The sequence below is a fragment of the Luteimonas panaciterrae genome (assembly GCF_020511115.1).
Lineage (GTDB): Bacteria > Pseudomonadota > Gammaproteobacteria > Xanthomonadales > Xanthomonadaceae > Luteimonas > Luteimonas panaciterrae.
Genome location: NZ_JAJAVH010000001.1, coordinates 171,686 through 229,356 on the forward strand (window position 1 = coordinate 171,686; position 57,671 = coordinate 229,356).

Annotated in this window: 51 protein-coding genes and 2 riboswitches (2 of these 53 running past the window's edge); of the genes, 29 read left to right on the plus strand and 22 right to left on the minus strand. The window is 65.1% G+C overall.

The features are described from left to right. Positions 1-906, plus strand: the 3' portion of a protein-coding gene (locus LG367_RS00775; protein ID WP_226467309.1) for an L-fuconate dehydratase. Its footprint begins 447 nt before the window's first position; 906 of the gene's 1,353 nt are visible here — the last part of the coding sequence; the start codon falls outside the window, past its left edge; the stop codon is at positions 904-906. 18 nt (positions 907-924) lie between these two features. Beyond that, positions 925-2,061, plus strand: a complete 1,137-nt coding sequence (locus tag LG367_RS00780) for an L-lactate dehydrogenase (RefSeq protein WP_226467310.1) — start codon at positions 925-927, stop codon at positions 2,059-2,061. A 185-nt stretch (positions 2,062-2,246) separates the two neighbouring features. Here LG367_RS00780 and LG367_RS00785 read toward each other — a convergent pair whose 3' ends face one another. Genes LG367_RS00785 through fucP form a run of 3 tightly spaced genes read right to left on the minus strand, consistent with a single transcriptional unit; the run spans position 2,247 to position 5,345 of the window. Beyond that, positions 2,247-3,602, minus strand: a complete 1,356-nt coding sequence (locus LG367_RS00785) for an alpha-L-fucosidase (protein ID WP_226467311.1) — start codon at positions 3,600-3,602, stop codon at positions 2,247-2,249. A gap of 38 nt (positions 3,603-3,640) precedes the next feature. Beyond that, entirely contained in the window at positions 3,641-4,027 is a 387-nt protein-coding gene (locus tag LG367_RS00790) for an L-rhamnose mutarotase (protein ID WP_226467312.1), read from the minus strand. 4 nt (positions 4,028-4,031) lie between these two features. Further along, a complete protein-coding gene (gene fucP, locus LG367_RS00795; RefSeq protein ID WP_226467313.1) occupies positions 4,032-5,345 on the minus strand; it encodes an L-fucose:H+ symporter permease in 1,314 nt (437 codons plus the stop codon). Between the two features lie 191 nt (positions 5,346-5,536). On the opposite strand from fucP, the gene LG367_RS00800 reads away from it, so the two are divergent. The 9 genes from LG367_RS00800 to LG367_RS00840 all read left to right on the plus strand — a co-directional run bounded on the left by LG367_RS00800 (position 5,537) and on the right by LG367_RS00840 (position 13,672). After that, on the plus strand, positions 5,537-6,322 hold the full coding sequence (locus LG367_RS00800; RefSeq protein ID WP_226467314.1) for an IclR family transcriptional regulator: 786 nt from the start codon (positions 5,537-5,539) through the stop codon (positions 6,320-6,322). Positions 6,323-6,590: 268 nt separating this feature from the next. Continuing rightward, positions 6,591-7,139: a hypothetical protein gene (locus LG367_RS00805; RefSeq protein ID WP_226467315.1), complete on the plus strand. Its 549-nt coding sequence runs from the start codon at positions 6,591-6,593 to the stop codon at positions 7,137-7,139. After that, entirely contained in the window at positions 7,136-7,561 is a 426-nt protein-coding gene (locus LG367_RS00810; protein WP_226467316.1) for a hypothetical protein, read from the plus strand. Before LG367_RS00805 ends, LG367_RS00810 begins: the two co-directional genes overlap by 4 nt. A gap of 407 nt (positions 7,562-7,968) precedes the next feature. After that, on the plus strand, positions 7,969-10,002 hold the full coding sequence (locus LG367_RS00815; protein ID WP_226467317.1) for an XVIPCD domain-containing protein: 2,034 nt from the start codon (positions 7,969-7,971) through the stop codon (positions 10,000-10,002). Positions 10,003-10,004: 2 nt separating this feature from the next. Next, positions 10,005-10,346, plus strand: a complete 342-nt coding sequence (locus LG367_RS00820) for a GIY-YIG nuclease family protein (RefSeq protein ID WP_226467318.1) — start codon at positions 10,005-10,007, stop codon at positions 10,344-10,346. A 196-nt stretch (positions 10,347-10,542) separates the two neighbouring features. Beyond that, on the plus strand, positions 10,543-11,784 hold the full coding sequence (locus LG367_RS00825) for a S1 family peptidase (RefSeq protein WP_226467319.1): 1,242 nt from the start codon (positions 10,543-10,545) through the stop codon (positions 11,782-11,784). A 157-nt stretch (positions 11,785-11,941) separates the two neighbouring features. After that, entirely contained in the window at positions 11,942-12,544 is a 603-nt protein-coding gene (locus tag LG367_RS00830; protein WP_226467320.1) for a TetR/AcrR family transcriptional regulator, read from the plus strand. After that, on the plus strand, positions 12,541-13,413 hold the full coding sequence (locus LG367_RS00835; RefSeq protein ID WP_226467321.1) for an alpha/beta hydrolase family protein: 873 nt from the start codon (positions 12,541-12,543) through the stop codon (positions 13,411-13,413). Before LG367_RS00830 ends, LG367_RS00835 begins: the two co-directional genes overlap by 4 nt. Beyond that, a complete protein-coding gene (locus LG367_RS00840; protein WP_226467322.1) occupies positions 13,397-13,672 on the plus strand; it encodes a hypothetical protein in 276 nt (91 codons plus the stop codon). Before LG367_RS00835 ends, LG367_RS00840 begins: the two co-directional genes overlap by 17 nt. Here LG367_RS00840 and cobA read toward each other — a convergent pair. From cobA to LG367_RS00875, 7 genes are all read right to left on the minus strand, one after another. Then, positions 13,658-14,461 (minus strand): uroporphyrinogen-III C-methyltransferase, encoded by an 804-nt coding sequence (gene cobA, locus LG367_RS00845; protein WP_226467323.1) that lies wholly within the window; start codon positions 14,459-14,461, stop codon positions 13,658-13,660. The genes LG367_RS00840 and cobA overlap by 15 nt on opposite strands. A 32-nt stretch (positions 14,462-14,493) precedes the next feature. Next, complete coding sequence (locus LG367_RS00850; RefSeq protein ID WP_226467324.1) at positions 14,494-17,301, minus strand: nitrate reductase; 2,808 nt, start codon at positions 17,299-17,301, stop codon at positions 14,494-14,496. After that, positions 17,301-17,645 carry a nitrite reductase small subunit NirD gene (gene nirD / locus LG367_RS00855; protein ID WP_226467325.1) on the minus strand — a complete coding sequence of 115 codons (345 nt, stop codon included), beginning with the start codon at positions 17,643-17,645 and terminating at the stop codon, positions 17,301-17,303. The genes LG367_RS00850 and nirD overlap by 1 nt, the downstream gene beginning before the upstream one ends. 3 nt (positions 17,646-17,648) lie before the next feature. Beyond that, entirely contained in the window at positions 17,649-20,105 is a 2,457-nt protein-coding gene (gene nirB / locus LG367_RS00860) for a nitrite reductase large subunit NirB (protein ID WP_226467326.1), read from the minus strand. A 19-nt stretch (positions 20,106-20,124) separates the two neighbouring features. Next, a complete protein-coding gene (locus tag LG367_RS00865; protein ID WP_226467945.1) occupies positions 20,125-21,294 on the minus strand; it encodes an MFS transporter in 1,170 nt (389 codons plus the stop codon). Between the two features lie 492 nt (positions 21,295-21,786). Next, on the minus strand, positions 21,787-22,869 hold the full coding sequence (locus tag LG367_RS00870) for a CmpA/NrtA family ABC transporter substrate-binding protein (RefSeq protein WP_226467327.1): 1,083 nt from the start codon (positions 22,867-22,869) through the stop codon (positions 21,787-21,789). Positions 22,870-22,906: 37 nt separating this feature from the next. Next, on the minus strand, positions 22,907-23,482 hold the full coding sequence (locus tag LG367_RS00875; RefSeq protein ID WP_226467328.1) for an ANTAR domain-containing response regulator: 576 nt from the start codon (positions 23,480-23,482) through the stop codon (positions 22,907-22,909). A gap of 96 nt (positions 23,483-23,578) precedes the next feature. Between LG367_RS00875 and LG367_RS00880 the strand changes: the two genes are divergently transcribed. Then, positions 23,579-24,574: an NAD(P)-dependent oxidoreductase gene (locus LG367_RS00880; protein WP_226467329.1), complete on the plus strand. Its 996-nt coding sequence runs from the start codon at positions 23,579-23,581 to the stop codon at positions 24,572-24,574. 51 nt (positions 24,575-24,625) lie between these two features. Here the strand turns inward: LG367_RS00880 and LG367_RS00885 are convergent, their stop codons facing one another. The 5 genes from LG367_RS00885 to LG367_RS00905 all read right to left on the minus strand — a co-directional run bounded on the left by LG367_RS00885 (position 24,626) and on the right by LG367_RS00905 (position 30,886). Next, positions 24,626-25,834: an FG-GAP repeat domain-containing protein gene (locus LG367_RS00885; protein WP_226467330.1), complete on the minus strand. Its 1,209-nt coding sequence runs from the start codon at positions 25,832-25,834 to the stop codon at positions 24,626-24,628. Between the two features lie 263 nt (positions 25,835-26,097). Further along, positions 26,098-27,522 (minus strand): serine hydrolase domain-containing protein, encoded by a 1,425-nt coding sequence (locus LG367_RS00890; RefSeq protein WP_226467331.1) that lies wholly within the window; start codon positions 27,520-27,522, stop codon positions 26,098-26,100. 200 nt (positions 27,523-27,722) lie between these two features. Further along, positions 27,723-28,214, minus strand: coding sequence for a thioredoxin-like domain-containing protein (locus tag LG367_RS00895; RefSeq protein ID WP_226467332.1), 492 nt, complete (start codon positions 28,212-28,214; stop codon positions 27,723-27,725). A 70-nt stretch (positions 28,215-28,284) separates the two neighbouring features. After that, complete coding sequence (locus LG367_RS00900) at positions 28,285-30,429, minus strand: TonB-dependent receptor plug domain-containing protein (RefSeq protein ID WP_226467333.1); 2,145 nt, start codon at positions 30,427-30,429, stop codon at positions 28,285-28,287. A 61-nt stretch (positions 30,430-30,490) separates the two neighbouring features. Continuing rightward, complete coding sequence (locus tag LG367_RS00905; protein ID WP_226467334.1) at positions 30,491-30,886, minus strand: MerC domain-containing protein; 396 nt, start codon at positions 30,884-30,886, stop codon at positions 30,491-30,493. Positions 30,887-30,939: 53 nt separating this feature from the next. Here LG367_RS00905 and LG367_RS00910 point away from each other — a divergent pair, with 53 nt between their 5' ends. Further along, positions 30,940-32,277: a GTP-binding protein gene (locus tag LG367_RS00910; RefSeq protein WP_425490886.1), complete on the plus strand. Its 1,338-nt coding sequence runs from the start codon at positions 30,940-30,942 to the stop codon at positions 32,275-32,277. Between the two features lie 91 nt (positions 32,278-32,368). Here the strand turns inward: LG367_RS00910 and LG367_RS00915 are convergent, their stop codons facing one another. Then, positions 32,369-33,754 carry a trypsin-like serine peptidase gene (locus tag LG367_RS00915; protein WP_226467336.1) on the minus strand — a complete coding sequence of 462 codons (1,386 nt, stop codon included), beginning with the start codon at positions 33,752-33,754 and terminating at the stop codon, positions 32,369-32,371. A 263-nt stretch (positions 33,755-34,017) separates the two neighbouring features. On the opposite strand from LG367_RS00915, the gene LG367_RS00920 reads away from it, so the two are divergent. The 8 genes from LG367_RS00920 (at position 34,018) to zapE (ending at position 40,772) form a co-directional block, all read left to right on the plus strand. Then, a complete protein-coding gene (locus tag LG367_RS00920; protein WP_226467337.1) occupies positions 34,018-34,509 on the plus strand; it encodes a MarR family winged helix-turn-helix transcriptional regulator in 492 nt (163 codons plus the stop codon). Positions 34,510-34,520: 11 nt separating this feature from the next. After that, positions 34,521-36,701 carry an FUSC family protein gene (locus LG367_RS00925; protein ID WP_226467338.1) on the plus strand — a complete coding sequence of 727 codons (2,181 nt, stop codon included), beginning with the start codon at positions 34,521-34,523 and terminating at the stop codon, positions 36,699-36,701. Further along, the gene (locus LG367_RS00930) at positions 36,691-36,888 is read left to right on the plus strand and encodes a DUF1656 domain-containing protein (protein ID WP_226467339.1); all 198 of its coding nucleotides are present in this window, start codon (positions 36,691-36,693) and stop codon (positions 36,886-36,888) included. The genes LG367_RS00925 and LG367_RS00930 overlap by 11 nt, the downstream gene beginning before the upstream one ends. 18 nt (positions 36,889-36,906) lie before the next feature. Continuing rightward, a complete protein-coding gene (locus tag LG367_RS00935; protein WP_226467340.1) occupies positions 36,907-37,908 on the plus strand; it encodes an HlyD family secretion protein in 1,002 nt (333 codons plus the stop codon). Positions 37,909-38,018: 110 nt separating this feature from the next. Continuing rightward, complete coding sequence (locus LG367_RS00940) at positions 38,019-38,537, plus strand: c-type cytochrome (protein ID WP_226467341.1); 519 nt, start codon at positions 38,019-38,021, stop codon at positions 38,535-38,537. A 15-nt stretch (positions 38,538-38,552) separates the two neighbouring features. Further along, positions 38,553-38,897 (plus strand): hypothetical protein, encoded by a 345-nt coding sequence (locus tag LG367_RS00945; protein ID WP_226467342.1) that lies wholly within the window; start codon positions 38,553-38,555, stop codon positions 38,895-38,897. Positions 38,898-38,986: 89 nt separating this feature from the next. Further along, positions 38,987-39,655, plus strand: a complete 669-nt coding sequence (locus LG367_RS00950) for an alpha/beta hydrolase (RefSeq protein ID WP_226467343.1) — start codon at positions 38,987-38,989, stop codon at positions 39,653-39,655. Further along, complete coding sequence (gene zapE / locus LG367_RS00955) at positions 39,648-40,772, plus strand: cell division protein ZapE (RefSeq protein WP_226467344.1); 1,125 nt, start codon at positions 39,648-39,650, stop codon at positions 40,770-40,772. The genes LG367_RS00950 and zapE overlap by 8 nt, the downstream gene beginning before the upstream one ends. 9 nt (positions 40,773-40,781) lie before the next feature. Here zapE and LG367_RS00960 read toward each other — a convergent pair whose 3' ends face one another. Then, entirely contained in the window at positions 40,782-41,627 is an 846-nt protein-coding gene (locus LG367_RS00960; protein WP_226467345.1) for an alpha/beta hydrolase, read from the minus strand. Positions 41,628-41,852: 225 nt separating this feature from the next. Between LG367_RS00960 and LG367_RS18725 the strand changes: the two genes are divergently transcribed. Next, complete coding sequence (locus LG367_RS18725) at positions 41,853-42,134, plus strand: hypothetical protein (RefSeq protein WP_425490887.1); 282 nt, start codon at positions 41,853-41,855, stop codon at positions 42,132-42,134. A 31-nt stretch (positions 42,135-42,165) separates the two neighbouring features. Here LG367_RS18725 and LG367_RS00970 read toward each other — a convergent pair whose 3' ends face one another. Both LG367_RS00970 and LG367_RS00975 read right to left on the minus strand, forming a co-directional pair. Continuing rightward, a complete protein-coding gene (locus tag LG367_RS00970; protein WP_226467346.1) occupies positions 42,166-43,602 on the minus strand; it encodes an RNB domain-containing ribonuclease in 1,437 nt (478 codons plus the stop codon). A gap of 113 nt (positions 43,603-43,715) precedes the next feature. Further along, positions 43,716-44,627 (minus strand): AraC family transcriptional regulator, encoded by a 912-nt coding sequence (locus LG367_RS00975; RefSeq protein WP_226467347.1) that lies wholly within the window; start codon positions 44,625-44,627, stop codon positions 43,716-43,718. 123 nt (positions 44,628-44,750) lie between these two features. On the opposite strand from LG367_RS00975, the gene LG367_RS00980 reads away from it, so the two are divergent. After that, on the plus strand, positions 44,751-45,713 hold the full coding sequence (locus LG367_RS00980) for an SDR family NAD(P)-dependent oxidoreductase (RefSeq protein ID WP_226467348.1): 963 nt from the start codon (positions 44,751-44,753) through the stop codon (positions 45,711-45,713). Here the strand turns inward: LG367_RS00980 and LG367_RS00985 are convergent. After that, positions 45,705-46,409, minus strand: coding sequence for an FMN-dependent NADH-azoreductase (locus LG367_RS00985; RefSeq protein WP_226467349.1), 705 nt, complete (start codon positions 46,407-46,409; stop codon positions 45,705-45,707). The two genes, LG367_RS00980 and LG367_RS00985, sit on opposite strands and share 9 nt — an antisense overlap. 99 nt (positions 46,410-46,508) lie before the next feature. On the opposite strand from LG367_RS00985, the gene gcvA reads away from it, so the two are divergent. The 4 genes from gcvA to LG367_RS01005 all read left to right on the plus strand — a co-directional run bounded on the left by gcvA (position 46,509) and on the right by LG367_RS01005 (position 51,959). After that, on the plus strand, positions 46,509-47,435 hold the full coding sequence (gene gcvA / locus LG367_RS00990) for a transcriptional regulator GcvA (protein WP_226467350.1): 927 nt from the start codon (positions 46,509-46,511) through the stop codon (positions 47,433-47,435). 3 nt (positions 47,436-47,438) lie between these two features. After that, positions 47,439-47,717, plus strand: a riboswitch (cobalamin riboswitch). Positions 47,718-47,946: 229 nt separating this feature from the next. After that, positions 47,947-50,358, plus strand: a complete 2,412-nt coding sequence (locus LG367_RS00995) for a ribonucleoside-diphosphate reductase subunit alpha (protein WP_226467351.1) — start codon at positions 47,947-47,949, stop codon at positions 50,356-50,358. Between the two features lie 166 nt (positions 50,359-50,524). After that, positions 50,525-51,544: a ribonucleotide-diphosphate reductase subunit beta gene (locus LG367_RS01000; protein ID WP_226467352.1), complete on the plus strand. Its 1,020-nt coding sequence runs from the start codon at positions 50,525-50,527 to the stop codon at positions 51,542-51,544. Between the two features lie 7 nt (positions 51,545-51,551). Continuing rightward, on the plus strand, positions 51,552-51,959 hold the full coding sequence (locus LG367_RS01005) for an acyl-CoA thioesterase (RefSeq protein WP_226467353.1): 408 nt from the start codon (positions 51,552-51,554) through the stop codon (positions 51,957-51,959). Between the two features lie 52 nt (positions 51,960-52,011). Here LG367_RS01005 and metE read toward each other — a convergent pair whose 3' ends face one another. Both metE and LG367_RS01015 read right to left on the minus strand, forming a co-directional pair. After that, positions 52,012-54,288 carry a 5-methyltetrahydropteroyltriglutamate--homocysteine S-methyltransferase gene (metE, locus tag LG367_RS01010; protein WP_226467354.1) on the minus strand — a complete coding sequence of 759 codons (2,277 nt, stop codon included), beginning with the start codon at positions 54,286-54,288 and terminating at the stop codon, positions 52,012-52,014. 211 nt (positions 54,289-54,499) lie between these two features. Beyond that, positions 54,500-54,749, minus strand: a riboswitch (cobalamin riboswitch). A gap of 72 nt (positions 54,750-54,821) precedes the next feature. Then, positions 54,822-56,039, minus strand: a complete 1,218-nt coding sequence (locus tag LG367_RS01015; protein ID WP_226467355.1) for a serine hydrolase domain-containing protein — start codon at positions 56,037-56,039, stop codon at positions 54,822-54,824. A gap of 89 nt (positions 56,040-56,128) precedes the next feature. Here LG367_RS01015 and LG367_RS01020 point away from each other — a divergent pair, with 89 nt between their 5' ends. Both LG367_RS01020 and LG367_RS01025 read left to right on the plus strand, forming a co-directional pair. Then, positions 56,129-57,046: a LysR family transcriptional regulator gene (locus LG367_RS01020; RefSeq protein WP_264179738.1), complete on the plus strand. Its 918-nt coding sequence runs from the start codon at positions 56,129-56,131 to the stop codon at positions 57,044-57,046. Between the two features lie 64 nt (positions 57,047-57,110). Next, positions 57,111-57,671: the 5' portion of a PadR family transcriptional regulator gene (locus tag LG367_RS01025; protein ID WP_226467356.1), read on the plus strand. Its footprint extends 75 nt past the window's final position; only the first 561 of its 636 coding nucleotides appear in the window; its start codon is at positions 57,111-57,113; its stop codon lies beyond the right edge, outside the window.

A 57,671-nucleotide genomic window follows, 5' to 3' on the forward strand; every position in this document is an offset into this window, starting at 1 on the left:
TTCCGCTATCTCTCCGATGCGCTGACGCCGGAAGAAGCGCTCGACATCTTGCGCCGCGCGGAGCCCGGCAAAGCCGCACGCATCACCGAGCTGCTGGAAAAAGGTTATCCCGCCTACACCACCTCGCCCGGCTGGCTTGGCTATTCCGACGAGAAGCTGGTGAGGTTAGCGAAGCAGGCCGTGGCCGATGGGTTCCGCACCATCAAGTTGAAGGTGGGCGCGAACGTCAGCGACGACGTGCGCCGCTGCCGCCTCGCGCGCGAAGCGGTTGGCCCGGAGATCGCGCTCGCCGTCGACGCCAACCAGCGCTGGGATGTTCAGCCCGCGATCGACTGGATCCGCCAATTGGCATCGTTCGACCTCGCCTGGGTGGAGGAACCGACCAGCCCCGACGACGTGCTCGCGCACGCGACGATCCGTCGCGGCGTCTCGCCGGTGCCCGTCTCGACGGGCGAGCACACGCAGAACCGCGTGGTATTCAAACAATTGCTGCAGGCGCAGGCGGTCGACCTGATCCAGATCGATGCCGCGCGCGTGGGCGGCGTCAACGAGAATCTGGCGATCCTGCTGCTGGCGGCCAAGTTCGGCGTGCGCGTGTTCCCGCATGCCGGTGGCGTGGGCCTGTGCGAACTGGTGCAGCATCTGGCGATGGCGGATTTCGTCGCCATCACCGGCAGGATGGAGGATCGCGCGATCGAGTTCGTCGATCATCTGCACGAGCACTTCGTCGATCCGGTGCGCATTCGCCACGGTCGTTACCTCGCGCCCGCGCTGCCGGGTTTTTCCGCGGAGATGCACGCGCGCTCGGTGCGCGAGTATCTGTATCCCGACGGTCCCGTGTGGCATGCCGGAGTGCAGGATGATGACGACATGGCGATGACGCGGTTGCACGTTAGTCTCGACTAGGCCTTCAGGAACCATCTCATGGGACGCCCCGTCACCGACCTGCGCGAAGCCGCACGACGACGTCTTCCGCGCCTGCTGTTCGACTACGTCGACGGCGGCGCCTACGCCGAAGTGACCATCCGCCGCAATGCCGCGGACCTGGATGCGCTCGCGCTGCGGCAGCGGGTGATGGTCGACGTCTCCACGCTGTCGACGCGCACATCGCTGTTCGGACAAGAATTGTCGATGCCCGTCGCGCTGGCGCCCGTCGGCTTCTCCGGCATGTACGCGCGCCGTGGCGAAGTGCAGGCCGCGCGCGCGGCGCATGCGGCGGGCGTGCCGTTCTGCCTGTCCACGCTGAGCATCTGCGGCCTGGAGGAAGTGACCCGCGATGGCGGCGCGCCGGTGTGGTACCAGCTCTACATGGTGCGTGATCGCGGTTTCTGCGCAGAGATGCTGCAACGCGCGCAGGCAGCGGCGAGCCCTGTACTGCTGCTCACGGTCGACCTGCCCATCGCCGGCGCGCGTTATCGCGATCTGCGTTCGGGCATGTCCGCACCCACCGGCTGGCGCGGACAGTGGATGCGCGCCTGGCAAGGGCTCACGCATCCGGCCTGGCTGTGGGATGTGCAGTTGCGCGGCGGGCCGCACGGGTTCGGCAATCTGCCGCCGGAAGTGGCGGCCGGCGGTGTCGGCGGATTCGCGGCGTGGATCAAGTCGAATCTCGATCCCAGCGTGACCTGGAAGGACGTGGCCTGGGTGCGCGAACGCTGGAACGGGCCGATCGTGATCAAAGGCCTGCTCGATCGCGAAGACGCGCGCGCGGCGCTCGATGCCGGTGTGGACGGCATCGTGGTGTCGAACCACGGCGGACGCCAGCTCGACGGCGTGCCTTCCAGCATCTCCGCGCTGCCGGCGATCGCGGAGGAAGTCGGCGGCCGCATTCCGGTGTTGATGGACGGCGGCATTCGCTCCGGCCTGGACGTGCTGCGTGCGTTGGCGTCGGGCGCCGATGCCTGTCTGGTCGGCAAGGCCTGGGCTTACGCGCTGGGCGCCGGCGGTCAGGCGGGCGTGGCGGAAATGCTGGCCACGCTGCGCGCGGAGCTGGAAGTGGCGATGACGCTCACCGGTTGCACCGACGTGCGGCGGGCGGGTCGCGAGCTGCTGGCGCGCTGAGTGCGCGATACGGAGTCTGTGCGGGCCGGTTTCGGCTTCCAGCAGTTTTAGCTCGACACTCTACACGCGTCTTCCCGGCGAAAGCTGGGATGTAGGTTGCTTTTGTGTTGATTGCAGGAAAGATCGAAATGGATCCCAGCTGTCGCTGGGACGACAGAGCTGTGGTCGATTGAATCGAAAGTGTCCTAATCCTGATGCGCGCCCGCCTCCGATGAGGCCGCCACCGGCTGCGCGCTCCGCTTCAGCACCACGATGCGATCCGACTGATCAGCGCTCGCTTTCGGCAGCTTCACGATCAGCCCTTCCGGCAAACGCCTCAACTCCAGTGTCTCGCCGCTGCCGAATGCGCTGGCCGAGGCAATGTCCTGCAACGGCGGCAGCAGCAGATACTCGTCCTGCCACTCCAGCACGTGCACGTATACGGTGCCGTCCTTCGCTTCGGTGGTCACGCCCCAGGAACGCGGCGGCACCGGACCGGCTCGTGTGCCGTAGATCGAGGCGCCGTTGGTCTGCAGCCAGCGTCCCACCTGTTCCAGGCGCTCGACGAATTCCGGTTGCACCGTGCCTTCCGGCGTGGGGCCGATGTTGAGCAGGAAATTCGATCCCGCACCGGCCGCGCGCACGAGGAAGTGGATCAGTTCCTTCGAACTTTTGTAGCTGTGATCCTTGGCGTTGTAGCCCCAGGCGCCGTTGATGGTGTCACAGGCTTCCAGTGGCAGCCTACTGATATGGGCGGTGTTGAAGCCCGCCGTGTTCGCGCCCGGCAGGTCCTTCTCGAACATCTGGAAGTCCTCGCCGGGATAAGGCGCCTTGTGATGATTGCTGCCGACCAGCGCCGACGGTTGCAGGCGATGGATGAGATCGTAGGTGCGGCCGAGCCGCCAGTCGGCGTCGGGCTTGTCCCACATGCCGTCGAACCAGATGCCGCCGATCTCGCCGTAATTGGTGAGCAGTTCGGTCAACTGCGCATCCATATAGTCCAGATAGCGGTTGAAGTCACCGCCCGCCTTCCGGCCAGCCGCCTGGCCGGTTTTGCCGAGCGGCGAGAAATCCGGATGATGCCAATCCAGCTGCGAGTAGTAGAAGAACAGCTTGATGCCCTGGCGATGCGCCTCGTCGGCCAACTCTTTAAGCGGATCGCGCTTGAATTTCGTGGCATCGGCGATGTTCCAGCGCGATTGCTTCGTCGGCCACATCGCGAAGCCGTCGTGGTGCTTGCTGGTGATGGTGATGTACTTCATGCCGGCACGCTTGGCCAGGTCGACGATGGCTTTGGCGTCGAATTTCTCCGGATTGAATCGCGTGGCGAATTTCTCGTACTCGGCGATCGGAATCTTTTCGTTCTCCATCACCCACTCGCCCCGCCCGGGCACGCTGTACACGCCCCAGTGGATGAACAGGCCGAAGCGTGCATCCTGAAACCACTGCACCGCATCGGCCTGAGCGTGCGTGCGCGCGTCGTCGTTAGCCGCCTGCGCGGCTCCGGTGCAGGCCAGCATCAGCACGAACGCGAACCGGAACACCTTCCGAAACAGCTTCATCGTCTTGATTCCTGCGGGATCGTTACGGATATATCGCTCTACGACTCGGCTTGCGCGTGCGCCGCGGTCTCATGCTCGGCGCGGGTCTGGGCCAGCGAGAAGATGCGCCGCATCGCACGCCATTTCTCTCCGGCTGGCGTGCCCGGGATCGGTTTCTGGAACCGCCACATCAGATCTTCCCAGGTGCGCACATGCGGGTTGGCCGCATCGGCTGCGGCCTTCGCCGCCGGGTCGTAGTTCTCGTCGACATCCATGATCAGCACCAGGCGATCGCCGACGCGATGGATTTCCAGATCACGGATACCGGCCGACACGATCGACTCGACGATCTCCGGCCACACGTTCTCGGCCTGATGCCAGCGTTCGTACTCGGCGATCATGGCCGCGTCGTCGTGCAGATCCAGCGCGTAGCAAAGCCGCGGCATGTGTCTAACTCCGGGAAGGGGATGTCCGTGCCGCGACGCTCGCGCCGGCGCGGATCGCGAAGAGGAGGATGACGGCGAAACACAGCGCCGGCACCGAGAATGCCCAATGGATGCCCATGCGGTCCGATACGGCGCCCATCAGCGCGGTGAGGATCGCGCCACCGATGATCGCCATCACGATCAGCGACGAGCCCAGCTTGCGCTCGTCGTCGTTCAAGCCATCCAGGCCCAGCGCGAAGATGGTCGGAAACATCACCGACATGAACAGGCTGCTGGCGACCAGGGCATACAGTCCGATCGCGCCCGGCGCGGCGATGGACAACACGCACAGCAACAGATTGATGATCGCGAACGTGGCGAGCAATCGCGCCGGTGCGAAATACCGCAGCAGGAATGCACCAAGAAATCGCCCGACCATGAACAGCACCAGCGACATCGTGAGATAGCCGGCGGCGGCCTTTTCCGTCGTGCCCGGAACACCGTCCTGCACGTAGCGGATCAGATAGCTCCAGATGCCCACCTGCGCGCCGACATAGAAGAACTGCGCCACCACCGCCAGCACGAAACGCGGCCTGGTCAGCAGTTGCCGAAAATGCGCCGACCCGCTTCCCGCATCGGCAGTGCCACGCAGGGCCGCGGCGGGAAAGCGCGTCAACGCGATCAACAGCGCCCACAGCAGCACGATCGTGCCGATGACGAGATAGGGCGTCTGCACCGCGGCCGATTCGGCGGCGTAGAAGGCCTCGCGCGCCTGCGGCGTCATCGCGGCGATCTCGCCGGCGCTGTGTTCGATGCCCGAGAAGATGAAATGCTGTCCCACCAGCACACCGGTGATCGAACCGAGCGGATTGAAGGCCTGCGCGAGGTTCAAGCGTCGCGCCGCGCCTTCCGCCGGCCCCAACACCGTCACCAGCGGATTGGCTGCTGTCTCCAGGAAAGCCAGACCACTGGCGATGACGAACAACGCGAGCAGGAAGAACCCATAGGTATGCACCGCCGCCGCCGGATAGAACAGATACGCGCCCACTGCGTACAACAATAGTCCCAACAACACCGCCGCCTTGTAGCTGTAGCGGCGCATGAACATGCCGGCGGGAATCGCGAACAGGAAATAGCCGAGATAGAACGCGCTCTGCACCAGCCCGGCCTGGAAATCCGACAACTCGAACGCCTTCTTGAACTGCTTGATCAAGATGTCGTTCAAATTGTTCGCCATGCCCCAGAGGAAAAAGAGGCTGACGATCAGGGCCAGCGGGACCCAGACTGTCCGCGCCAGCGAACCGGGAGCGGCTCGACTTGTTTCGCTGCTGTCGTGCATGCCTCTGCCCCTCCCAAGGCATACGCGCTGCGACTCTCATCAAATGGCGTCGTCGAGCTTAAGGCGCGCGCCGGATCAATGCAAATATAAAAAATATATTCAAATATGAATATAAGCTCGGCTGGCGGGCGCCTGGAGGCGCTTCCGACACGGTCGATGCCTGTACCCTTAATGCAAACAACGCCGATCCCATGACCAAGCCCCCCTCCAAGTACCGCGCCCCCGCCCTGGACAAGGGCCTGGACATCCTGGAACTGCTGGCCCGGGATGCCAGCCCCCGATCGATGGGGGAGATTTCCGAGGGCATCGGCCGCTCCCGCAGCGAGATTTTCCGCATGCTGCAGGTCCTGGAGGAACGCGGCTACCTGGCCAAGTCAGGCGACGGCTACGTGCTGACCAATCGCCTGTTCATGCTCGGCATGCAGCAGCCGCAGGTGCAGAACGTCACCGAGGTGGCCCTGCCGGTGATGCGGCGCCTGGCCGACGAGATCCGCCAGCCCTGTCATCTGGTCGCGCCGTCGGAGGATCAGATCGTCGTCATCGCCCAGATCGACGTCCCCAGCGACCTCGGCCTGGTGGTGCGGCCCGGCCACCGGCGACCGCTCACCCATTCCACCTCCGGCCTGGTGCTGTTCGCCTTTCAGCTGGAGGACGTGCGCGAGCGCTGGCTGAAGATGATCGACGCGAGCGATGTTCCCTACGATCGCGCCGCCTTCCTCGAAGCGGCGCGCAAGGCGCGCGAACAGGGTTACGCGATGCAGCCGAGCGAGGCGGTGGTCGGCGTCGTCGATCTGACCGCGCCGATCATGCAGCACCGGCACGCCACTTACACTCTGACCGTACCTTACATCGAGCGCCGCCCTGAACAAGTCAGCGCGGAGAATGCACTGCATGCCGTGCGCGCCGCCGCGGACGAAATTTCCCACGCGCTCATGTACAGCGCGCCCGCCAGCGCGGCCGCGACGAAACGCAAATAGAGGCGGTGGCCAACGGATGGTTGGGCAGGCGGATCGATTGCGTTCGCGGCTTCCCTGGCGGCCTCTTCATCGTCGTATGGGTTAGGATGAAGCCGACTCTGGCAAGGACAGCTGATGAGCCCTCAAGACCCCACCTTCTTTCAAGGCAATCGCGCCTCGCGGCGTGCTGTTGTTTGCCGGCGCGTCCGACAATTGCGACAACCCCAGTGCCGCACTGAAGACTGCGATCGAATCGCGAAAGACAGATGTTCGAATTAGGGAATAGGAAGTGAGCCAAACATTCGATTGGATTCAGTTTTCCGAGGGACGCGCGCGATTCGCAGGCGGTTACCGCTGCTGGGACGAGGAAGGTCGCGATACGTTCGCTTTAGAACTGCGCGGGAACCAATACTTCGGCGAGATCGATAACGCGTTTCTGGATAACCATAACGACTACAACCTTGTGATTCGCGCTTTCGGCTACGGGCGTGGTGAAGACGTCGGTATGCCAGGCGTTGGAGACGCCGACGTGCTAGGAGTTGGGGTCCGTGGGATTTTCACGCCCGAGGAAGAGGCCATTGCCCGGACCCTGGTGCTCCAACTCGTTCAAGCCGGACTCGAATTCGAAGACCCACCCATTGTCCTGGATCAGACGGACACCTCCCGTTTCATGGGAAAGATAACGTTTCAGGAAGGGTGGATGCTTGTCTGGTCGGATCACATCGACACCAGCGCAATGGCCGATTATTCGACCCAGATTTCTGCACGACCCACGACATTGACCATTCCGCAGTCATGTCGAGGTAACGCGTTGTCCAAATTGGAGAATTACAAGTGAGTCAGACATTCGATTGGATTCAGTTTCCGGAAGGGCGGGCAAGATTTGCAGGCGGCGTTCGTGGGTGGGACGAACTAGGGCATGAGACATTCGCCTTGGAATTGCGAGGAAACGAATACTTCGGTGAGATTAAGCGGTCGTATCTGGATAACCACAACGACTACAACATCGTGATCGATGCCTTCGGTTACGTTTGGGAGATCGAAGTCGGCATGCCAGAAGCAGAGGCTCGTGAGGTTTTCACGCCCGAGGAAGAGGCTACTGCACGAACCCTGGTGGTCCAACTCATCCAGGCCGGCCTCAAATTCGATCGCCCACCCTCCCGGTTGAACCAGACGGAAACTTCTCATTTTATGGGGAAGATCATTTTCCAAGACGGATGGATACTCGTCAGGTCGGATAGCGCCGGAGCAGTGCAATGACTGACTACTCCTCCCAAATCGATCAGATCCGGCAGGCGAAATCCCTGGAGGAAATTCGCGAGATCGCGCGGCAATTCTCGGCCAAGGCGACTGGTGAGGGTGGCGTTCTCTACAGCCGCCCCGTCGGAAACGTGAGCTCCGAGAGGATTGCGCTTGAACTCGCAGAGAAAACTGGGCTTCCGATCATCAACAAGACGCCGCGCGCGGAATTCCTATCAGACGGCAATGTTCGCCTGGCAATAACAGATTCCGCGGAGAAAATATTCCAAACGCAAGGACACACAGCGGAAGCAGCGGAAAAACTGGCCGCCAGCTTTCAGTATGGTGATCCCAAAGCCGCGGTAAACTCTCTTACATCATTGGACGGCTGCCTCTGGGGCGACGCTTCCCGTGAATTCGCAGCCTCCATGCGCGGCGACATCAAGGTCGTCGCCACCGCCGCCAACATGGACCGCGTATTCGGCAAGGTTGAACTGCCGACCATCCTCAATAACCCCGATGTCAAAACATTGGGAGGGCAACCCGTCGCCCATCTGCGCGACATCGCAGCAAAGGACGGCGTGCAGTCGCTGCTGAATCCAGTCCAGTCGCAATTCGTCGAGGCCGCTCCGCGAGGCATCTACAAAGCGCCGGGCATGCTCTCCAACAAGGAAGCTCCCGTCACGCTCTCCAAGGAATTCGCCGGCGCGATGGGCGTCGACGCCAGCAAGTTCACTCCCGCTTCCAACCTGTCGGCATCCGGCACCGTGGTACGCGCCGATATCGGTATGGCGGCTCAAGTCGCGCGGGATGAAGCCGCCGTCGCCGCACGGACAGCAGCGAAAGTGCTGCCTGGTGCCTCCGGACTCGTTGCGCCCAAAGGCACCGGTGCCGTTGCGACCGGCGAATCGACGCTGGCCGCCGAAGCAGGCCGCGGTCTGCGCCCAGGCACGGTCGCCAAGGGCGCGGGCGTGGTCGTCGCCGCCGCTGGCGTCACTTACGACGTCACGACCACCTACCGCGATGCTTCGCGCCTGTACGGACAAGGCAACTCCTTCGGCGCGGAGTCGAAAATCGTCGGCACGGTTTCCCGCAATGTCGGTGTTTTCGGCGGCATGGCGCTGGGTACCGCCGCCGGCGCGGCGGTCACGTCCGAAACCGGGCCGGGCGCGATCATCGGTGGTGCGATTGGTGGTATCGCCGGTGCGATCGGTGGCGACAAATTCGCACAGTGGATCGATCAGCACCGCATCAACAACCAGTCCGACAAGCAGGGCAACACCTGGACCTTCGATCCCAAGCATCCGGATCAAGGCTGGACGCGGCGGGAACTCGATCTGGACGCCATGCGCTACAGCCAAGGGGTGCCGGTCTACAAACCGCAAGCGCTGCATGCGGATCCGGCAGTGGCCGACGAACTCAATTACAAAGCCTCCAATCGCGCCACCGAACTGGCGTTGTCGGCACCGCCCAAGGCACGCGATCCGTACACGCTGCCGAGCGAACAGGACAAGCCGGGCTGGCACGCAAGCAACTGGACACGAGATGCCCAAAACGGCACGTGGAGCCGCGTGCTGACCGATGCCGCGCCCCTGAGCGAATTCCAGCTCATTCCCAAGATGGAGCGCGAACAGGCCACGCCCGCGCAAGCGGCCGAATTCGAACGCCAATCGCAAGCGATCACGGCCAAGAACGCAGCCCAGACCCCGGCGGCGATCGCGACGCATTATCAAACCGCCTACGATCAATACGGCTGGTCGCGCCACGGCAAGGTACCCGAAGCGGTGACGGATGCGATCCGCCATCCCGGCCGTTTGGTCGCCTCGGACGGCGACGCCTACGAGCGCGGCGCCGATGGGCAATGGATAAGTCGCGGAATGATCTGGGACAGCAAGGCCGAGGGCGCGATCAAGCAGGAACTGGATGCGACGTATCGTCAGCAGCAGAAAACGCTCAATCCGGCGCATGCTTCGGTGGACGTCCGGCCTGATACGCCGGCCGCGCAACCGCGCAGCCCCGCCGATCCCGATCATCCTGATCACACGATGCTGGGACAGATCCGCACCGGCGTGCGCAAGATCGATGAAGGCCTCGGCAAGCCCTACGACGAGATGAGCGAGCGTGTCAGCCGCAGCCTGCTCGCGGCTTGCAAGGACAATCGGGAGGCGTATCCCGATGCTGCCGACAAATCGCTGTCGAGCTACGCCTTGAATCGCGTCGATCACGTGATCATGGGCAAGAACGGCAACGTCTTCGCGGTCGAGGGACAGCCGGAAAGCGAATCCCATAAGCGCGCCTTCGTCTCCGCCGAGGAGGCAGTCCGCACGCCGGTCGAACAGTCGGACGCGAAGCTGCTGGCCGCCAATCAAGTCCTCTCCCAGGAGCGGGAACTTGCGCAGCGACAGGAATTGACGCGAAACCAGGACGATCCTTCCAAGTCCGGACCGAAGATGTCGGCATAGCCATGAGCGAAAGCCGCCCCATGACGCTCGTCTACATGCTGGCGCACGCCCGCCGCGAGCCGTTCTACATCGATGTGACGACCAGCATCGGTGCCGCGCATTTGAGATCCAGAGAGATCATCCATCAGCGCACGCTGGCACGGCAGGCCATTCGTGAAGCCGCGATCCTGGTCTGGTACGAGGAATGCGATAGCGAAGCGTCGGCCCGCGCGAGGGCCGACGAGATTCGCGCATGGCCGCATCCCTGGCAGCGACGGCTGATCGATCAAATGAATCCGGATTGGCGGGATCTGGATGCGGTGTGCTCGGGCTTCCCCGATCCGATTCCGAGCATCTCCGAATAAGGCGCCTTAACGATTCATGTTCTAGATGCTCAATGCTCCAGCCGTTTCGAGCGGGATGACGGACCTCTCAGTTTCAGGGTAGGGGGGAACTGTCGAGATGACGTTTGAAGGTTTGGCGCAAGGACGATTCGCGGCTCGACCGCCGGATCCTTGCCCCACCGACAAAAAGACATAACCCCTTGAGGAGGCTAGTGAGATGCAGAGTTCTCTGTCCAAGTACGGCCACTCCCCGCGACGCATGATCCTTGCTCCGCTCGCCACGGCGGTGGTGATGGCCGGCACCGCATTCCAGGCGCTCGCCGCAAGCGATACGGTCGACCCGGCGCTGCGGCAGGCGCTGCAGCGTGATCTCGGCCTGACGGCAAGTCAGGTTTCGCAGTATCTGAAAGTCGAACGCCTCGCCGATCAGCAGCAGAAGGCGCTCGAGAAGCAGCAGGGCCGGAACTTCGCCGGCAGCTGGATCGAACGCAAGGCCGACGGCAGCTTCCAGCTGGTGGTCGGCACCACGTCGGTCGGTAAGCAGAAAGCAGCGGCCGGTGTCGAAATCCGCCAGGCCAAGCACAGCTTCGCGTCGCTGAAGGCATCGAAGGCGCAGCTGGACGATCAGCTCGCCCGTGGCGCCAAGGTGCCCAAGGGTGTTTATGCGTGGTACGTCGATGTTCCCAGCAACACCGTGGTGGTGAGCGTGGGCGTGGGTGCCGAGCAGGCCGGTATCGACTATGTCGCCCGCAGTGGCGCCGATGCCAACGCCGTGCGTTTCGAGACCATGCAAGAAGCGCCGGAACTGCGGCTCGCGGTGCAGGGCGGCAGGGGTTACCTGCGTGATCCCGGCGATGGCTATCTCTATGCCTGCTCCGTCGGCTTCCCCGTCACCCAGGGCAGCACCTTGGGCTTCGCCACCGCCGGCCATTGCGGCACCGCGGGCGAGATCGTCTACAACGAGGCTTCGCAGTGGGTACTGGGCGTGAAGATCGGCTCGTTCGCCGCCGCCAGCTTCCCGGCGCCCGGTGGATCGGGCCCCGACTACGCCTGGGTCAAGGTGGACAACACGCACACGCTGTCGCCGACCGTTTATGGCTATGGCAATGGCGATGTCACGGTGAAGGGCAGCACCGAAGCGGCGGTCGGCGCCGCGCTCTGCCGCTCGGGTCGCACCTCCGGCTGGCACTGCGGCGCGATCGCGGCCAAGAACGTGACCGTGACTTACGTGAGCGGTGAAACCATTCAAAACCTGACGCGGACCACCGCTTGCTCGGAAGGTGGCGACTCGGGCGGTTCCTTCATCACCACTTCGACCGGTCAGGCCCAGGGCGTGCTGTCCGGCGGCAGCGGCAACTGCAAGGGTCGGGCAGGCAAGGACGGCGGCGGCAACAGCTATTTCCAGCCGATCAATCCGATCCTCAATGCCTACAACCTGACGCTGCGCACCGGCACCTGAGCCCGGGTTTCCTGTTCCATCCCCCATCAGAACGCCCCTCTCGCAGGGGCGTTCTTTTTTGTCGGAATCGCTGACCATTCGCTTCCCGCGACCAGGGCACAGTCCTTCGCGACTCGCATGCCTTGCCAATAGACCGACCGGTCTATAGAGTGGTCGCGTGCGCGACGACAATCTCACCAATACCCGCGACCGCCTCATCTCCGCCATGGCCGACGCCCTGCAACGGCGGGGCTTCCACGGCGTGGGGGTGAACGACATCCTCACCGAGGCCCAGGCGCCCAAGGGCGTGCTGTACCACCACTTTCCGGGCGGCAAGACGGAACTGGCGGTTGCGGCCATCGGGAGCGCCGTCACCAGGATGCAGACAGGATTGGCGCGCCTGACCGAAACGCGGACAGGACTCGTCGAAATCCTCGAAACCTGGTTCAGCGCCGCGCAAAAGCAATTGGAACAAAGCGGCTTCGAACGAGGATGCCCGCTGGCCACGGTGTCCCTGGAATCGACATCCGAGGATCTGGTGCTCCGCGAAGCGCTGACTTCGGCGTTCGGCGAAATCCGTGGCCAGCTCGCGGCGCTGCTGATGGATGCCGGCGTCGCCGCGCCGCGCGCGCAGCAACTGTCGGCACTGATCGTCTCCGCCTACGAAGGCGCGCTCATTCAGGCGCGCGTGTCCGGCAACGCGACGCCGATGCGCGACACCACCGCCATGCTGCTCGCACTGGTGCGCTCGGAACTCGCCTCGAAGGAAGGTTCCACATGAACTCCCCACAAACCGCCGAACCGATGACGCTGACCTCGGCCGACGGTTATCGGCTCGCGGCACTTCGGTACGACCCGCCACACGCTTCGCGCGGGCACTTGATCGTCGCTGGCGCCACCGGGACGCCACAGAAATTTTATCGCCGCTTCGCCGAATATGCCGCCGCACAGGGCTTCACCGTGCTCACGTTCGATTACCGCGGTATCGGCCTGTCCAAACCCAAGACGCTCAAAGGATTCCAGGCGTCCTACACCGATTGGGGACGGCTCGATCTGGCCGCCGCTGTTGATGCGATGAGCGATGGCAACACGCTGTTGTACATGGTGGGCCACTCTTTCGGAGGACACGCATTCGGCTTGTTGCCCAATCACGCACGCGTGGAACGGTTCTACGTGTACGGCGTCGGCGCGGGATGGCATGGCTGGATGCCCACGCTCGAAGGGCTGCGTGTGCGATTCGCGTGGAAGATCCTCCTGCCGCTGCTGACGCGATGGAAAGGCTACATGCCATCGCAGCTGCTGGGCATGGGCGAGAACCTGCCGATGGGCGTGTACCGGCAGTGGCGGCGCTGGTGCGAGTTCCCGCACTACTTCTTCGACGATCCGGATGCTGCCGAACTGACGTACCAGTTTCCTCGCGTGCATACGCCCATCGTCGCCGCCAACGCGCTCGACGATGCATGGGCGCCACCACGCTCGCGCGATGCCTTCATGCAGGGCTATCGCAGTGCGCCGGTGGAAACGGTCGATCTCGATCCGCGCGACGGCCTGGGCACGATTGGTCATTTCGGCTATTTCCGTCCGCAGGCGCAATCGCTCTGGGACGAAACGCTGGCCTGGTTCCTGCGACCTGATGCACGCGCTGCCTGACGAGAGCGCTCTGCCGGATCGCCGTCGCCTGTTCTGGCTGCTCGTCGCCAACGTGATGGCGAGCATCCTGCACTACGGCGACAACGTGATGTTCTTCCACGAGTATCCGGAGCCGCCGTGGATCAACACGCGCATCATCGATGGTTTCTCGCCTCGCATCCACGCCTTCATCCTGCTTGAAGCGGTGCTGGCGGTCGCGCTGATCCGATACGTCGCCGTCATCCAGATCGAGCACGCATCCGGTTCAAGAATGCGATAGCGAAGCGGTCGCGAATTCCTGCTCCACCGGAAGCGAGGGAAGCGCGGATGGAATGCATGCCTCGGCCAGCGCGGCGCCGATCAGGATCACACCGGGGCTGCCCAGACGCGATTCGCTTGCCTTGTCGAGCAACTGTCCCAGCGTCGTCAGCAACCGGTCTTCATTCGACAGGCTGGCCGATTGCACGATCGCGGCCGGCGTATGCGCCGGCAGGTGGCGCAACAGCGATGTCGTCAGCGACTGCAATCGCGTCATGCCCATGTAGATCACCAGCGTGGTGCCGGTGGCCGACAACGCGGCCCAATCCGGTTCGCCGTGATCCTGCGTGTGCGCCGTCACGAAGGTGACGCCGTGGCAATGATCGCGATGCGTCAGCGACATCCCGAGGCTCGCCGCCGCAGCGAACCCGGCGCTGACGCCGTTGATGATCTCCACCTCGATGCCGGCCTGCCGCAGGAAGTGGATCTCTTCGCCGGCGCGGCCGAACAGCAACGCGTCACCGCCCTTCACCCGCACCACGCGAACGCCTTGCGACGCATAGCGCCGCATCAGGCGACAGATAAAGGCCTGTGGCGTCGAACGACAGCCGCCACGCTTGCCGACACGGATGATGCGTGCTTGTGGCGCCAGTTCCACGATGCCGGGATGCACCAGATCGTCCAGCAGCAGTACCTCGGCCGCCGCCAGGGCTTTGGCGGCCTTGAGGGTCAGCAGTTCCGGATCGCCCGGACCTGCCGACAGGAGGACGACCGAGCTTTTCGCACGGGAAGAAGAACGAGCGTTGTGCATGGAAACCTCTTCGTCGGTTGTCATCGATCACCTCACGCTCGCTGCGGTTGCCGGCACAGCTGCGCCAGCTGCGGCAGACAGGAGCCGCAGACGGTGCCGCAGCCCAGACGTCGTTGAAGCTCCTGCACACCAGCGCCCTGCGCGACTTGCGCACGGATCGCCGATTCACCGATCTGCATGCAGTTGCACACCAGGGCATCGCGTGGAGTGCCTTCGCCCGACTGCGCGAACACGGCCAGCCGCGAGCCGTGCCATGGACGCCCGGAGAGCGCGCGTTCCAGCAACACCTCGCCATTGAGTGGTTGCGTGTCGGTCAACAGCAGGCCGTCGAGATGGCTCTCGCCCGCGCCACCGCGCCAGATCACGCGCTTGAGCAGGCCACGCTGCGCATCGCGATATTCGACGGCGTCGGCGCCGGACAGCAGCGTCATTGCCTGCGTCAATGCATCCAGCCAATCGGACGGCGGGGCTTCCGTGCAGGCCGCGCGCAACGTCAGCCAGGCGACATCGTTCGCGGCACCGGGCTCCGTCGCGAAACTGATCTCGGCGAAACCGCGCGCCTTCAACAACGGTTGCACCGCCGCCTGCAACGCCAGCACGTCACCGCGCCGCGCCGCCAGCAGATGCCAGCCGAATTCGGCTTTCTCCACGCGAACGGCGGCATGCTTCAGCTCCGGCTGCTGCGAGCGCGCGTCCACCGCCGACTGGGTGAGTTCGTTGATGCCGCCGCTGGACAGGAACTGTCCGCTCCAGTGCATGGCGGCAAACACCGTGCCAGAACCGGCCTCGTCGGAAAGTTGCAGCGGGAGCACCACCTGACCGCGCCTTCCGATCACGCGAACCAGTTCGCCATTGACCAGTCCGCGCCGCGCAGCATCTTGCGGATGCATGCGCAACTCCGGCCGCGCGCTGTGCGCGAACAGACCCGGCACGCGGCCGGTGCGCGACATGCCGTGCCACTGATCGCGCAAGCGGCCGGTGAGAAGGCGCAACGGGTAATGCGCCGAAGTGGCTTCCGCGACGGGCCGGTAGGGCGTTGCATGGAAGCGGGCGCGACCATCGGCCGTCGCGAAGATCCCGTCCGTGTAGCGTCGCGCTTGTCCGTGATCGGCGTTTGCCGGAAACGGCCATTGCTGCGGTCCATCCGCATCCAATCGCGCGTAATCGAGACCCCCGATGTCCAGATCACGGCCGACGGTGAGGCGTCGATGTTCGTCGAAGATCGCAGCCGGCGCGTCGAAAGCGAACAACGGCGCGACACCCGACGGCCCCAGACGCGCTTCCAGACGGCGCGCGACTTCGTTGCCGATCCACCAATCGGGTTTCGCCTGCCCCGGCGCGGACACGGCCGCGCGCACGCGCGAGATGCGCCGCTCGGAATTGGTGACGGTGCCTTCCTTCTCACCCCAGGTGGTCGCGGGCAGCAACACGTCCGCATACGGCACCGTGTCGGTGTTGTGGAATGCTTCCTGCACGATCACCAGTTCGGCGCGCTGCAAGGCTTCGCGCACATGCCCGATGTCGGGCAGCGAATGCACGGGATTGGTACAGGCGATCCAGACGGCCTTGACCTTGCCGCTGCGCAAGGCCTCGAACAAGGCGACTGCCGGCAGGCCGGGTTTCGGCGACAGGGTGTGCGCGGGCAGTCCCCACAGACGCTCCACGTCCGCACGATCTTCCGCGGATTCGATCTCGCGATGCGCGGCGAGCATCGTCGCCATGCCGCCCACCTCGCGTCCGCCCATCGCGTTGGGTTGTCCGGTCAGCGAGAACGGCCCCGCGCCGGGCTTGCCGATCTGTCCGGTCGCCAGATGCAGATGGATCAAGGCGAGGTTCTTGTCGGTGCCGTGTGCGGATTGATTCAAGCCCATGCAATACAGCGACAGCGTCGCCGGGCTGCGGCCGAACCATTCCGCGGCCTGGATCAGGTCGGCGACGTCGATGCCGCACAGTTCCGCTGCCATGCGCGGCGTGTAGTCGCGCAGCAGCGATTTGAGTTCGTCGAACCCCGAGGTGTGGCGCGTGACGAAGTCGCGATCGATCAGGTCTTCCCAGATCAGGTGATGCAGCATGCCGTTGAACAGCGCCACATCGGTGCCGGGCTGGATCGCCAGATGCAGATCGGCCATCGCCGCCGTGTCGGTGCGGCGCGGATCGACCACGATCCAGCGGATATTCGAATCCTGCCTGCGCGCATCCTCGAGCCGGCGTAGCAGCACCGGGTGCGCGTAGGCCATGTTGCTGCCGGCGAACAGCACGGTCTTCGCCAGTTCGAGATCCTCGTAGCAAGTCGGCGGGCCATCCGCGCCGAGCGCGAGTTTGTAGCCGGCCACCGCGCTCGACATGCACAGGCGCGAATTGGTGTCGACGTTGTTGGTGCCGAGCAGCCCCTTGGCGAGCTTGTTGAAGACGTAGTAGTCCTCGGTGAGCAATTGTCCGGAGAGATAGAACGCCACCGCGTCCGGGCCGTGCTGATGAACGATGTCGACCAGACGATCCGCGACCGTGTCCAGCGCCACCGCCCAATCGACACGGCGGCGCGGCTCATGACGCAGCGCGCGCAACTCCGGCGCCAGCACGCGCCCCTGCATGCTTCGCGCGGTTTCCGCCAGCATGCGGCCTTTCGTGCATAGGCGGCCGTGATTGGCAGGATGCTCCGGATCGCCCTCGACACCGACGATGCGGCTGCCGGCCGTAGCATGCTCGGAACCGACGTGCTCGGAACCGACGCGCTCGGCATCGACGTGCTCGACATCGATCAGCACGCCGCAACCCACGCCGCAGTAGCAGCAAGTGGAGCGGGTACGTGTGCGGCGCGTCGGCGACACGGAGCCGTCCATCAGCCGTCACCCTCCAGCGCGATCCAGACCTCACCGTTCTCCACGCGCACGTCGAAGCGGTGCGCGCAGCCCACGTCCGGCGCGCAGGCTTCGCCGCTGGCGAGCGCAATGTTCCAGCCGTGCAGCGGGCAAGTCACCGTGTCGCCCGCGACGATGCCTTGCGACAGCGGCCCACCCTTGTGCGGACAGCGGTCGCGCAGCGCGAACACGCGATCGTCGGTGGTGCGGAACAGCGCGATGTCGTCGGCGCCCTCGCGCTTGAGCACGCGCGCGCCAAGCACCGGAACATCGTCGAGTCCGCAGACACGCAACCAGGTGATGGGGCGTTCCATGACGGCAGCCATGCCTCAGCTCTCCGCTTCGGCCAGCTGCGCCGGAATGCGCAGCGGCTCGTACTCGCGCGGACGACGCTCCTGCCGCACGCGCGCTTCCCATGGATCGGGCAGGCCTTCCAGCGCGTACAGCAAGCGCTCGTACAACGCCTTGCGATTGGCCGCATCGTCGACGACGCGCTGGCGGATGTACTCCATGCCGACGCGATCGATGTAATGCACGGTGCGATCCAGGTAATAGGCCTCCTCGCGATACAACTGCAGGAAGGCGCCGGTGGTTTCGCGCACCTCTTCGCCGGTTTTCACCTTCGTCAGGAACTTGGCGACCTCGGTCTTGATGCCGCCGTTGCCGCCGATGTGGATTTCCCAGCCGGAATCGACGGCGATGATGCCGACGTCCTTGATGCCGGATTCGGCGCAGTTGCGCGGACAACCGGAGACGGCGAGCTTCACCTTGTGCGGACTCCACATGTTGGCGAGCATGGTTTCCAGCTCGATGCCCATCTGCGTGCTGTTCTGCGTGCCGAAACGGCAGAACTCGCTGCCGACACAGGTCTTCACCGTGCGGATCGACTTGCCGTAGGCGTGTCCGGATTTCATGCCGAGATCGCGCCAGACGTCGACCAGATCCTCCTTCTTCACACCCAGCAGATCGATGCGCTGACCGCCGGTGATCTTCACCATCGGCACCGCGTACTTGTCGGCGACGTCGGCGATGCGGCGCAGTTCGCCGGAATTGGTCACGCCGCCCTTGATCTGTGGCACCACCGAGAAGGTGCCGTCCTTCTGGATGTTGGCGTGGGCGCGTTCGTTGATGAAGCGCGACTGCGGGTCGTCCACCGCCTCGCGCGGCCAGGTCGAGATCAGGTAGTAGTTGATCGCGGGGCGGCAGGTCGCGCAGCCGTTGGGCGTGCGCCACTCCATGAAGTCGTAGACCTGCCGGTGCGAGACGAGATGGTGCTCGCGGATCGCCTTGCGCAGGTCCGCGTGCGTGTGCGAGGTGCATCCGCACACGGCCTTGGTCTTGGGCGTCTCCTGGAAATTCGAGCCGAGACAGTTCATCAGGATCTGTTCCACCAGCCCGGTGCATGAGCCGCAGGAGCTCGAGGCCTTGGTCTGCTTCTTCACCTCGTCGATGGTGAACAGGCCTTGTTCGTTGATCGCCTTGACGATCACGCCCTTGCATACACCGTTGCAACCGCATACCTCGTCGGCATCGGCCATCGACGCGGCGCGGTTCTGACCGGCAGTGCCGGCATCGCCGATCGCCTTTTCGCCGAACATCAACCGGTCGCGCAGGCCTTCGATGCGGCCACCATCCTTCAGCAGCTTGAAGTACCAGCCGCCGTCACCGGTATCACCGTAGAGGCAGGCGCCAACGAGCTTGTCCTCCTTGATCACCAGTTTCTTGTAGACACCGCCGGCCGGATCGGACAGCACGATCTCCTCGCTGCCGTCGCCGCCCATGAAATCGCCGGCGGAGAATAGATCGATCCCGGTCACCTTGAGCTTGGTGGAGGACACCGAACCGCCATAGATGCCGATGCCGTAATGCGCGAGGTGATTCGCGCAGACCTTGGCCTGCTCGAACAACGGCGCGACCAGGCCATAGGTGACGCCGCGATGGGTGGCGCATTCGCCGACGGCGTACACGCGTGGGTCATAGGTCTGCAGCGAATCGTTGACCACGATGCCGCGGTTGCAATGAATGCCCGATGCCTGCGCCAGCTGCGCGTTGGGACGGATGCCGATCGCCATCACGACCAGATCGGCCGGCGCCTCGCTGCCGTCGGAGAATTTCACCGCGCGCACTTCGCCGTTCTCGTTACCGAGCAGTTCGGTCGTCGAGGTATTGAGGCGGAATTTCAGGCCGCGCTCGGACAGCGATTTTTCCAGCAGCTGGCCAGCGGCGGGATCGAGCTGGCGCTCCAGCAGCCAGCCGGCCAGATGCACGACGGTCACGTCCATGCCGCGCTGCTTCAAGCCGTTGGCCGCTTCCAGTCCAAGCAAACCGCCGCCGATCACCACAGCGTGTTTCTTCACCTTGGCCGCGTCGATCATGGCGCGGGTGTCGTGGATGTTGCGGTAGCTGATGACGCCTTGCAGTTCCTTGCCTGGGATCGGCAACACGATCGGCAGCGAGCCGGTCGCCAGCAACAGGCGGTCGTATTCGGCCTCGGTGCCGTCGGCGGCGATGACGCGCCGGCGCACGCGATCGATCCGCTCCACTTCCTTGCCCAGATGCAGTTCGATGCCGTTCTCCGCGTACCAGGCCGTCGGATTGAGCACGATGTCGTCGAAGTTCTGCTCGCCCGCCAGCACCGGCGACAGCAGGATGCGGTTGTAGTTCGGATACGGCTCCGCGCCGAACACGGTGATGTCGTACATGTCCGGCACCAGCTTCAGCAGCTCTTCCAGCGTGCGCATGCCCGCCATGCCGTTGCCGATCACCACGAGTCTTGGCTTCTTCATCGGTGCGCCTCTCTCGAACTCAAACGCGCGCGGCGCTGAGCGCCGCCCATTGGTTGCGCCATTGCTGGCTCACGCCCGACAGCAGTCCCCATGCAAGCAGCGCGCAACCGGCGAACGCCCACAAGCCGATCGCATAACTGCCGGTGTGCTGCTTGAGCACGCCGAGTCCGGCGGCGAGCAGAAATCCGCCGATGCCGCCGGCCATGCCGATCAGTCCCGTCATCAAACCGATCTCGGGACCGAAGCGCTGCGGCACCAGTTGGAACACCGCGCCATTGCCCGCGCCCAGACACAACAACGTGACGACGAACAGCGCCACCGTCATCACGGCGCCACCCACGCCGAAGCCGGCGGCGGCGACCAGCGCGGCGACCGACAGATACACCGCGAGCAAGGTGCGAGTACCGCCGATGCGATCCGCGATCACGCCGCCCAGCGGCCGCATCGCCGAGCCGGCCAGCACGCAGGCGGCCGTGGCCCAGCCCGCGGCCTTCGGCCCGAAGCCGAACTGATCATGGAAATAACCCGGCAACGCGCTGGCGAAACCGGAAAAGCCGCCGAAGGTGATCGCGTAGAAAAACATGAACCACCACGAATCGCGATTGCCCACCAATACCCGGCCGTAATCGCTCAGGCGTTTGCGCGCGACCGGCGCCGGCGCGTCCTTCGCGCAGACGGAGAACACGATCAGTACCAGCAACAGCGGGAGGCAAGCCAAGCCGAACACGGCTTCGTAACCGAACGCCGCTGCCAATGCCGGCGCGAACAACGCGGCCAGCACGGTGCCGGAGTTGCCGGCGCCGGCAATGCCGAGCGCGGTGCCTTGATGCTCGGGCGGATACCAGCGCGAAGCCAGCGGCAACGCCACCGAGAACGAAGCGCCCGCCACGCCCAGCAGCAAACCGAGCAGCAACACCTGCGCGAAGGAATGCACACCGGCCCACCACGCCGTCAGCAAGGCGAGGATGACCACGCCTTGCGCGAGCAACCCGGCGCGCTTGGCGCCGATGCGATCGGCCAGCATGCCCAGGAACAAGCGCAGCACCGCGCCGCACAGGATCGGCACGGCCACCATCAGCGCGCGTTGCTGCGTGTCCAGATGCAATGCTTCGGCGATCTGCACCTGCAGAGGGCCGAGCAGATACCACACCGCGAAACTCAGATCGAAGTACAGGAAAGCCGCCAACAACGTAGGCGTGTGTCCGGCCTGCCAGAAGGATTTGCTTGCAGCGGGGCTTCCAAGAGCGGTGTTCACGGCGCGATCTCCGAGGGGACCACCGCGCGATGCCATGTGTCGGCAAACGTGGCGGAAGGGAGGAGGAAACGAAAAACGGCGCCCTCCGGTCCTGTTCGCACCGGAAAAGACGCCGTTGTCTTGGCGAACCGGACCGCCGTTGGCCCGTTCGTCGGAGTCGCTCATCGCGGATGCGTGGATGCACCCGTCAAGTGTTCAAGCAATCATCGTGCCAAATGGACTTGCCGGTGTCGCGCGAATGGATTCCTTCACAAATTCATGACGTTATACGCGGCGCGGATGGATTGGCGACCAAGACGCTTCGCCGAGAATTCGTGGATTGCACCAAGCGAGAGCGGTCTCGCTCCATTGTGGTGCATCGCACCATGCGCGTTTTGTTCCTCATCCCGACGAAAGCCGGGATGACGCGCATGTGGTTGGACGCTCTCAGGGCGAATGATCGAACAGCAGATTGGCGCGGGTATCGCTGTGCGGAACCGCCACGCCGAGCCGTTGCGCCGCCTCGCGATAAGTGTCGATGCGATGCACGTTGCCGATCAGCGTCGCATCGGCATCGTCCGTTGCCGGCGGCAGCCATCCCCAGCGACGGAACTGGCCGAGGAACCAGTGCCCATCCGACAACCAGGGGAAATTCGCCTGTCCGTCGGCATGGAAGCGTAGTCGCGTGTCGTCGTCACCGCTTGCGGCTGCAAGCAGCAAACAGGATTCGATGTCCTGCACGGGCAGGCCGATCACATCGGTCTCCGCCAGCCACTGCGCCGCTTCGCGTCGATGCTCCGCCTCGGCATCGAGCCAGCGACAGGCTTCCAGCACGGTCGTGGTCAGCGCGGCGGCCACTTCCGGCTGCAAGGCGGCGAATTCGCGGCGGCACGCCAGTACCTTTTCCGGATGACCAGGCCAGATCTGGCCGCTGCGGATCACGCGGCGGCCCGCGCCCCGAACTTCGGCACGCGCCGACCAAGGCTCGCCCGCGCAGAAACCATCGAGTTCCCCACTGGCGAGCGCGTCGGGCATCTGCGTCGGCGACAACGCCACGACGCTGATCTCGCGCATCGGATCGATGCCCTGCGCCGCCAGCCAGTAGTACAGCCACATCGCATGCGTGCCCGTGGGGAAGGTCTGCGCGAATACGGGCGGCCGGCCCAGCGACGCGAGGACATCGTGCAATGACTGGCCCTGTTCGAGCGCGAGCGCCAACGCCGTCGACAGCGTGATCGCCTGGCCGTTCTGGTTGAGCGTGAGCAGAATCGCCAGATCGGCCTGCAAACCACCGATGCCGGTTTCCACGCCGTACACCAGGCCGGCCAGGGCATGCGCGGCATCGAGTTCGCCCGAGAGCAGTTTGTCGCGCACCGCCGCCCACGAGGCCTGGCGATGCAGATGCAGACGCAGGCCATGCTTGCGATCCAGTCCGAGACGCACCGCCGCCACCAAGGGCGCGCAATCGATCAAAGGCATGTAGCCCAGGCGCAGATGCCGGTAAGTGCGAAGAGTGCGAGTGGTCGTCATGCGGCTCTTATCCATCCGGTTTTCATCCATCCGGTCCTCATCCCAGCAGGTCGGCCATCGCGATGATCTGGCGCGCGACATCCGCCAGCTTCGAGCCGTGCTTCATCGCCTGCTGGCGCAAGGCGGCATAGGCTTCGGCTTCACTCATCCCGCGTTTTTCCATCAGCAATCCTTTCGCGCGATCGATCAGCTTGCGGTCGTGCAGCTGCTGCTGCACTTCGTCCAGCCGCTTGCGCATGTGCGATTGCTGCTCGAAGCGCGCCAGCGCCACCTGGATGATCGGCGCAAGACGCGTCGGTGCCAGTCCGTCGACAACGTAAGCGGTGACACCCGCGCCAACGGCGGCACGGATCAATTGCTCGTCGCCATCGCCCGAGAACACCACGACCGGGCGCGGCGCGTGGTGGTGCAACAACGCGAGCTGCTCCAGCGTGTCACGCGAAGGGGAATCGACATCGACGATGACCACGTCCGGCTGCTGCGACTCCACCGCCTTGAGCAGAGCGCCGACCGCGACGACTTCCTCCAGCACTTCATGGCCGGCGGCCAGCAGCGCGCCGCGCAGCTCGCCGATCGGCTTTTCGGTATCGTTGACCAGCAGGATGCGTGGCATACCGGTCGCAGCACTCAGTTGGGAGTTGTTGACTCGTCGTCGGCCCCATGTTGCCATGCAGCAATTCCAGCTGCGAGCCCTCTTTCAGGAATTGGCATGCCGCTCTTTCCGCTGTTCGCCAATCTTCGCGGCCGTCAGGTGCTGGTCGTGGGCGGCGGCGAGGTGGCCGTGCGCAAGATCGAGGCGCTGCTGCGCGCGGGCGCGCGGGTGCGCGTGCACGCGAAGGCGCTCGACGCAGTCCTGAAGGACTGGCTGGCGCAAGGCGTGGTCGCGGAAGGCACGCTGTCCCGGCTGGATGGCGATTTCGATCCCGAATGGCTGGACGGCGCCTGGCTGCTGGTGGCCGCCACCGACGATCACGCTTTCAATGCGCGTCTCGCCGAGGAGGCGAACAGGCGCGGACTCTGGGCCAACATCGTCGATGACGCCGAACTCTCCAGCGTGCAGATCCCGGCCGTCGTCGATCGCGATCCGCTACAGGTGGCGATTTCCTCCGGCGGCGCGGCGCCGATGCTGGCCCGGCGTTTGCGCGAGCGGTTGGAGACCGATCTGGATCATTCGCTCGGCGATTTCGCCGCGCTGTTCGCGCGGCATCGTGAGGCGATCCGCCGAAGATTTCCGGCGCTGCCGCAACGCAGGCGTTGGTTCGACCATGTCATCGATGGTTCCGTGCCCCTCCTGTTGCGCGATGGACGGCACGAGGCGGCTGAACATGCCTTCCTGGATGCGCTGGAAAGCGACCAGCATGTCGACGCCACAGGTAGCGTTGCATTGATTGGCGCCGGCGATGGCGATCCCGGATCGCTGACGCTAAGAGCATTGCGCGTCATGAACCAGGCCGACGTGCTGGTTTTCGATCCCGATGTCAGCCCCGCCGTCGTCGAGCTGGCGCGTCGCGATGCCAGCCGGCTCGCGGCAGCGCCGGATCGCGATACGACAACGGAATTGCTGATCCGCCATGCCGGCGCCGGATCGCGCGTGGTCTACATCAAGCCCGGCGATGCGTTCCGCACCGTGCCGGATGACGGCTTTGCTTCCGCGTTGGAGAAACACGGCATCGTTTGCGAAGTGATTCCCGGCGTTCGCGCATGAACGCGCGGGTCGCATCATCGTGACGCGACCCGCGCGAAGAGACCCTCGACTTTACTTCTGCAATGCCACGTGGACGGTCGAAACCCCTATCGTGCCCGGCGCCGCGATATCCAGCTTGCCGTCCCGGTTGAAGTCGGCCACGACCGGCGTCTGCGGGAAGAAGTAGATCGGCAGCTTGCCGCCGGGATAGAAGTTGCCCTGCCCATCGCCCAAGCCAATGGCGATCTGACCGAGGCTGAAATCCTGAAGGCTGAAGACGTCCGAGCAGACCGCATCCAGATGCCCGTCATGATTGATGTCCGCCAGCGCGAAGGCGATCGGGATGCCGCCACAATCGAAACGCACGCCGCTGCCGACGAAATGGCCGGTACCGTCGGTCAGGCGCGAGTCTCCCGACTCCCCCTGAATCTCCGGCAGGATGTTGAACTCGTTGATGACGACCGCATCGTCAATGCCGTCCTCGTTGAAATCGCCGCCGAGCGTGCCGCCAGGCGCGAATCCGCTGCGGAACTTGTCGATCTGCCGGAACGTGCCATCGCCTCTACCGAGCAAGCTGTACACGCTGCGGCTGATGAAGGCATCGCTGACCAGCATGTCGGGAATGCCGTCGTTGTTGAGGTTCACCAGATCGAAACCGGACATGGTGAAGACCGGAATCGGCGGCAGCGGCGGATTGGTGTAGGACACCGAGGTGTAGATCGGGAACAGGCTACGCTTGAACGTGCCATCGCCGTTGCCGAGGAAGGTCTGGATGCCGAGCGTGGCCTGCACCAGCAAATCGATCTTGCCGTCGCGGTTGACATCGGCCAGCGAACCGTCGAGTTGTCCCGCATGCAGGATCTGGAAGAACTGGTCCGACTTCGTGAACGAACCATCGCCCTTGCCCAGGAACACGGTGACCAGGAAATGCGAGGCCGTCACCAGATCCGCGTTGCCGTCATGATTGAGGTCGGCGGTCAGCACGGTGCCCGGAAGCGGGCCGACGCCGATGAGATCGGAGCTTCTGTAATTCCAAAGCGTTTCGACCGGATTCCCGCCAAACGTGCCATCGCCCCTGTTGAGCAGCACGAAGACGCGGCCCACGATCTGGAACCAGTTCACGACGGCGATATCGGGATAACCATCGTTGTTGAAATCTGCACTGGCGGTTCCCGATTCATGGAATCCTTCGCCGACGCCGGGTATCAGATATGTGTCCGCGGCATGGAACTGTGGAACCGGAGGCGCGGCGGCGGCCGGCAGAGCCAAAACGGACAACATCAAGATGGAGGCGAAAAGTCTGGCCCCGTGGATCGTTTGACGGCGTAGATGACGAATCATGATTCCTCCCGGATTGGTTTCGTGAGTACGTGCAACCGATCGCGACGCGAGATGCTGCGCGGACCGCCGCAATTCCCTTACCGCAGGCAAGCCTTGCCCGAACGCCCCGCCATGCGTGGGCGCGAGTTTGTTTTTCAAGATCGTCCGCGTCTTGCGGACGCTTTTTTCGGATGGACCCCTGATCGGAATCCATCCCATGCCGGTCAGGGATAGATCACTGGGCTGTAACGCCGGCCGCGCAGCTTGTCCTCGATCGTTCCGCCCGCCGCGCCGATGAACTGCAGCAAGGTGTCGCCACCGAACGCGGCCAGATCCTGCGTGATGAAGCGACCATTGCAGAAGAGGATGTTGCAGTTCGGCAAGCCCGCATCACCAACGCCGGTCAGAATGCCGAGCACGTTCCAATCGAGGATGTTCAGATAGATGAGGGCATCGTCGATCGAGCTGCCTGCCGGATAATTCGCGAAGATGCCGGGATCGGGAATGCGTGGCGCGTCGTCGACCGAGTCGACCAACCGGCGCATCAATTCCTTCATCTCCAGGCTTTCGATGGTGGACAGACCACCGCCCGGCCCACCGTTACGCACGATGACCAGATGCCGGCTCGGCACATTGATGATCATCTGGCCAAGCGCGCCCATCGCACCGTAGGTGTCGCGCGGGCTGCCGGGCAAGAGTTCGTAATCCGCGCGTTTGGGACGGCCGATGTGCGAGACCTTGTGCCAGTCGCCTTCGTTGGTCCAGAACAGGAAGCCATATCCGGGATTGGGCGCGGTTCCGTGAACCGCTTCTTCCAGATAGCTCTGACTGATGAGCTGCTGCGAACCCCATTTTCCCTTGTACAACATCAGATGACCGAGCTTGGCCTGATCGTTCGGACGCATCAGCAGACCGCCGGCCGCGATCGTCCCGCCACTGCGATCGCGCAGCCAGATCCAATGATTGCGCGGAATGCCGACACGCCCCATCAGCTCGCGCTGCACGAATGTCTGGTAGTCCATCCCCGTGGCCTTGCCGACGACATGCGCGAGCGTGGCCAGCACGCTCTGTCCATACATGTATTCCGTGCCCGGCAGATACCAGAACGGCTGATCGAGCGTCGCCTGCACCGGATCGGTGGCGATGGCCGCGATCTCGTCCGCCACCACCAGCCGCAAGCCAGACAATTGTTGCAGCAGCGTGCGCACCGTCAGCGCACCATGCGCGGCATCGGCTTGCGGAATGTACTTGCCGATCGGATCATCCAGTTTCAGATAGCCCATCGTCACCGCGCGACCGACGGCCAGCGACAAGACCCCCTTGGACGCGCTGGCCAGCGGAAACGGCGCGAACTCGCTCACCGGATCGACCACGCTCTGCCCCGCGAGACAGCCGTAGCGGTAAACGCGCACCGAAGTACTCAACAACTGCGTCCCGTATTGCAAGGCAGCGCGCAAGCGTTCGGGATTGATGCCGAGCCTGGCGGGATCGACGAGCGGATACAGCTGGTCCTGTTCGGGCTGAGCGCATTTCGGCGCCGATGCGGGAATCGGTTGCAGGCCCGCCGCGGAGCCGGATGTGGAAAACGCGATCAGTGCGCACATGACCAGCACGGCCGGAATCGATCGCAATCTCGATGCAGCAATCATTGGGTCCCTCCCCCAAATCTTCTGTCATGCGTCGTGGTGACGCGGGCCAAGCATTGATGCTTTTCCGGCAGACGGCCATTGTTGATAGAGTCATATCGATTGGCAGATAGGGCCAATCATTTGGGGTGCCGCCGTGTTGCAATGGCACATGGGAACGATGCTGCGGCGCGTCATCAAAGAACCGCCTGTTCGCGGATTTTCTATCGACCCTTCGCGGCGCGAACCTGCTCGACCCACGACTGCAAGACCGGCGCCAGCCCCGCGTAGCGACGCCCTTGCCATCCGCTGGCGAGCACGTTGCCTTCGCGATCAACGAGCACGAGGTTCGGCGGCGCGACGCCGCCCAGCGCGCGTATTGCCGGCAATGCCGGCAGACGGCGATAGTCGATCGCCGGCCACGGCATGGCCTGCGAGCGCATGTAGCGGCGCATCTCGCGTTCGGATTCGTCCAGGCTGACGTAGACGACTTCCGTGTCGGCGCCCGCCTGCCTGAGCGCCGCATGCACTCGCTTTAACTCCGGGACGAACGCATGACAGGGGCCGCACCAATCGGCACCGAAATACAGCGCGATGACATCCGGCTCGCGCTCCCAGCGGTAGGCGACGAAGCGCTGGGCATCGGGACGCACCAGCGCCCCTGCGATCGATTCGCGCAAACCGCCATCGGCCGCCGTCGCGCTGGTCGTCGACAAGCCGTAGAGGCAACAGAACGCGACAACCCAGCGGCGCGACCACGCGCGCCGCCATTTCGGAGCTTCGGCTTCAGAAGGCGTAACGCACACTCGCATAGACGGATCGTGCGAAGCGCGGACCGTAAACATAATCGCTGTCGCGATTGGCGCCAATTTCCAGATCTTTCTGGCGTTCGTCGAACAGGTTCTTCATCCCGAAGGAAACGTCCACGCCCTTCTCGTCGAAATGGAAGTGACGGGTCACACCCGCATCCACCACCCAGAAATCCGGCGTGTGCTTGAGCGTGCCGGTATTGTTGTTCAACGCGTACATGCGACCGGTGTACTTCAGCCCCACGTAGGCATCCCACGCTTCGCTGGGCGTCCAGATCGCCTGCGCCAAGCCGCTCCATTCCGGCGTCTTGAGGTAATGGCGGCTCGCGATCACGGTACTGCCGCCATCACCGGTATCGTCGAACACCACCTGCGCCTTGTCGTATCGCGAGTGATACCAGGCGACGCCCGCGGTGATGCGCCAGGTCTCCATCGGCTGCCATCCGAGATTCGCCTCGATCCCGGCCACGCGCGAGCCGGAGACATTGCTGCGGGTCTGGTACAAGGAGCCATCGCGGGGATCCCGCTGGATCCCGCTCAACACGAAGGCATCCTTGAGATCGGTGTACGACGCCGTGGCATCGAACAACCAGCGCGGCGACGCGGGATCGGATCGCCAATCGACCCCGAGCATGGCGGTGACCGCTTTTTCCTCCGTCAGTCCGTCCGCGTTGCGAATGCGCACGGGATCGGCCCCCAGCGTGTCCACGTGCAGGTCCTCACTGAACAATTCCGGCGCGCGGAAACCCGTGGAGATGCCGGCACGCCATTTGGTGCGCTCGTTGGCCTGGAACGCCAGCGCGATGCGCGGCGAGAACACCACATCATCGAGCTCGGAGCTTTTGTCCGCACGCGCACCCAGCACCAGATCCAGCGCATCGCTGACCGCCCACTCGTCCTGCAGGAAGACGCCGAGATCGGAGAAACTGCCGTCGGTGATCACGCGAATCCTGTTGCCGACGGCATCCAGGTTCTCATCCTTCACTTCCTCGCGCTTGTACTGCACACCGAACGCCAGTGCATGCGCGCCGACGCGGTAATTGAACTGCGAATCGAAGTACTGCAACGGATTCTTGGTGTAGCCGTATTGGCGGTAGGACACCGAGGCGGCGCTTCCCGGCACGTTCGGATCGAGCTGACTTGGATCGAAGCCGGGATCGGACGGGTCCGTCACCACATCACCCAGCCCGCCATAGAAGCTGTCACGGCGGATATCGGCGAACGAATAACTGAGGCGGAAGTCGAAATCGTCGTTGACGATCTGCTCCCACGTCAGTCCGCCACGCTGATATCGCGTTTTCAGTGCCTCGGCGATATTGGCCAGGTATTCGGGCTGATCGAACCGGTTGCCGCCGCGGCGATCTTCCCAGGTGTATTGATAGTCGGCGCGCAGCCGGGTGCTGTCGTTGGGCACGTACCACATCTGGACACCGCCGATGCGCAGGTCCTTCTCGGTGATCTCGCTGTAGCCGTCACCATTGAAGTCGATGGCGTCGTTCTTGGCGCCCTGCGCGACCACCGACAGACCGAAGCGGCCGTCGTCGCCGACGAAGTCGAAGCGTCCATCACCGAACCGGAGCGGCTCGCCCTCCTGCACTTCCACGCCTCCCTGCACGAAACCGCCGTTCTTCGTCGGCTGCTCGGCAATCAAATTGATCACGCCGGCCACGGCGCCAGGTCCATACAGAGACGAACCGCCTCCCTTGACGACTTCGATGCGATTCACGAAAGCCGCGGGGATCTGCTCCAGTCCGTAGATGCCGCCAAGCGTGGACAGCAGCGGCACGCCGTCGAACAGCAACTGGTTGTAGGCGCCGCCCAACCCCAGCAATTGCACTTCGGAGGTGTTGCAGTTCTGGCAGTTGCTTTCCACACGCACACCGTTGATCAACTCGGCCGCTTGCGAGAAGTTCACCGAGCCACGCAAAGCGATGTCCTGCTGTCGCAACACCTCGGTGCGGACAGGCACGTCGGAGAGCAGACGTTCGGTGCGGGTCGCCGTGCTCACTTTTACTTCGACCGCGTCGAGTTGCGTAAGGCGGTCACCATCCGCCGCCCATGCGGAAGATGTCGCCGCCGCGGCGATGGCCAGGACAAGCGGCCGAGAAAAGGAGACAGGCATTCGGAAAGAGCGAGGCATGGAGAAGCGCGCGATCACGGAATTCGTCATGTGCATGGACGTGTCAGGACGCGGCATGCGCATGCGGATGACGCTTCCAGTTCCAGAGATGCGCGCTCGCCAGCATCAGGCTGCCCGCCACCGTGAGCGGAACCTCCAGCGACTCCGCCGGCCAAGGCAGCGCGCCGAGCAACAGACCGGTCAGGCCACCGACGGCCAACACGATTAAGCCGAGCGGCAAGGGCCGTTGACGATGCGCGCGCCACAGCGCGGTGCCGGTCAGCGGGAGCGCGAAGGCGACGAACGCCGCATGCACCCATTCCGCCTCGGCCCAGACGGCCAGCAAGGGCAGGAAGGCGGCCAGCACCGGCAACGCCAGGCAATGCAGCAGGCACAGCCCGGACAGGCTGATCGCGGCGAAATCGAATAAGCGGACGGATGTCGGGGGCTTTCTGCTCATGGCACGGCTCTCTTTTATGATATGTTATAACATAACATATTGAGGAGATGCCGATGCTCGCCCCCGCCACGATCCCCTCCCCCGATCGCCTGCACGTGACCGTCCTCTCCGGTTTCCTGGGCGCGGGCAAGACCACCTTGCTCAATCGCATCCTGCACAACCGCGAGGGTCGCCGCGTCGCGGTCATCGTCAACGATATGAGCGAGATCAACATCGACGCGCAGTTGGTCCGCAACGGCGCCGCCGCGCTCAGCCGCACCGATGAGTCGCTGGTAGAGTTCAGCAACGGCTGCATCTGCTGCACCCTGCGCGAGGACTTGCTGCGTGAAGTGGCACGGCTCGCCGGCGAGCAGCGCTTCGATTATCTGCTGATCGAATCCACCGGCATCGGCGAACCGATGCCGGTGGCGGCCACCTTCTCGGTGCGCGACGAACTGGGTTTCTCGCTGTCCGATGTGGCGCGGCTGGACACGATGGTCACGGTCGTCGACGGCATGCGTTTCCTCGACGACTTCGGCTCCGCCGAACGCCTGGCCGATCGCGGCCTGGCGATTGGCGCGGAAGACCGGCGCGGCGTGGTGAATCTGCTGGCCGAGCAGGTGGAGTTCGCCGATACGATCGTCATCAGCAAGTGCGATCTGATCGACGGCACGCACCTGGAACGCACGCGCGCCGTGCTGCATGCCCTGAACCGCGATGCCCGCATCATCGAATCGCGCCACGGCGACGTGCCATTGGCGGAAGTGCTGGACACCGGTCGCTTCGACTTCGCCCGAGCACAACTCGCGCCGGGCTGGATCAAGGAACTGCGCGGAGAGCACACACCGGAAACGGAGGAATACGGCATCTCCAGTTTCGTCTATCGCGCGCGTCGCCCATTCCATCCACAGCGCTTCGGCAATCTATTGACGCGCGGCATCGCCGACGCGATCCGCTGCAAGGGATTCTTCTGGCTGGCTTCGCGCATGGACTGGGTCGGCGAGTTGTCCTGCGTCGGTGGTGCCACGGAGCATCAAGCCGCTGGCTTCTGGCACGGTGCGCGTTTTCGCGTCGATGCCGATCTGATCGACGAGTTGCCGCTCATCGCCGTCATGCCGCCACCGGTGCCGTACACGGCTCGCGGCTGGTCGGTGCTTCAAGCCGCTGCGTGGAATTCACCGCTCCCCTTGCCGGAAGAAATTCCGGAGCCGCGCGAATACGCGGCATTGCGCGAACTGTGGCATCCGCTCTGGGCGGATCGCCGCCAGGAACTGGCGGTGATCGGCGTGAACCTGGATGAAGCGCGTGCCCGCGCCGAACTGGATGCCTGCCTGCTCGACGATGCCGAGATGGCGCTCGGTCCCGCCGCCTGGCACACGTTGCCGGGTCCCTTTCCCCTCTGGCGTCGTTGAATCACGACACCAACGTTTCATCCGCGATGCGACGTCCTTCGGATGCGCCTCCAACCGATGGAAGGAGGCGTATCCGGCCTGCTGCCTTGGATTACGGCGAGAAGTAGGACGAGATGCTCGACCAGACGCCGTCAAGACGCGAATACGAATCCGGATCCTGCGGCGCCGAGCAGAAGGAATAGCCGCCGTACAGGCCGCCGCGCAGTTGGTAGGCACCCGAAGCATCGACGGTGAACAGTCCCGAGCCCGAGGAGCCGCCCTCGGTCACGCCCGCGTTCCAGACCACCTGGGTCAGCGGCGACTTGCCATCGAGCGTGGTCGAAAGACCCGTCACCGAACCCAGCGAATACTTCTTCAGATCGCCGGCCGGGTGGTGGATGCCTTCGATCGCGGTGCCGGTGGATGCGATGGGGCTGCTATTCCAGCCGGCGTAGTAGGCGCCGCTGGGCGGAGCGTTCTTCAGTTCCAACAACGCGGTATCGCGCGTGGTGTTGGCATGGCGCAGATACGCGCCGCCGGTGAGCGTGACCGCGTTCGGGTTGGCGGTGTCGTTATTGCAGGCGGTGGCGTCGAAGAACCAGTACGTCTGCAGCGTGTCGGCAACCCGCTGCGTGCTGATGCAGTGTGCGGCGGTCCAGAACAGCGCCTTCTTCGGCGAGTTGCTGTTGTTCAGCAGCGTGCCCGAGCACAGGTACGACTTGCCCTTGCTGGTGAACACCATGCGCGCCACGGCCTTGCTCGCATCGAGGAATCCGGCGCTCGGATTCACGCGACAGACGATGTCCTGCTCGCAGGCACCGCTGGCGCCGACACCACTGGCCCTGGCCAGATCGCGCGTGCTCGCGGCCGGATCGATGTCCAGATGCGAGAGTTCCGGAACGCTCAGCGAGAAGTTGCTCGGACGCTGACCCTTGGGCAGCACGATCTCGACCGTCAGCGTGTCGCCGGCGACGACCGGCGACCAGCTCGACTCCGCGTCCGAGAACGCGGCGCCATTCTCGGCGAACACGCGGCCGTCGCTGCCGGCGAAGCGCAGCGTCACTGCTGCCGGATCGCCGCCCAATTTGCCCGTCGAACGCAGCTGCAGCCCGGCGCGCAGCGCCACCGCGTTGGTCGAGGTCAGCGTGAAGCGCGCACCGCGCGAACCGTCCGCCAAGGTTTCCCAGTTCAGACCATTCAGATCGATGCGGCTGCGGCCGACGCTGCGGGCGAAACCGATTTCCAGCGGCTGGCCATGCTTGGCCTGCTCGGCGCGACGCTTGGCGACCGCGGCGAAGGCGGCCTGTTCCGGCAACCCGAGATCGACGGCCCGGATGGCGCCAGCCTTGCCGGTGGTTGCGAATTCGGCGCCACCCAAGGCCTTGGCGACGGGCGCCACGGACACGGGGGCAGCCCCCATTTCCGCGGCGGAAACGATGGCCGTGAAACCCGACAAACCAGCCAACAGCGCGAGAGAAAGCACGTTCTTGCGGATCATGAGTAGGGATTCCTGAGTACGGTGGAAGCCGGCAGCCCCCTCCGGCACGAGTCAGCGGATCAAATGCTTAGGGCATGCTGCTTAAACGCAGCCGATCGGTGTTCCCCCACCTCGCCCGGCTTGGTGGCGCGCGCGGCCAGCATGTCGCCGGCATCCCCTCGAAATCGTAGGGATCTAGGCCGCTCCGGTGAGCGGATGGGATAGTCTTGTATTTTTATTACATAAATGTAATATATGCTTGTGTTGTTTCCTGGGGCCCGCCCATGAACCCGTTCTCCGCCACCGAGAAGCGCATCGACGTCACCCGCGGCAAGCACCCGGCGTTCCCGCGCGGGCCGGCGGTGCTGGTGCGGCTGATCAAGCGCCTCCACAAGCACGTGCAGGACGACGCCAACGCGCTGCTCAAGCCGTTCGGCATCAACCATCCCGAATACAACATCCTGATGATGCTCTACGGCAGCACCGACAACGCGGTGACGCCGTCGGAGCTGGCCGAGGCCGCTGGCGAAAAATTCGCCAACATCACCCGCCTCACCGATCGCCTCTGCGACAAGGGTCTGCTGGCGCGTTCGGGCAACGCCGACGATCGCCGCAAGGTGACGCTGTCGCTGACGACGAAGGGCGACGCGCTGATCTCGCGCATGCTTCCCGGCATCTCGCGGCTGCTCAAACGCCAGACCGCCCCGCTCGACGAGCGCGAGCAGCAACAGCTCGAGCTGCTGCTGAAGAAGCTGCTCACGGGTTTCGCCGACTGAGCCTTCGCGTCATGTCCGCCACTGCCGCATCCACGACTCCCGCCGCTACAGAACGTGCCTTCCTGGCGCGCGCTGCTTCTAATAAGCATGATTTCTTCCGCGAGGAAGGCGGCACCTGGGTGTTCGTGCTGCGCACGCTGCTCACCTACTGCCTCACCGGCTGGCTGGCGATGCGGCTGGAACTGGAGCAGCCGTCGACGGCGATGATGACCACGGTGATCGTCATGCACCGGCAGAGCGGCATGGTGCTGGCGAAGAGTTTCTATCGCGCACTCGGCACTTTCGCGGGCGCCGGTGCGGCGTTGTTGATCGTGGGCCTGTTCCCGCAGCAGCGCGAGCTGTTCCTGCCGGCGATGGCACTCTGGCTCGGCGCGTGCGCGGGCGGGGCGACGCTGTACCGCAATTTCAAGTCGTATGCCTTCGTGCTGGCCGGCTACACCGCGGCGATCATCGCGCTGCCGGTGGCCTCGCATCCCACGGCGGTGTTCGATTCGGCGATGGCGCGCATCGCCGAGGTGCTGCTCGGTCTGCTGGTGAGCGGTGTGATGAGCGACGTGGTGTTCCCCAGCCGCATGCGCGACACGCTGCGGGCGACGGCGCGATCGCAGTTCTGGGGTTTCGTCGGCTTCGTGCGCGACAGCACGGCCGGCGCGATCGCGCGCGAGACGATGGAGAAGGCGCATCTACGCTTCGTGCGCGAAGCGACCACGCTGGAGGACTTGCGCAGTTCGGTGATCTTCGAGGATCCGGACACCCGCGCCCGCAGCGGGCGATTGCGCCTGTTCAATCAGCACTTCATGGCGACGTCGACCAGTTTCCAGTCGCTGCACCATCTGATGAATCGCCTGATCCGCAACGGCGGTGGCGATGTCGCCGACGCGCTGATCGTGCTGTATCGCCCGCTCGCCGAAGCGCTGGCCGTGCCGGAGACCAGCGAAGCCGATTCGCGCGCGCTGCTGCCGAAGTTGTCGGCATGCGTGGACGCGCTGCCGGCGCGCGGCGAGGCCTTGCGCGCGCACTTCGACGGTTCCGCGCGCGCCGACGATTTCGATACCGGCGCGGAGCTGGTGCGGCGCTTCGCGCGCGAACTGCATGCCTATGTCGAGGTCGCCGCCACCCTGCGCAATCCGCGGCCCTCCAGCGATGCGGTGGAGCGCGTGCGCTTCACTCGCGGCAATGACTTGGCCGGCGCGGCGCTGGCGATGCTGCGCACGACGCTGGTGATGGGGGTGCTGAGTACGTTCTGGATTCTCACCGCGTGGCCCTCTGGCGCCAGCGCGTTGCTGTTGGCGAGCATCCTGTGCGCGCTGTTCGCCACCACGCCGGCACCGGCGGCGGTCAGTCTCAAGCTGCTGTGGGGATTCGCGCTCGGCACGGTGGCGGCGTATGCGGGCACGTTCTGGCTGCTGCCGCACGTGGACGGCTTCGCGCTGCTGGCCGCCTGCATCGCGCCGCTGTTCCTGATCGGCGCCTACATGACCACGCGGCCGCAACTGGCGGTGCTTGGACTCGGCTATCTGATGTGCCTGACCACGACGATGGGCCTGACCAATCTGATGCATTACGACCCGGCCGGCTTCGTCAACAACGCGATCGCGCAGCTGGCCAGCGTTGGCGCCACCGTGCTGGCGTTCCAGCTGTTGCCGTCGGCCATCGGCAGTGCGTGGATGCGGCGGCGCCAGCTCGCCAGCCTGCGCGCGCAGGTGGCGTTGGCGGCGGAAGCGCCGCTGCCGGGATTGCGTCATCGCTTCGAGAGCGTCAATCGCGATCTGCTGCAGCAGGTGGTCACAGGTACCGTGCCTGGCAGCGAGGCCTCGCGCACGCTGCTCGCCTGGGCGCTGGCGGTGCACGAAACCGGACGCGCGCTGATCGAGCTGCGCCACGACGCGGCCGCGATTACTCTGCCGAAAGCGCTGGCACGCGCGGTCGGGGATGCGCTCGACGCCGTGGCGCGGCTCTACGAAGCGCCGGATGCGGCGCGTTATCTGACCGCCCGCGACCGCGTGCTTGACGCGATCGCCGCCACGCACCACGCACTGTCGGATGCGCCGGAGACGCGGCGCCTGCTGCATCACCTGCATCTGATCCGCATCAGTCTGGTGGATGCCGATTCCGTGCTCGCCGAGTACATGCCGTCTGCGCTGCCAGTGCCGTCCGCGTTGCCGGCGAAGGAGGCCCGCCATGCCGTATGAGTTCTCGCTCGGAGGCGCGCTGCTGCCGGGCGTGCTGCTGTGGTTCTCGCTGATGCTCGGCGTGCTGTGGGGGCTGGATGCCGTCGCCGGCCGCTACGGTCTGTATCGATACGTCTGGCATCCGCCGCTGTTCCGGATCGCCCTCTTCATCTGTCTTTTCTGCGGCTTCGGCCTGCTGCTTTTCTAATTGCATCCATACGCTGCCATGAATACCCGCTCGATCGCCCGTTTCTCCCTCACCGCCCTCGTCGTCCTGGTCGCCGCGCTGCTCGCGCATGCGATGTGGCGGCATTACATGTATGCGCCGTGGACGCGCGACGGCCGCGTGCGCGCCGATGTGGTGCGCATCGCGCCGGACGTGTCCGGACTGGTGGCACGGGTGGCGGTGCGCGACAACCAGGCGGTGAAGAAGGGCGATCTGCTGTTCGAGATCGACACCGCGCGCTATCTCAACGCGGTGGCGCAGGCGGAAGCCAATCTCTCCGCCGCCGAAGCCGCCGCGCGCGCCGCCGGCGCCAGCATCCACGCGGCCATCGCCGGGGCCGCCGAGCGCAAGGCCAATTACGAGATGTACCAGGCGCAGTCGGCGCGGCGGCAGAAGATCGTCGGCCAGATCATCTCGACCGAGGAGCGCGCCAATGCCGCCGCCGCGGCCAACGCCGCGCTGGCCGGCTGGAACCAGGCCCAGGCCAGCGGCAAGGAGGCCAGCGCCAGCCAGGAGAAGGCGATCGCCGCCATGCAGCAGGCGCGGGTGGCGCTGGCCGCAGCGCGGCTCGACCTCGCCCGCACCCAGGTGCGCGCGCCCGTGGACGGCTACGTCACCAATCTCGACGTGCGCCAGGGCGACTACGCCGGTGCCGGCGCGGCGCGGCTGGCGCTGATCGACCGGCATTCGTACTGGATCGCCGGCTATTTCGAGGAGACCAAGCTGTCGGCGCTGCGCGTCGGCGATCCGGTCGACATCCGCCTGATGAGCGGCGGCCCGGCGCTGCCGGGGCGCATCGAGAGCATCGCCCGCGGCATCAGCGACCGCGACAATCCGACCGGCGCGGACCTGCTCGCCGACGTCAATCCCACCTACAACTGGGTGCGCCTGGCCCAGCGCGTGCCGGTGCGGATCCGCATCGACGACGCGCGCCTGCCGGACGGGACGGTGCTGGCCGCCGGCATGACCGCGACCGTGATCGTGCACCCGCGCCAAGGCTGAGTCCGGCCCGTCCGCGGCCCACGGCACCGGTAGGGAAGGACTTTTTCCAGCGTTCCCTTATACTTGCGCGCTACTAGCTGCGGCCGGGGGCCGCGCGCCATAGGTGACTCGTGCGTAATTACGATCTCGACTTCCTCAAGCATTTCTCGATGGTGATCGGCTTTCTGGTGCTGGTCACGATCGGTTTGATCCTCTTCTCCGTGCACCTGCACAACACGATTCCCCCGGAAGTCTCGGCGACCACGACCAAGACCACCGAATCGCGCATCGCCCCGGCCGGCGACATCTACGCCGGCGCCACCGGCGCCGCGGAACAGGCGGCGGCGGCCAAGGCGGCAGCCGCGGCGGCGGCCTCGCAGGTGGCCTACGGCGGCACCACCGACGGCTCGGTGATCTTCGGCAACCTCTGCACGGCCTGCCACACCTCCGGCGCTGGCAACGCGCCGACGATGGACAAGTCGCACTGGGCGGCCCGCATCGCGCAGGGCAAGGACACGCTCTACAAGCACGCCATCGAGGGCTTCAAGGGTCCCGACGGCGGCATCATGCCGCCCAAGGGCGGCAATCCGGCGCTGACCGAAGAGCAGGTGAAGGCGACGGTCGATTGGATGCTCACCCAGATCAAATAATCTGGTCGCGATCCCATGCTGTTCGCCATAGCGGAAGACCGCATGGTTTGGGTTCTCGAGAAAGAGTCTGACGCGCGAGTCGAATTCGAAGTCGTCGACGTAGAAAGTGGTGTTTACGCCTTCTATGCTGAGGATGGCTGCTGGCTGAGGCCCAGACTTGTTCGCTCAAAAAAGCGGACGCTGTTTGGAATGGTCGAGCAGACCGAATTCGAGCTTGAGCGTATGGTTAAGATCGACCCCGGGGCTGATTCCTTTCAAGTTGCCATCAACGAGGCTCACGGAGTGGAGCCAAATCCATACTTCAAGACAGTCGCTGAGATTCGCGCCTACGTCGAAAAACAGCAGAGGTCTCCGCTGTAGCAGTTTCATCGTGCTGGCGATCAGCATTCAGATCGCACGGTTCCAGGCCTGATCGGTGCGTGGCCCGCCCGGTCCACTATCATTCCCCCATGGCCGCCCCCGCCTTCCCCTCCGAATCCGCCTCGCTCACGCTGCCCGGCCCCGCCGGCGCGCTCGAAGTCGCGGTCGACTGGCCGGACGCCGACGTGGCGCGGCTGCCGCTGGTGGCGATCATCTGCCACCCGCTGCCGACCGAAGGCGGCACCATGCACAACAAGGTGGTCACGATGGTCGCGCGCTCGCTGCGCGAGCTGGGCCTGACCACGGTGCGCTTCAACTTCCGCGGCACCGAAAATTCCGAAGGCAGTTTCGACCAGGGTCAGGGCGAGGCCGACGATCTGCGCACCGTCGCCGCCTGGGTGCGCGAACAGCGTCCGGACGACGCGCTGTGGCTGGCTGGCTTCAGCTTCGGCGCGTATGTCGCGCTGCGCATGGCCAACGCGCTGCAACCGGGCATGCTGATCACCATCGCGCCGCCGGCCGGACGCTGGGATTTCGCCGACATCGCGCTGCCGACCATGCCCTGGCTGGTGATCCAGGGCGAGGAAGACGAGATCGTCGACCCGCAGGCCGTCTACGACTGGCTGGCGCGCACCAAGGCGGACGCGGAGCTGGTGCGCATGCCCGACACCGGCCATTTCTTCCACCGCAAGCTGATCGACCTGCGCGGCGTGATCAAGAACAGCGTGCGCTCCCACCTGCCGGCCGCGGATGGCTGACGCGGGAGAGGCGGCGGCGCGGCCGTCAGAACGTTATCGCGCCGGTGTGGCGTGCGGCGACTGGAGCGACGATCCGGCGCAGCATCCCGCGCTGCGCGAACTCGACCGTATCCACGATGCACTGCTGCGCCCGGTGAAATCGCGCGGCGTGCTGCAGCGCCTGTTCGGCGATGGCCCGCCCGCGCCGGAACCCGGCCTGTATCTGTGGGGCGGCGTCGGCCGTGGCAAGACCTTCCTGATCGACCTGTTCTACGACGGCCTGCCGATCCAGGAAAAGCGCCGTACCCATTTCCACCGCTTCATGCGCGAGGTGCACGCGCGCCTGCGCGCGCACGCGGGCGAGCGCGATCCGTTGGCACTGATCGCGCGCGAGTGGCGCGAAAGCCTGCGCGTGCTGGTGCTGGACGAATTCTTCGTCAACGACATCGGCGATGCGATGCTGCTCGCGCGCCTGCTCGAGCGCCTGTTCGCCGAGGGCGTGGTGCTGGTCACCACTTCCAACAGCGCGCCGCACGATCTGTACAAGGACGGCCTGCAACGCGCGCGCTTCGAACCCGCGATCGCGTTGATCGAGCGTTATTGCCACGTCTTGGAACTGATCAGCGACACCGACTACCGCCTGCGCGCGCTGACGCGCTCGCCGGTGTACCGCACGCCGCTGGATGCGCAGTCGGAGGCGTGGCTGGAAACGCGCTGGCACGAGCTCGGCGGTGACAGCGCGCTCAGTGGAGGCCGCCATCGCGATGCCGGCATCACGCTCGACGGCCGCAGGATCGCGGTGCGCGCGCGCTGCAAGGGCATGGCCTGGTTCGATTTCGAGGAACTGTGCGTGGGGCCGCGCGGCGCGGCGGACTACATCGAGATCGCGCGCGAGTTCCACACCGTGCTGCTCAGCGACGTTCCGCGCATGGATGAACCCATGGACAATCCCGCGCGGCGCTTCATCACGCTGATCGACGAGCTGTACGATCGCCACGTCAATCTGGTGTGCACCGCCGATGCCACGCCGATGGATTTGTATGCCGGTTCGCGCCTGGCGAGCGCGTTCGAACGCACGTCCTCGCGTCTGATCGAAATGCAGTCGACCGAATATCTGACGCTGGAACACCGGCAGTAGACCGCAACGTCATCGGACACCGATCGAACGCAGGAACGCGGCCACCGCCTCGGTATACGCCGACGGCTCTCCCAGCTCGCGATTGATGGCCATGTGCGTCAGCGGCTGCGGCAGCACTTCGACCCGCGCGACGAATCCTTCCGCGCGCTCGGCGAACCGCCGCGCACCGGCGCAGGCATCATCGGGACGCCGGGTGGAGCAGATCGCGAACATGGGCAGCGACTGACGCGACAAGCGCGCATAAGGCGAGGCGGCCGCCCATGTTTCGGGATCGGCGCCGAAAGCTCGATCGTAGAGCGGCGGATGACGGCGCCGCATCAACTGCTCGACATCGTAGGCGCCGCTGTCGATCAGCACCGCGCCGCGTGGCGGCGTGGCACCTGCCTCGCGTAACAGTTCGGGCGCGGCAGCGAGCAACGCGACCAGATGCGCGCCGGCCGAATGCCCCATCAGCACGACGCGTTCACGATCCGCGCCCCAGCCGGAAGCCGCGCGCTGTGCCGCGGCCAAGGCATGGGCGACATCCCGCGCCTGCTGCAGCGGCGCGGCTTGCGGCTGCATGCGGTAGTTGACCGAGACCAGCACGTAACCGCGTGCCACCCAGTAATCGGCCTTCGCTCCGACCACACCGGGGCTGTCCTTGTCACCGAAGCGCCAGCCGCCGCCGTGCGCCATCAGGATGAGCGGCGCCTGGCGTGGCTTCGCGGGCAAATAGATGTCGAAGCGTTGGCGCGGATCGGCACCGTAGGACACATCGCGCAGCACGCGGGTGCTTTCAGGTGATGCGGATGCTCTGGAATCACGCTGCCAGGCATCCGCGTTTCCCGCGATACCGAGACAGAGCAGGGCGGACACAACCAACTTCGTGCATTTCCTCATGGCGGCACCTGACGCGCTCCGTTCATCGATGACCGGTCAACGATTCTGCGCGTGCCGCGTTTACATGACTGCTGCCGGCGCGTACCCCTCTCCCTCCCGCCGGCAGCGGCTCTCAGGCCAGGGATGGCCGCCCTTCTTTCCTCGACCCCTCTTCCTCGACCGCCCTTTCTCGATCGATCGCCGCCACCGGAGACCTCTTCCATGCGTCCCACCTCTCGTCTGTTTCTCGTTGTCGCCGCACTCACCGCCGCCGTCATCACACCCGCCTTCGCCCAGTCCGGCGATCGGGCGGCGAAAATGCAGGAACGCCTGAAAGCCGCCGACACGAATAGTGATGGCCTGATCGATCGTTCCGAAGCCGAGGCCGGCCTGCCGCGCGTCGCCGAACACTTCGACAAGCTCGATGCCGACGGTGACGGCAAGCTCAGCCGCGACGAGCTGCGGAAGATGCGTGAGCAGATGCGTCAGCGTCGCGGAGGCTGACGCGCACACCCTTCGCGCACCCTTTCGCAGGTCACGCCATCTCGAAGCGGATCGTTCGCTTGTCCGGATCCGCTTCGACCAGACGCGCGCGAATGTGCTCACCCAGCGGCAGCGGCGCCTGGCCCGTCACGTGCGCCAGGATCGCGGGATCGCGCAGCATCAGATCGCCCTGTTTCGGATCGTCGCGATCGACTTCGATCACGGCCGCCTCAAACGTTTCGCCGACGCGTGGCGCCAGCGTCACCGCTTCGGCGAGATCGAGCACGGCGCGCTCGTAGCGTCCGCCGCGCTGCGCGGAGGCGCGCATCGTCGTCGGCAATTCCGGCAATGCATCCAGCGCCCATTGCGGCACCGGCTTGCCCGCGCACAAGGCCAGGCACACTTCTCCGGTGTAGCGATCGACCAGGCGCCGCAGCGGCGCGGTCACGTGCGCGTATTGCGCGGCGAGCGCGTAATGATTCGATCGCGCCGGCACCGCGCCGTCGAAGGCGACATAGGCGGCACCGCGCAGCATCGTGGTGCAGGCCGTCATCATCGCGATGTGCAGCGGATCGGATGGATCGAGCGTGCGGATGAAATCCGGATAGCTGCGCTGCTTTGGCCAATCGATGCCGAGCGCGCGCGCGGTGCGATGCAGGCGCGCGATCACGAACGGCTCGGGTTCCGGCAGCGTGCGTAGCAGGCCAACGCCGCCTTGCACCATCAGATGCGCGGCGGCCATGCCGGTGAGCAGCGAGATCTGCTCGTTCCACTCCTCCACCGGATGGCGGGCGCGGAATTCCAGCGCCCAGCTGCCATCGTCCCCGATGCAGATTTCCTGCTCCGGCAGCGGAAGGCTGACACCGCCACGCCGTTGCTCGCGCTGCTCGCGCAATTCGCCGATCTCGCGCAGCACCGCCCACATCGGCGCGGCACCGCCGCCGTCGATCTCGCGCTGCACGCCGGCGTAGTCGTAGCGGGCGCGGCTCTTCACGCGCGCGCGGCGCACATCGACGGTGGTGCCCTCCCCTTCGGGGTCGAGTTCGATGGTCCACAGCAGCGCCGGGCGCTCCTGGTCCGGCAGCAGTGAAGCCGCGCCCTCGGATAGCACCTTCGGGTGCAGCGGAATCTTGCCGTCGGCACCGTACAGGGTTTCGCCGCGCAGATTGGCTTCGACATCGATCGCATCGCCGGGCGCGATGAAAGCCGCGACATCGGCGATCGCGTAATGCACGCGATAGCCGTTTCCGTTGCGTTCGACGTGCATCGCCTGATCGAGATCCATCGAGCCCGGCGGATCGATGGTGATCAGTGGAATGTCGGTGCGATCTTCTTCCGGCAGTCGCGGCCGCGCGGCGGCGGCTTCCGCCGCGCGTTCCACTTCGGGCGGGAACGCCGGGGTCAATCCCTGCGATTTCTGGATGTCGGCAAGGCCTTGCGCCAGTGTCGGCTGCGGCGTGCGGAGACTGAGGCGTCGCGTGGTCGGCACGGAATTCCCGTCGGCGGCGTGCGCGGGTGCACGGGCGGATTCTAATGGGCGGATCTAGGGACTGCCGCTCATGCCGACGCTTTCGGTGCGCTTCTTGTTCACCAAGACGTCAATCAAACGGATGCCGCCCGGCGATGATGACCCGGCGAACATCCCATCACACGCCGGAAAGCGGTGCTGAACGCCGCCTCGGACTCGTAGCCGACCGAGTAACCGATGCTGGCGATGCTGTCTTCCGTTCGCCGCAACCGATCGGCAGCAAGCCGCATGCGCCAGCCGGTCAGATAGTCGAGTGGCGTCTGGTTGACCACTTCACGGAACCGCTGCGCGAATGTGGTCCGCGACATGTTGGACAACCCGGCGAGATCGGCCAGCGTCCAATGACGATTCGGCGCCGCGTGCATGGCACCGATGGCACGCGCGAGGCGCGAATCGGCCAACGCGCCCAGCCAGCCGGCATGCGCGCCCTGCTCCGATGCGAGCCAGAGCCGCAACACCTGCAAGAGCATGATCTGCGCGAGATGCTCGGCCATCAACGCGCTGCCTGGCGACTCCTGTTTCAGTTCCGCCGCGAATTGTTCGAGCGCCCAGCGCAGCACCACCGCCTGGTTCGAAGCGTCCTGCACGTGCACGACCGCCGGCAACGCGCGGAACAACAATCCGGCGTGATCGCCATCGAAGGAGAAGCGGCCGCCGATCAGGAAGAAGTCGCCGCCTCCGTTGCAGGTCGCGATTCCATCCACCGCGTTGTCGTAGATCGTCGCGGCCTCGATAGCAGGAATCGTCAGATCGGTCGCGGCGAGAAAAGGGCGACCGCGCGTCAGCAGGAAACAGTCACCCGCTTCGATTCGATGCGGTTCGGTCTCGCCTTCGACGATCAGCCAGCAAGCGCCGCGGATCACCGCGTTGAACTTGACGCCCTCATGCCCGGGAAAGCGGATCGCCCACTCACCGCCCGCATCGAGCCCCGCGCTGATCGCGCTTCTGGGCCTAAGCAGGGACAAGACATCCGATAGAGGGTCCATCGCAAGAAATCCGGACGATCGCGAAAGAAAATCGTACTACACAGCATGGATCGTTCGAGCGCCACGACCCATTCTCTTCACGACACGGCAAGCAAGCCATGCCGACCTTTCTGGAGAACCCCCATGACTGATTATCAGAAGCCGCTCGGTTCGGGCTTCGGCGCACACACGACCGCAGCCGACGTGCTTTCCGGCCTCGACCTCACCGGCAAACGCGCGATCGTGACCGGCGGCCATTCCGGCCTCGGCTTCGAAACCACCAAGGCGCTCACGGCTGCCGGTGCCGAGGTGATCGTCGCTGCGCGCGATACCGCCGCCGCGCAAGCCGCGACGCGAGACATCGCTGGCGCCTCGGTGGAAGCCCTCGACTTATCGGACCTCTCCAGCGTGCACGCCTTCGCCGAACGCATCCTCACCACAGGCCGGCACATCGATCTGCTGATCAACAACGCCGGCATCATGGCTTGTCCCGAGACGCGAGTCGGGCCGGGCTGGGAAGCGCAGTTCGCGACCAATCATCTCGGTCATTTCGCGCTGACCCAACATCTATGGCCCGCGCTCGAAGGGAGTGCGCGCGTCGTCTCCGTCTCCTCCGCCGGTCATCGCCTCTCGCCAATCCGTTGGGACGACATGGATTTCTCGCAGGGCTACGACAAGTGGCTCGCTTACGGCCAATCGAAGACGGCCAATGCGCTCTTCGCCGCGCACCTGGATCGATTGGGGCAATCCTCCGGCGTGCGCGCCTTCTCCCTGCACCCTGGCGCCATCTTCACGCCACTGCAGCGGCATTTGTCGCGCGAGGAGATGATCGCACTCGGCTGGATGGATGCGAACGATCAGCCGCTCATTCCGTTCAAATCGCCGGAGCAAGGCGCGGCGACGCAGGTCTGGGCCGCTACATCATCGCAACTCGACGGCCTCGGCGGTCTTTATTGCGAGGATTGCGATGTGGCGGCACGCGCCGATGAAACGGACATCAGTCAGTCGTTCGTCGGTGTGAAGCGCCATGCCGTGGATGCGCGAGAGGCGGAACGACTCTGGGCGCTCTCAGCGGAACTGACAGGCGTCGACGCGTTCTCACGCTAGACATTCATCCATGACAGGCGCCGGCGTTCGCTCGGCAAGCAGGCGATCGACCAGCGCATCGACCGCTGTCTCGGCGGCGGCGATCGACGCCTGCAACCGCGCATCGGCGAATTCGTCGTATTCGATCGCGATGCTGGCTTCCAATTCGATGCCGAGATAGCGCAGCGGCGTCGCCACGCCGGCTTCCACATGATTGGCATGCGCGAGGCGTTCGCCCGCACCGTAGCCGTAATCGCCGCGCGAACCCAGCAAGACCAGGCGCTTGCCTTGTCCGGCCAGCAACGGCCAGTACGGTTCGCCCGCGCGGCTGCGATCGAAGCCGAAGGTGCGGCCCACGCGCACGACGTTATCGATCCAGGCCTTGAACTGCGCCGGCATGCCGAAGTTGTACATCGGCATGCCGGCGACGATCAGGTCGGCCGCGATCAGTTCGTCGACGAGCGTGTCGCTGAGCGCGAGCGCTTCGCGCATCCAGGGCTCGCGCCGCTCCGGCGGCGTGAACGCTGCATGGATCCAGCGCCCGTCGACGGGCGACGGCGGTTGCGTGCCGATATCCCGGTAGACGATGGCATCGGCCGGATGCCGTGCCCGCCAGCGTTGAACGAAGCGATGGCTCAGCCGGCGTGTGTGCGAGCCGTGGGCGTCCTGGTCGGAGCGTCCGGGACGGGCGCTGCTATCGAGATGCAGAATATTCATCTGTCTACCGCCTTGCTTGATGGTTTTTCCTATCATTCCGGCACAAACTGGTGGCGACAAACGACGATTCCTCACCCGATAGATGATTAAAACTCATCCATGCGTAAACTCCCGCCGCTGACCGCCCTGCGCGCGTTCGAGGCCGCCGCGCGCCACGCCAGCTTCAAGCGCGCGGCCGAGGAGCTCTCGCTCAGCGCCACCGCGATCAGCCATCAGGTGCGGCAGCTGGAGGAGCGCCTGGGGTTCGCGCTGTTCGAGCGCCGGACGCGGCAGGTGGTGCTGACGGAAGCCGGACGCCGCCTGTTCCCGGTGCTGCGCGACGGCTTCGACGCGGTCGCCACCACGATCGATGCACTGACGACGGCACCCACGCGCCCGTTGCTAACCATCTCCACCACCAGCGCTTTCGCCGCGCGCTGGCTGGTGCCCAAGCTTGGCGCCTTCGCCGCGGCGCAGCCGGACATCGGCCTGCGCATCCACGCCTCGGACGAAAGCGTCGACCTGCGCCGCGAGCGCGTGGATCTCGCGGTGCGTTATGGCGGCGGCCGCTATCCGGGGCTGCGTTCGGAACCGCTGCTGCCGGGCCGTTTCGCGCCGGTCTGCAGTCCACGCCTGGCGCTACGCGCGATCGCGGACCTGGCGAAACATCCGCTGATCCGTTACGCCTGGCATCTGCAGGAAGCCGATACGCCCGACTGGCCGCGCTGGCTGCGCGAAGCCGGCATCGCCGACGATGCCGTGCGCGGCGGGCCACTGTTCTCCGACGAGACCCACGCCATCCAGGCCGCGATCGCCGGGCAGGGTGTCGTGCTCGCCAGCCTGCCGCTGGTGGCCGACGAACTGGCGGCGGGGCACCTGATCGTGCCGTTCGGGCCGGTGCTGGAAGGCCACAGCTTCCATCTGGTGTGGGCGCCGGAATCCGAATCCTCGGAAGTATTCACGCGCGTGCGTGACTGGCTTCGCGGCGAAGCGCAAGCCTTTCTACGCATGCAGCGTTCGATATATCGCGTTGACGAATCCGACTAGCCACTATATGTTGTGGTCGTCGGTTCCGAAGGCGCAAACCTTCGGATGAAAAGGGAAGCCGGTTCAGGCTCGTGAGAGTCCATTCCGGCACTGCCCCGCAGCGGTAGGTGGAAACGAAGTCGTATTGGATGCGAGTCCCTCGCAAAAGCCCGCACATCCCTGTGCGGACTGTCCAAAAAAGCACTGGGGCGGTGGTCCCGGGAAGCAGCGACAAGTAGGAGGCTCGGGAGATCCCGCGCCGCGTCCACGAGTCCGAAGACCTGCCGACAGCCGCGCGATCTGCACGCCGCGCGGTGCCGGCCGCGGAATCTCCGGGGGGAGATGGCTGGTGACGTAGCCGGCCGATGTCTTCCGTCGCTGCCGCTGCGACGCCGCTTTCCGACCCTGTTGCTCCGCCCGCCCGAGGGGGCGAGGTCGCGTCGTGGGTTCTTTTCCTCGATGCGATGTCTTGCTCCCCTCCGCCGTCCCGCCAGGGAGCGACGGCAAGGTGCGTCACCACGGAGCAAGCACCATGACACAACAAGACACCGACACCGCGATCAAACCCCCGGCGGAAACGGCTGCGACCCACGAACCTTCCTTCCTGCTCACCGCACCGCCCACGGCCACGGCCATGCAGGTGCGCAAGCGCAACGGCGGCAGCGAGCCGGTCGATCTGAACAAGATCGTGCGCGCCATCCAGCGCTGCTGCGACGATCTGCACGCGGTCGATCCGATGCGCGTGGCCACGCGCACCATCTCCGGACTCTACGACGGCGCCTCCACGCGTGAACTCGACGAGCTGTCGATCCGCACCGCCGCCCTGCTCACCGCCGAGGAACCCGAATACAGCCGCCTGGCCGCGCGGTTGCTGGCGAACGTGATCGCCAAGGAAGTGGCCGGACAGGAGATCCACGCCTTCTCGCAATCGATCGCGCGCGGCCACGATCTCGGCCTGATCAACGATCGCCTGCTCGGCTTCGTGCAGCTGCACGCGCGCAAGCTCAACGACGCCATCGACGCGGCGTTCGATCTGCACTTCGATTATTTCGGCCTGCGCACGCTCTACGACCGCTACCTGCTGCGCCATCCCCAGTCGCGCAAGGTGATCGAGACGCCGCAGCAGTTCTTCCTGCGCATCGCCTGCGCACTGTCCGAGGACGTGCCGGAAGCGCTCGCGCTATATCGCCGCATGGGCAATCTCGACTATCTGCCGAGCTCGCCGACGCTGTTCAACAGCGGCACCACGCACGAGCAGCTGTCCTCGTGCTTCCTGCTCGATTCGCCGCAGGATTCGCTGGAGTCGATCTACGCGCGCTACGGCGACATCGCGCAGCTGTCGAAATTCAGCGGCGGCATCGGCGTGAGCTACACGCGCGTGCGCTCGCGCGGCTCGCTGATCAAGTCCACCAACGGCCATTCCAACGGCATCGTGCCGTGGCTGAAGACGCTGGATTCCTCGGTCGCCGCGGTGAACCAGGGCGGCAAGCGCAAGGGCGCGGCCTGCGTGTACCTGGAACCGTGGCACGCGGATGTGGAGGAATTCCTCGAACTACGCGACAACACGGGCGACGAGGCGCGACGCACGCACAATCTCAATCTCGCCAACTGGATTCCCGATCTCTTCATGCGCCGCGTCGAGGCCGATGCCGACTGGTCGCTGTTCGATCCGCGCATCGTGCCGGAGTTCACCGATCTGTACGGCGAAGCCTTCGAGCGCGCCTACGCGCAGGCGGAAGCGCAGGGCAAGGCGGTGAAGACGATCAAGGCGCGCGAATTGTACGCACGCATGATGCGTTCGCTGGCACAGACCGGCAACGGCTGGATGACGTTCAAGGACAAGTGCAATCGCGCGAGCAATCAGACCGCCAAGGCCGGCAATGTCATTCATCTGTCGAATCTGTGCACCGAAATCCTCGAGGTGACGTCGGCCGAGGAAACCGCGGTCTGCAATCTCGGTTCGATCAATCTCGCGCATCATTTCGACGAAGATGGGGTTTTCGATTTCGACAAGCTCGGTGAAACCGTGCGACTGGCGGTACGCCAGCTCGACCGCGTGATCGACCTGAACTTCTATCCCATCGAATCCGCGCGCCGCGGCAACCTGCGCTGGCGACCGGTGGGCCTGGGCTGCATGGGCCTGCAGGACGTGTTCTTCCGCCTGCGCCTGCCGTTCGACAGCGAGGCGGCGCGTGCGCTGTCGGCGAGGATCGCCGAGACGATTTATTACCACGCGCTGGAAACCTCCTGCGAACTGGCCGAGGAACGCGGCCGTCATCCCTCTTTCGCTGACACGCGCGCGGCGGCCGGCGAATTGCAATTCGACGCATGGAATGTCACGCCTGAGAACCAAGAACGCTGGGACGCGCTGCGCGAGCGTATCAAGGCGCACGGCCTGCGCAACTCGCTGCTGATCGCGATCGCGCCGACCGCCACCATCGCTTCCATCGCCGGTTGCTACGAGTGCGTGGAGCCGCAGGTGAGCAACCTGTTCAAGCGCGAGACGCTGTCGGGCGACTTCCTGCAAGTGAACCGCCACCTGGTCGAAGAACTGAAGAAGCTCGGCTTGTGGACGCCAGAAACCCGCGATGCCATCAAACAGGCCGAAGGCTCGATTCAAGGCCTGACGCAAATCCCAGAAACGCTGCGCGCGATCTACCGCACCGCCTGGGAACTGCCGATGCGTTCGCTGATCGACATGGCGGCCGAGCGCGGCGCCTACATCGACCAGTCGGCCTCGCTCAATCTGTTCATGGAGAGCCCCAACATCGGCGCGCTGTCGTCGATGTACATGTACGCGTGGAAGAAAGGCATCAAGACCACGTACTACCTGCGTTCGCGGCCGGCGACGAAGATCGCCAAGACCACCGTCGCCAGCTATACGCCGGTCGCGGCGGTGGCCTGTTCGCTGGAAAACCCGGAAGCCTGCGAGGCCTGCCAGTAACTCGCTTTTTCCTTCCCCCTCCGGGGGAAGGTGCCCGAAGGGCGGATGAGGGCAGGAAATCACTTGCCGATGAACGTTCTTGGCAAGTCCTTCCCCCGCCCTCATCCGGCGCTTCGCGCCACCTTCTCCCGATGGGAGAAGGAATAGCAAATCAACGGAAATTGATATGTCCATGCATAACCGCCAACTGCTGCTCGACCCCGGCTTCGAACTGACACTGCGCCCGATGCGCTATCCGCAGTTCTACGAGATGTACCGCAACGCCATCCGCAACACCTGGACGGTGGAGGAAGTGGACTTCTCGCTGGACGTGAATGATCTGAAACACAAGTTCGGCCCAGCCGAGCGGCATCTGATCGAGCGGCTGGTGGCGTTCTTCGCCACCGGCGATTCGATCGTGTCCAACAACCTGGTGCTGAACCTGTACCAGCACATCAACGCGCCGGAAGCGCGCATGTACCTGTCGCGGCAGCTGTACGAGGAGGCGCTGCACGTGCAGTTCTACCTCACGTTGCTCGATACCTACCTGCCCGATCCGAACGAGCGCGCCAAGGCCTTCGCCGCGGTGGAGAACATTCCCTCGATCCGCAAGAAGGCCGAGTTCTGCTTCAAGTGGATCGACAGCATCCAGAACCTGCGGCGCGTGGAGACGCGTGAACAGCGTCGCCAGTTCCTGCTCAACATGGTCTGCTTCGCTGGCTGCATCGAAGGCCTGTTCTTCTTCGGCGCCTTCGCCTACGTGTACTACCTGCGTTCACGCGGATTGCTGCATGGCCTCGCTTCCGGCACCAACTGGGTGTTCCGCGACGAGAGCTGCCACATGGCCTTCGCTTTCGAGGTGATCCGCACCGCGCGCGAGGAAGAGCCCGACCTGATCGACGACGATTTCCGCGCGCAAGTGGTGCGGATGATGGAGGAGGCGGTGGACTGCGAATTCGCCTTCGCGCAGGACACGCTTTCGGGCGGCGTCGCCGGACTGTCGCCGAAGGACATGCGCGAGTATCTGGAATATTGCGCCGATCAGCGCATGGCCCAGCTCGGCATGCCGAAGCATTTCGGCGCGCGCAATCCCTTCCCCTTCATGGACCTGCAGGACGTGCAGGAGCTCACCAACTTCTTCGAGCGGCGCGTCTCGGCCTATCAGGTGGGTGTGCAGGGTGAAGTCGGTTTCGATCACGCTTTCTAAGGACGTCATGACTCCCCTGCCTGATACCCAGCCGCGCGAAGCGCGGCTGCTGGAAATGGTGTTCCCCGATCACACCAACCACCTCGGTACTTTGTTCGGCGGGCAGGCCCTGGCCTGGATGGACAAGGCCGCCTTCATTGCGGCTTCCCGCTACGCACGCCGCACGGTGGTAACGGCGCGCTCGGAGCAAGTGGATTTCGAACTGCCGATCCGCCAGGGCCAACTGGTGGAAACGGTGGCGCGCGTGATCTCCACCGGCAACAGTTCGATGCAGGTGGAAGTGGAACTGATCGCCGAGGATCTGCTCAGCGGCGAGCGCGAGCTGTGTACGCGCGGCCGCTTCGTGATGATCGCGCTGGATGTGCGCGGCCGGCCGGCACCGGTGCCGCGCCTGGTGGAATCAGATACGGATTAGCGGCACGCCACGCTGTCGCGCGGCATGCCATTCCGTTCTCCTTCTTCGCGCGTCAGGCCGTGCGCAAGGCGTGCGCGGCCGAGACCATCGCCGCGAGCGCTGCGCGGGTTTCCGGCCAACCTCGCGTCTTCAGCCCGCAATCCGGGTTCACCCACAGCTGTTCCGTCGGCAATACCGCGCCGGCCTTTTGCAGCAACGCCGTCATTTCCGTCGTGTCCGGGACGCGCGGCGAGTGGATGTCGTACACGCCGGGGCCGATGCCGTTCGGATAGCGGAAACGCACGAACGCATCCAGCAGTTCCATGCGCGAGCGTGAGGTCTCGATGGAGATCACGTCGGCATCCATCGCCGCCACCGCTTCCATGATGTCGTTGAACTCCGAGTAGCACATATGGGTGTGGACTTGCGTCTCGTCGGCGACACCGGCGGCGCTGATGCGGAAGCATTCCACGGCCCAGTCGAGATAGGCACGCCACTGCACGCGCCGCAGCGGCAGGCCTTCGCGCAGCGCCGGCTCGTCGATCTGGATCACGCCGATGCCGGCGGCCTCCAGATCGAGCACTTCGTCGCGCAAGGCGAGGGCGATCTGCCGGCATGTGCTCGCGCGCGGCTGGTCGTCGCGCACGAACGACCATTGCAGCACCGTCACCGGGCCGGTCAGCATCCCCTTCATCGGTTTGTCGGTGAGCGATTGCGCGTAGCGCGACCAGCGCACCGTCATCGGCGCCGGGCGCCGCACGTCGCCGTACAGGATCGGCGGCTTGACGCAGCGCGAGCCGTAGCTCTGCACCCAGCCGTGTTTGGTGAAGGCGAAGCCGTCGAGCTGTTCGCCGAAATACTCGACCATGTCGTTGCGCTCGAACTCGCCGTGCACCAGCACGTCCAGACCGATCTCTTCCTGGAAACGCACGCAGCGTTCGGTCTCGGCTTCGAGGAAGGCGTCGTAGTCGGCGTCCGACCACTTGCCGGATTTGTATTTCGCGCGTGCCTCGCGCACAGCCTGTGTCTGCGGAAACGAGCCGATGGTGGTGGTGGGGAACGACGGCAGGTCGAAGCGCCGCGCCTGCGCGATGCGCCGCTGCGCGTACGACGACTTGCGCTGCGTGTCGACAGCATCGAGCGCGGCCACGCGCGCGGCGACGTCCGGCCGATGCACCTTGGCCGAGCGGCGGCGCGTCTCATAACGTTCGCGCGCGACTTCCAGCGTGGAATGCGCCGAACGCAGGCCGTTCAGGGCATCGCCGAGAGTGCGCAATTCCTCGATCTTCTGTCGCGCGAACGCCAGCCATGCGTGGATGTCGAATGGCAGCGCGGTTTCCAGCGTTATATCGATCGGCACGTGCAACAGCGAGCACGATGGCGCGACTTGCAGGCGTCCGGCATCGACGCGCGCCTGCGCGCGTTCCGCCAACGCGAGCGCGCGATCGAGATCGGTGCGCCAGACGTTGCGGCCATCGACCAGGCCGAGCGAGAGCACGTGACGCGGCGGCAGCGCATCGAGCACGGCATCGAGTTGCTCCGGTGCGCGCACGAGGTCGACGTGCAGGCCTTCGACGGGCAATTCCACGGCTAGCGCGAGATTGCCCTCGAGCGCACCGAAGTATGTGGCCAGCAGCAGCTTCGGCCGCGCGGTGATGGCCAACGTGCCGTAGGCCTTGCGATACGCCGCGCGATCGTCGTCGTCGAGATCCTGCACCAGGCAGGGTTCGTCGATCTGCACCCACGCCGCGCCCGCATCGCGCAATCGGCCGAGCCATTCGGCGTAGACGGGCAGCAAGCGGTCGAGCAGGGCGAGGCGATCGCTGCCGTCGACCGTTTTCGACAGCAACAGGAAGCTCACCGGACCGAGCAGCACCGGCCTGGCATCGACGCCGAGCGCCTTGGCTTCCAGGAATTCGTCGACGGCCTTGTCGTCACGCAAGCGAAAACTCTGCTGCGCATGCAGCTCCGGCACCAGGTAGTGATAGTTGGTGTCGAACCACTTGGTCATCTCCAGCGCGTGCAGGTCGACGCCGTCCTTCTGCAAACCGCGCGCGAGGGCGAAGTAGCCGGCCAGCGGATCGGCATCGGCGAGTGCGCGATAGCGATCGGGAATGGCGTCGAGCGCGAACGCGGTGTCGAGCACGTGGTCGTACAGCGAGAAGTCGTTGCAGGGCACCACGTCGGCGCCGGCTTCGTATTGCAGTTTCCAATGCCGCTCGCGCAGTGCGCGGGCGGTGTCTTGCAGTTGTTGCGGCGTGGCCTCGCCGCGCCAGTACGCTTCCAGCGCGCGCTTGAGTTCGCGCTTCGCGCCGATGCGCGGGAAGCCCAGGTTGCTGACGGTGATCATGTTGCGTGTCCTCGATTCGTGGCGAATGGAGGAACGAAGGCGGCACGCGCCGAAGCGCCCGCATAGACCTACGCGAGCCCTCCGCCACGCCGGCGACCTTCGCCCCCTCGGGCGAACCGGAACCGACGAGCGGGCGCAAGGACAGGCCCCGGCCGGAAAGCCGCGGCGCACGTCCCGGCGCTTCCCCTCGGAAGTCCCAGGTCAGGACAGGGATCGCTCCCTGGCCGCGGCAGGTCTTCGGGCTCGTGGACGTGGGGCGCGGAGGCCCCGCCTACTGTTCGCCGCTTCCCGGGCTGCAGACCCAGTGCCATTGGCGAAGATCGTTTCCACACACCGCTGCGGGGCAGCGCCGGAATTGGCCCTGGGCGAAGGAAACTCGCTGTCGGGCCGCACCGGCTTCCCTTTTAATTCCATCGCTTGATCTTGATGAAGCGATGCAAACCGTCGGCAGGCGCAAGTTACGCTGGGGGCCGGGAAGCGTCAAGGACGTGAGCGCTCACATGAGAAAACGTTCTATGCCGTTCGACGGAAATTCACCGCGCGCCGTAGACCGCATCGCGGATCTGCGTCGGGAAGGCGCCGGACATGCCTTCCAGCGCGGTGTTGGTGAGCGCCACCACGCTCCACCCGTTGCCGCGATCGACGAACCAGGCATGGCCGTAGACACCACCCCACTGCAGCGTGCCCTTCGCCTGCGGCGACTTGGCCAGCACGGGATCGTCCAGCACGGCGCCGCCGTAGCCGAATCCCCAACCGGGGCCTTGGGTTTGCGCATCGGCGCCGACCTGATCGGCGGTCATGCGCTTCACGGTGTCGGCGCTTAGCAGCGGGGCGCCGCCGCCGCGGATCGTTTCCAGCAGACGCAGCACATCATCGGCCGTGCCGACCATGCCGGCGCCTCCGGAGGGAAACGCGCCGGCATCGAACGCCCGCGTGGGCGCGAAGCGCAGGCGCTGGCCCATCCATGCCGGCAGCGCCATTTCGAAATGGTCGGACATGCGCCGCGGTCGCGGTTGGCCGTCGGCGTAGGGCACCACGACGCGCGGGGAATCCTGCACGGAGAACGCGGTATCGCGCATGTGCAAGGGCGTCGTCACCAGTTGCGCCACCGCTTCCTGGAGCGTGCTCGCGTTGGCGCGGGCGATCACCGCGCCGAGTACGTCGATGGCGAGCGAATACCGCCACTGATGACCAGGCGGATAGAGCAGCGGCGCCTGCGCGAGACGGTGCAGATTTTCCTCCAGGGTGATGCCGGCATCATCGAGGCCATCGGAAACACCGAGCCGGTGATACGGCGAATCGGCCGGTTCCTCGAACCCGTAACTCAACCCGGCGGTGTGCGTGAGCAGCTGATGCACGGTGATGACCGGCGTGCTGCCATCCGCCAGCTTCGGTTTGAAGTCGGGCAGCCAGCGCGTCACCGGATCGTCCAGACGCAGCTTGCCTTGCTCCACCAACCGCAATGCCGCCACGGTGACGATCGGTTTGGTGATCGAAGAAAAGCGGAAGATCGCGTCCTCCGGCATCGGCCGCTTTGCTTCGCGGTCGGCGAAACCGGCGGCGCGGCGATACACCACCTTGCCATCCTTGGCCACGAGTACGACGGTGCCGACGATGCGTTCCTCGCGCAGCGCGCGATCGATCACCGCATCCAGGCGGTGGGGCAACTCGTCTTCCACCACCGGCTCGGCGGCGACCGGACCTGGCTGCACGGCGACGGCGAGGGCGAGCAGGGGAGCGAACAGGGACATGGCGGCATCTCCAGAAAGGGCGTCGCCACTGTGACGCCCCGATCCCTGAGCAAAAAGACTGTTAGCCTGCACCCATCATGAAGAAAAACTTGACGATCAAGCCCGAACCCCTGGCCGGCCTGTCGGTGTTCCGCACCGTGGCGCGGCTGGGCAGCTTCACCCGCGCCGCCGACCATCTCGGCGTCACCGCCTCGGCGGTTTCGCAAAGCGTGCGCGGGCTGGAAGCGCGGCTGGGCGTGCGTTTGTTCAACCGCACCAGCCGGCGCGTGGCATTGAGCGAGGCGGGGCGCGAATTCCTGGCGCAGATCGATCCCTCGCTGGATCGCATCGACATCGCCATGCAGCGCCTGCGCGCCGATCAGGGCCAGCCGTCCGGCCTGCTGCGGATCAATCTTTCGCGTCTGGTGGCGGGGCTGTACATCAACCCGCGACTGCCGGAATTCCTGGCGCGCTATCCGCAGATCCAGGTCGAACTGTTCACCGACGACACCCTCGCCGACGTGGTGGCCGGCGGCTTCGATGCCGGCATCCGCATCGGCCACAAACTGGCCCAGGACATGGTGGCGCGACCGATCAGCGGCCCCCTGCGCCGCGCCATCGTCGCCACTCCCGAATATCTGCGCCGCCACGGCACGCCGCGCACGCCGGCCGATCTGGCCGGCCATGACTGCATCCGCTTCCGCATGCCCGGCAGCGGCCGGCTCGAGCCCTGGAGTTTCGTCGACAACGGCCGCGAACTGCAGATGGACGTCCAGGGCCGCCTGATCTACACCGACGACCGCATGGCGCGCGAGGCCGCGCGCGACGGGCTCGGCCTGGCGCAGCTTTTCGTCGAGACGGTCAAGGCCGATCTGGCGGACGGCCGCCTGGTCCGGGTGCTGGCTGAATACGCGCCCGCGCTTCCCGGCTTCTACATCTACTACCCGGCGCGCGAGCACATGCCGCCCAAGCTGCGGGCGTTCGTGGATTTCCTCTGCGAGCCCCTGGGACGAACCGGGGCCGGGTAGCCCCCCTTGATTTCGATATATCTTAGATATATCTTTTCACCAACTTCCGATATATCGAATTCCCATGCGCCTCCATTCCTGGTTCCACCGCCACACCTCGCACCACCCCCACCCGCACCATGACTTCGACCCGGCCATGCACGCCGGCCGCCGCGGCTTCTTCGACCGCTTCGGCGGGAACGACGACTTCTCCGACGACATGGGCCGTCGCCACGGCGGTCATCGCGGCGGCGGGCGCATGCTCGGCCACGGCGACCTCAAGCTGCTGCTGCTCGCCCTGATCGAACAGCAGCCGCGCCACGGCTACGAACTGATCCGCATCATCGAAGAGATGTTCCACGGCCGTTACTCGCCCAGCCCCGGCGCGATCTATCCCACCCTCACCATGCTCGAGGAAATGGGCCACGCCCAGGCCGAAGCCGAAACCGGTGGCCGCAAGCTCTACTCGATCACCGACGCCGGCCGCGCCTACCTCAACGAAAACCGCGCCGCCGTCGACGCCGTGATCGCCCGTACCGAGCAACGCGCCCGCGAAGCCGCCAAGGAAGCCGGGCCGATGACCGTGCGCCGCGCCATGCACGCGCTCAAGCACGCGTTGTTCTCGCGTCGTACCGATTGGGATGAT

Bases quoted from the DNA above. Each gene is read 5' to 3' on its own strand.
- LG367_RS00825 (WP_226467319.1), top strand. From the start codon at position 10,543: ATGCAGAGTTCTCTGTCCAAGTACGGCCACTCCCCGCGACGCATGATC.
- LG367_RS01015 (WP_226467355.1), bottom strand. From the start codon at position 56,039: ATGTCCCTGTTCGCTCCCCTGCTCGCCCTCGCCGTCGCCGTGCAGCCA.
- LG367_RS00995 (WP_226467351.1), top strand. From the start codon at position 47,947: ATGACACAACAAGACACCGACACCGCGATCAAACCCCCGGCGGAAACG.
- LG367_RS00930 (WP_226467339.1), top strand. From the start codon at position 36,691: ATGCCGTATGAGTTCTCGCTCGGAGGCGCGCTGCTGCCGGGCGTGCTG.
- fucP (WP_226467313.1), bottom strand. From the start codon at position 5,345: ATGCACGACAGCAGCGAAACAAGTCGAGCCGCTCCCGGTTCGCTGGCG.
- metE (WP_226467354.1), bottom strand. From the start codon at position 54,288: ATGATCACCGTCAGCAACCTGGGCTTCCCGCGCATCGGCGCGAAGCGC.
- LG367_RS00920 (WP_226467337.1), top strand. From the start codon at position 34,018: ATGAACCCGTTCTCCGCCACCGAGAAGCGCATCGACGTCACCCGCGGC.
- LG367_RS00885 (WP_226467330.1), bottom strand. From the start codon at position 25,834: ATGTTGTCCGTTTTGGCTCTGCCGGCCGCCGCCGCGCCTCCGGTTCCA.
- LG367_RS00785 (WP_226467311.1), bottom strand. From the start codon at position 3,602: ATGAAGCTGTTTCGGAAGGTGTTCCGGTTCGCGTTCGTGCTGATGCTG.
- nirB (WP_226467326.1), bottom strand. From the start codon at position 20,105: ATGAAGAAGCCAAGACTCGTGGTGATCGGCAACGGCATGGCGGGCATG.
- nirD (WP_226467325.1), bottom strand. From the start codon at position 17,645: ATGGCTGCCGTCATGGAACGCCCCATCACCTGGTTGCGTGTCTGCGGA.
- LG367_RS00900 (WP_226467333.1), bottom strand. From the start codon at position 30,429: ATGCCTGTCTCCTTTTCTCGGCCGCTTGTCCTGGCCATCGCCGCGGCG.
- LG367_RS00880 (WP_226467329.1), top strand. From the start codon at position 23,579: ATGCCGCTCTTTCCGCTGTTCGCCAATCTTCGCGGCCGTCAGGTGCTG.
- LG367_RS00945 (WP_226467342.1), top strand. From the start codon at position 38,553: ATGCTGTTCGCCATAGCGGAAGACCGCATGGTTTGGGTTCTCGAGAAA.
- LG367_RS00935 (WP_226467340.1), top strand. From the start codon at position 36,907: ATGAATACCCGCTCGATCGCCCGTTTCTCCCTCACCGCCCTCGTCGTC.
- LG367_RS00850 (WP_226467324.1), bottom strand. From the start codon at position 17,301: ATGGACGGCTCCGTGTCGCCGACGCGCCGCACACGTACCCGCTCCACT.
- cobA (WP_226467323.1), bottom strand. From the start codon at position 14,461: ATGCACAACGCTCGTTCTTCTTCCCGTGCGAAAAGCTCGGTCGTCCTC.
- LG367_RS00890 (WP_226467331.1), bottom strand. From the start codon at position 27,522: ATGATTGCTGCATCGAGATTGCGATCGATTCCGGCCGTGCTGGTCATG.
- LG367_RS00875 (WP_226467328.1), bottom strand. From the start codon at position 23,482: ATGCCACGCATCCTGCTGGTCAACGATACCGAAAAGCCGATCGGCGAG.
- gcvA (WP_226467350.1), top strand. From the start codon at position 46,509: ATGCGTAAACTCCCGCCGCTGACCGCCCTGCGCGCGTTCGAGGCCGCC.
- LG367_RS00905 (WP_226467334.1), bottom strand. From the start codon at position 30,886: ATGAGCAGAAAGCCCCCGACATCCGTCCGCTTATTCGATTTCGCCGCG.
- LG367_RS00780 (WP_226467310.1), top strand. From the start codon at position 925: ATGGGACGCCCCGTCACCGACCTGCGCGAAGCCGCACGACGACGTCTT.
- LG367_RS00980 (WP_226467348.1), top strand. From the start codon at position 44,751: ATGACTGATTATCAGAAGCCGCTCGGTTCGGGCTTCGGCGCACACACG.
- LG367_RS00815 (WP_226467317.1), top strand. From the start codon at position 7,969: ATGCGCGGCGACATCAAGGTCGTCGCCACCGCCGCCAACATGGACCGC.
- LG367_RS00950 (WP_226467343.1), top strand. From the start codon at position 38,987: ATGGCCGCCCCCGCCTTCCCCTCCGAATCCGCCTCGCTCACGCTGCCC.
- LG367_RS00910 (WP_425490886.1), top strand. From the start codon at position 30,940: ATGCTCGCCCCCGCCACGATCCCCTCCCCCGATCGCCTGCACGTGACC.
- LG367_RS00975 (WP_226467347.1), bottom strand. From the start codon at position 44,627: ATGGACCCTCTATCGGATGTCTTGTCCCTGCTTAGGCCCAGAAGCGCG.
- LG367_RS00870 (WP_226467327.1), bottom strand. From the start codon at position 22,869: ATGACGACCACTCGCACTCTTCGCACTTACCGGCATCTGCGCCTGGGC.
- LG367_RS00985 (WP_226467349.1), bottom strand. From the start codon at position 46,409: ATGAATATTCTGCATCTCGATAGCAGCGCCCGTCCCGGACGCTCCGAC.
- LG367_RS00915 (WP_226467336.1), bottom strand. From the start codon at position 33,754: ATGATCCGCAAGAACGTGCTTTCTCTCGCGCTGTTGGCTGGTTTGTCG.
- LG367_RS01005 (WP_226467353.1), top strand. From the start codon at position 51,552: ATGACTCCCCTGCCTGATACCCAGCCGCGCGAAGCGCGGCTGCTGGAA.
- LG367_RS01000 (WP_226467352.1), top strand. From the start codon at position 50,525: ATGTCCATGCATAACCGCCAACTGCTGCTCGACCCCGGCTTCGAACTG.
- LG367_RS00840 (WP_226467322.1), top strand. From the start codon at position 13,397: ATGCACGCGCTGCCTGACGAGAGCGCTCTGCCGGATCGCCGTCGCCTG.
- LG367_RS18725 (WP_425490887.1), top strand. From the start codon at position 41,853: ATGCGTCCCACCTCTCGTCTGTTTCTCGTTGTCGCCGCACTCACCGCC.
- LG367_RS00820 (WP_226467318.1), top strand. From the start codon at position 10,005: ATGAGCGAAAGCCGCCCCATGACGCTCGTCTACATGCTGGCGCACGCC.
- LG367_RS00800 (WP_226467314.1), top strand. From the start codon at position 5,537: ATGACCAAGCCCCCCTCCAAGTACCGCGCCCCCGCCCTGGACAAGGGC.
- LG367_RS00835 (WP_226467321.1), top strand. From the start codon at position 12,541: ATGAACTCCCCACAAACCGCCGAACCGATGACGCTGACCTCGGCCGAC.
- LG367_RS00790 (WP_226467312.1), bottom strand. From the start codon at position 4,027: ATGCCGCGGCTTTGCTACGCGCTGGATCTGCACGACGACGCGGCCATG.
- LG367_RS00925 (WP_226467338.1), top strand. From the start codon at position 34,521: ATGTCCGCCACTGCCGCATCCACGACTCCCGCCGCTACAGAACGTGCC.
- zapE (WP_226467344.1), top strand. From the start codon at position 39,648: ATGGCTGACGCGGGAGAGGCGGCGGCGCGGCCGTCAGAACGTTATCGC.